Origin of the sequence: Dendronalium sp. ChiSLP03b (genome assembly GCF_034531165.2) — a bacterium.
Classification (GTDB): Bacteria; Cyanobacteriota; Cyanobacteriia; order Cyanobacteriales; family Nostocaceae; genus Dendronalium; species Dendronalium minutum.
This window is the reverse complement of sequence record NZ_JAVRBR020000031.1, coordinates 1-55,607: the sequence shown is the minus strand read 5'-3', so window position 1 is coordinate 55,607 and position 55,607 is coordinate 1. Positions and strand designations below refer to the sequence as shown.

Genomic DNA, 55,607 nt, shown 5'->3' with positions numbered 1-55,607 from the left:
TGGTAATAACGAGTAGAGTAACATTGATTTTTTAGGGGTTTTGGGTATAACGAAGGAAACTATTGGCAGCGATCGCAGTTTTCTCCCCCAACCACCCAGCCTGCGAAGCACGACCGCACAATAGAGATGCACAGCATTGGCTCTTAAAACCATTGAGATGGCTTGTTTGTAGCAACTAAAGTAAGAAACTAAGGACGCTCATTTTCTTACTTTAGTCTTTGTTCAAGTTTTTTTACCATTTGCTACTATGATGCGATCGCTCTCATACTTCCTACAGAATCAAGCATTGCTCTCTAACCTCTTTAGCTTCTGCTCTACAATGAAGTGAAGAATCTAGCAGCTTAAACAGGGGATTTATTTATGTCCCACCCTACACTTAGTAGCCAAGAAATCGCCCGGCGTGGAAAAGAACTTTACGAAAAAAGAATCCGCGCTGAAGTTGAGACGGCAGAAAACATTGGCAAAATTATCTCGATTAATGTTGAAACAGGAGATTACGAAATCGGTGATGATTTAGTCGAAACGAGTCTTCGACTACAAGCCAAGCAACCCAATGCAGCACTTTGGGGAGAAAGAATTGGTTTTGATGCAGTTTATGCAGTTGGTGGTACGTTGCTCAGGGCGGCACAGTGATAAACGGGACTGTAGTTGGACTTCAGGCAATAATGAGTTTGATTATTCTTCCACCAGAAGGTTCAGATGTCGAAATCGAATGTGTTATCGATACAGGATTTGAGGGATTCTTAACCTTGCCGCCTTCTCTTATTACTGAGCTTGGCTTGCCTTACCTCATAAATATCAACGCAAATCTTGCTAACAATTCCAATGTGGAAACAGATGTTTATTTAGCAACAATTGTATGGAATGGTGTGGAGCGTAATATTGCAGGACTAGCAATAGGTCGCCGTCCACTTATCGGCACTGCTTTGCTGGAAGATTACCATCTCAGTATAGATTTTTGTGAGGGTGGTACGGTTCTGGTGGATGAAATTCTATAACCTGAAAGCGTCTCTACCGCCAAATCCAACAATTCATCACTTGAAATGACTAGGTTTTTTGGAATATCGAACAGTTTATCTTTAATTAAAGAGAGACTATTTTTGATAAACCATACGAAAAAATAGCTATGGCAAGCGGTGAAGTGTTTGATAGTGAAACAAAATCCCTAGGAATGCCAAGGGTCAATTTGCTGACCATGTTCCGACTCGGCTTATTTCAAATGGGACTCAGCATGATGTCCATCTTGACTCTGGGGGTACTCAACAGAGTCATGATTCAAGAAATAGCAATTCCGGCAACGCTAGTATCGCTAGTTCTAGCACTGCCCTTATTTGTTTCTCCTTCCCGCGTCTGGTTTGGTCAAATATCCGATGCCAAGCCTTTATGGGGATACCACCGCACAGCTTATGTTTGGGTGGGGGCGGCAATATTGGCGATCGCAGCATTTTTAGCTGTACAAGTAATGTGGCAGCTAAATAGTGCCGCAACTAGTGCAGGTGGGTGGGGATGGACAACCCAAACCATCGGCTGGACAGCACTTTTATCCTTAGTTTTTGCTGTATATGGTTTAGCAATTTGTGCTAGTGGTACTGCCTTTGCTGCTTTGTTGGTGGATGTATCCGAAGAAGACAATCGTCCCAAAGTAGTGGGTGTGGTTTGGTCAATGCTGATGGTGGGGATTATTGTGGGAGCGATTATTAGTGCCAGCTTGCTCAAGCAATTAACGCCAGAAGCAACTGTGGAAACCTTAAAAGCAGCGGTCAATAGATTATTTATTATCGTCCCAGCGATTGTATTTTGGTTGGCGATCGCAGCGACATTTGGCGTGGAGAAAAAGTACTCGCTTTACTCCAATCGTTCCACACTGGTAAATCGAGAAGACAGCATTACCTTAGGGGCTGCTTGGAAAATCTTGACGGCAAGTCCACAAACAGGTTTGTTTTTCACTTTTTTAGTGGTGATGACACTGTGCTTGTTTATGCAAGACCCAGTTTTGGAACCCTATGCAGGTCAGGTGTTTAAAATGCCTTTGGCAGAAAGCACCAAGTTGAACGTTTATTACGGTATTGGTCTGCTAATTGCCTACGCCGTGGCTGGCTTTTTGATTGTGCCGCGTTTGGGTAAGCGCAAAAGCGCTCGCTTAGGCTGTATGTTGGTGGCATTGTGTGCAGCATTATTGGGTATTTCAGGATTTACAGCTAATGCAGCTTTCCTCAAGCTGGGTTTAGTTTTATTCGGTTTAGCTACTGGTTTCTTAACTACAGCAGCAATTAGCTTGATGCTAGATCTCACAGCAGCTGAAGCCGCAGGTACTTTTATTGGGGCATGGGGACTAGCACAGGCTATCTCTAGGGGAGTAGCAGTGGTCGTAGGCGGTACTATTTTAGACGTAGGTCGTAGGGTACTACCCAGTCTGGAACTAGCTTATGGATTGGTATTTGCCCTAGAAGCCGTGGGGATGGTGGTGTCGATTTGGTTTTTGAATCGAGTGAACGTCACAGAATTTCAAACTAGTACCAAACAAGCGATCGCCTCTGTTTTGGAAAGTGATTTAGATTAAACTGGAAACTTCTCCAGGCAAAATCCGAATTTACCTATCTTGGCTCAGGAACGCCTTTGCGCGAGAATTAATCAATGAATGATTTTTGGACAACAGTTCTCGATTTTGCCCAAACTACCACTACCAGAGTGGGAACGCAATTGATGCAGGACTTTGGGCAGGTACAGGCTTTACAAAAAGCTGATGGTAGTTTGGTGACACAGGCGGATAAATGGGCGGATCGGGAAATTCGGGATGCGATCGCTTCTAATTTCTCTGGCTACGGAATTTTGAGCGAAGAAAGCGATCAGTCATTTCCGGGTACTGAATGGTGTTGGGTAATTGACCCTTTAGACGGTACAACCAACTTTACGCGGGGTATTCCCATTTGGTCGATTTCTCTGGGCTTGCTTTATCAAGGCACGCCCATTTTTGGTTATGTTCATGTCCCACCACTAAATCAAACTTTTCACGGTTTCTGGGAGGGTTCATCTGGTTTAGCAACGCCATCCGGGGCATTTTTCAATCATCACCCCATCCACACCAGTGCTGATGCTCCCAGCAACAATCACTTTTTCAACCTTTGTTCTCGTAGCACTGCGGTCATCCAAAAAGGTTTTCCCTGCAAAATTCGGATGTTGGGTGTGGCTAGCTATAACTTTCTGACGGTTGCGACTGGGGCGACGTTAGGTGGTATTGAAGCAACACCAAAGGTTTGGGACTTGGCGGGGGCTTGGGTAATTGTTCAAGCTGCTGGCGGCGTTTGGTCATCACTGAAATCTGAGCCGTTTCCTTTATTACCAGGGCAAGATTATAGCGATCGCTCCTTTCCCACCCTGGTTATCAGCCGTCCGGAATTGCTGTCAACATTTGAACCGTTTCTGAAAGAATTGAAAATTTGAATAGGCCACCTTGTAAGTGGGGAGTAGGAGTGAGGAGGAGCCACTCCATTGCGGTGAATCAGCGCTGCGGGAGGGAAACCCTCCGCAGGCGATTGTGAATCCGAAGGGGGGTTTCCACGGCAGTTCCTACCCTGCGGGTACTCCTTCTCCTAAGGTCGCCGCTAAAGCGAACGGAGAACTCGTTCGGCAAAGCCGTTCTTGTACCCCTGCGGGGAAGCAAGCTACGCGTAGCGGCTACAAGTCTGGCGACCGAACGGACTGCCTCCTCTTTATAGCAAGGTGGCGTTGGCAGCGGGGAATGGGGAAAAGACCACTTTCATACTTGGCGGTGTCCGAAGTTTATAAAAACTGCCTTTAGACAAGGTATAAACTTTTGCGATGGAATTTAACAAAAACTTGAACAGACGATGTTTTTAGTATAAATTAGGTTGCGCTCATCCTGAGTGAAATGAAAAACTAGTGTAGCTACTAAATTACATAACATTGTGGTTTAGATCGCAATTGAGTAGCTGGATATATAGAATCTTATGTTGTCTAACCTAGATTTGATTCGTGAGTTTGTAGACAAATCTACCCAGAAAAAAGATGTTTTGTTGTCAAACTCTGCTTTGACAGCGCAAACTGTATACAAAACTAACCAACTAACAGCCAAGTCTGAAGGTTTAATTGCTACAGCGCAACTCAATAATACTTTACCTGAGTTTTTAATTCAGGCTAAGTCATCCCATTGGGAATTAATGAATCAAGCATTGGCAGAATACTGTTATCTCCTCAAAGGAGAAATAGATCGTCGTGGTTTTTATCAGTATCAACACTGCCAAGTGCCAAAAGGCTATCAAATGCACTGTAGCAAATCTGTGATGCTATGGCGAGCTTGGTGGAAATATCGCAAAAATGCTTTAAGAGGTGGTATTCCATTGGATCTTTTGATCCAGAATCGAGATTCATGGTATCCCATCAGAGATTTAGTTATTAGTGATGGACTTCTTTACATCAAAACTTTAGGAAGTGAGATAGAGGTTCATTCAGAAGACTTGGTGATTTGGTTAAGTAAAATCGAGGTAAAGTCTCAAAATTAGTGCTAAGTCCTGGTATAGACTTTTAATCTAAAATCTGTCTTGAAAAGTTTGCTCAACGGGGGAACCCCCCGAAGTTGCTCCACTTGGGCAAAGACGACACTTGCTACAACGGAGGGAACCTCCGCAACGCAGTGTCTTCCCAAGACCGCACTTCTCTTTGCACGCAACTTTTCGCAAAATCCAAAATTAGTATGAAAGGACTCTGGCTCGAAAACAACCAATTGCAACTACGCACGGACATTTCTATTCCTGAGCCGCCATCAACGGAAGCACTGGTGCGTGTATTATATGCGGGTATCTGTAACACTGACTTGGAGCTTAAAAGAGGCTACTATCCCTATACAGGTATTTTAGGCCATGAATTTGTTGGCGTTGTGGAACAAGGGCCAGAACACTTAGTAAATCAGCGTGTAGTTGGCGAAATCAACGCTGTTTGCGGGCATTGTCGATTTTGTCGGACTGGTCAACCAACTCATTGCGAAAACCGTACAGTCCTGGGCATTGTCAACCGTCACGGAGCCTTTGCTGACTATCTCTGTTTGCCAGTGGAGAACCTCCATCCCGTACCCGATAATGTACCATCTGAGGTAGCAACTTTTACAGAACCATTAGCAGCAGCACTGGAGATTCAGCAACAGGTAGCATTGGGTGTAAATGACCGAGTATTAGTAGTGGGAGATGGCAAGCTAGGGCAACTCGTAGCGCAGACGCTAGCTTTAACTGGTTGTGAACTATTGGTCGTAGGGCGACATCGAGAAAAGCTGGCTAACCTAGAAGCACGGGGTATCAAAACTGGTCTAGCCGAGGCTGTTACAGATAGGGCATTTGATATCTCAGTAGAGTGTACTGGCAACCCCGAAGGATTTGCGATCGCTCGTCGCGCTTTGCGTCCCCGTGGTACTTTAGTGCTTAAAAGTACCTATGCTGGCAATATCAGCATAGATGCTTCTTCTTTGGTAGTAGACGAAATTACTCTTATTGGCTCTCGCTGCGGCCCCTTTCCGGCAGCCCTCCAATTGCTAGCCACAGGACAAGTTGACGTACAACCCCTTATTCATGCCCGCTATCCCCTTAGTGAAGGACTTTTCGCTTTTGAGTTAGCTCAACGTCGAGGTGTATTAAAGGTCTTGCTAGAAATTAGTTAAGAGTTAGGAGTTATTATTCTCTACCTTCCCCTCTGCTCCTTGCAGGCAAGTTTTAAAAAGTCAGCAGATAATGGAACGTTTAGTTAAAAGCGGATCTGGTTGGCGTATTGGTTGGAATCCCAATGCACTCGAATTTAAAGGTTTAGTCGGTACGGATGATTGGGCAGTTGAGTTAACAGAAGCCGAATTGAATGATTTTTGTCGGTTACTGGCACAGTTAGCAGACACCATGAAACAACTCGCAGCGGAATTGATGGACGAAGAGAAAATCGCCTGTGAAGCCGAAAGCGATTTATTATGGATGGAAGTAGAAGGCTATCCTGATGAATATAGTCTGCACTTTATCCTCAATACAGGACGGTGTGTAGAAGGCAAGTGGAATGCTTCTGCTGTAGCGGATTTGCTGCAAGCTACTGGGATGCTTAAGGTTTTTTAAATTTGCCTGTTGATTATCTTATAATTTTGCAATATAATGGAAATTCTGACCGGGGCGTAGCGCAGCTTGGTAGCGCGCCACTTTGGGGTAGTGGAGGTCGTGGGTTCGAATCCCGCCGCTCCGATTCACAAAAGACCCTAACTGCTAATCTTTACTAAAAGATTGGCAGGTTTTTTGTATTCATAAATTACACGTCACCTTTGAGATGAGAAATTTTTGTTGAGATAGCAAAATATAAGAGGAAAACTATCATAGAGGCTTAACATATCTTGATGAATTAGGGCAAACAGTTGATAAAGCCGATGAAGCCCTTGATATGGCTCGCGCTTACTTAGAGATAAAGTTTTTAGAAAATCTTGACCGTAGTGAAGAAATAGCTAAAGAATCTCTGCAAATATTTCAAGACTACAACCGCCAAAAACTTGAAGCAGCAGCACGCAAATTATTGGGCGAAATTTATCTACAACGTGCCCAGCAAAATCAACCCAGTGCTGAAACAGTCGCTATCCAATTTTTCACTGAAAGTTTGCAAATCTATCGAGAACTGGATTTAACGGAAAAGGCTGTAGAGGTAAAGCAGTTGATATTTGTAAACCAATAATAACGTTATAACTTTTCCGTCTGCAACAGCCAAAAGCCACTGTAAGTCATCCCTGACTCATCAGGCTGTACCAACAGAAAATGCAACCCTTGACTTTGTTGTTTGCGTTGTTCATAAACTTTAGCTGCCGCTACAACTTCTGCATCTTCAAAAGTCGCTACAATCCACCTATCTATCAAACCCGCTTCTAGTACCAAGCCATCAGGCGCACCAGCTAGATAATTTAACGCTACGGGACGTGCTTCTTCTAACCATCTTGCTAAACGTAGCGATCGCCTGCCACCATAGATTACTACACCAGGAATAGGAAGTGTTGATGCCAAGCCCAGATTGATGGGTTTGAGAAATTCTGGCATGGACAAAACGGGAATTAAGCGTTCTGCAAACACATCCACGAGTTCACCAGCCTGAAGTGTAGCAAAGCGCCATTCTTCCCCCCACAAGTTTTCTGGTAATGGCGTGGGTGGTGGTTTATCCAGCGCTAAGGGATATTGTTTTTCCTGCAACCATTGTTTTAATGCCAAAGTGCGACGAGTTGGTTCGACATTAATACCTAAGTTACGCCCAGCTGCTTGAATTAAACTCAAAGATTGAGGACGAAATACTTGAATCAAATCTGGCAACTTTTCACCAGCTGCTAGCTGAATTTGATCTGCAACCCAACTTGAATTCGCTGCTGACTGGGGACAGGTAGCAGCATACTCAAAACTGCGAGTTGCATCACAAATTAATAACTCCCATAAAACTTGTCCTGATACCTCCTGTAAGGGACTACGATAAAAATCTGCCTGCCAAATTTTCATAAAGTTTTGTGACTTCTATATCTGATACCATTTTGGATTTTAGATTTTGGATTGGTAATCGCCTTCTGTGTCTGGGTTCATTTTTAATTTTTAATTGGCATCACCTGTCAGTATCACGAAAAAAAAGGAGCAGATAACCCACCCCTTTATTTCACCAGGAGGCTAAAAATAAATTCTCTACAGCAGAACCTTAGCTAAAATTGGTTCTACACGAGTAGCAATTTCCGGGACATACACTTGAGAAACGTAATCGGCAATCATCCTGTCTGTGTTGAATAGTGGTGCATTGGTCTTAATCGATGCTTTCATCATCTGCACCCAGCGATGGGGAATGCCTTGAGCATCTTGGTCATAATATAGGGGAACAATTTCCTCTTCTAATAGCTGATATAGCGATTGCGAATCAATGCGGTCTTGTAATTCTTGGTCGCTGGTATGAGCATCTTCACCAATTGCCCAACCGTTAATTCCCTTACCGTCTGAGCCAGCTTGGTAGCCTTCGCACCACCAGCCATCAAGGACGCTGCAATTAATGCCACCGTTGAAGCAGACTTTTTGGCCACTTGTACCAGATGCTTCTAGGGGACGGCGGGGGTTGTTCAGCCATACATCCACACCTTGCACAAGTTTTTGTCCGGTGTAAATGTCGTAATCTTCAATAAAGGCAACTCGGTTGAGAATCCCTGAATTTTGACACCATTCCATCAAGCGCTGAATAATTCGTTTACCTTCTTCATCAGCTGGATGAGCTTTACCTGCAAAGATAATTTGTACTGGACGTTTGGCATCACCAAAAATCTTCAATGCCCGTTGAGCATCGCGCAAAATCAGATCGCCACGTTTGTAAGGGCTAAAGCGTCTGGCAAATCCAATTGTTAGCACATTCGAGTCGAGCAGGCTGTCACTGGCTTGAATGAGTTTGTAATCTTCACCACGCTGTTCCCGTGCTTTCTTGACTTTATAACGGGTGTAGGCTATCAATCGTTCTTTAAGGATGAGATGACGCGACCACAGTTCCTCATCGGGAATCTCGTCAACCTTAGCCCACATCTTAGGATCGACAGCATGATTTTTCCAATCTCCTCCTAGATATTGATTGTATAGGTCAGCCAATAGGGGAGCAGTCCAAGTGGGTGCATGAACGCCATTGGTAATGTAACCAATTGGTACCTTGTCTTCAGACCGTTGAGGAAAGAGAACTGTCCACATTTTGCGGGAAACTTGACCGTGCAATTCACTCACGCCATTACAAGCACGACACATCCGCAGGGCTAAAACGGTCATACCGAAGGGTTCCCAAGGGTCACCTAGTCGTCGTGCGCCCAATGCCAAAAATTGCTCGCGGGAAAGTCGCAGTTGCGGCCAGTACTGAGCAAAGTAGGAGTCGATTAAATCGGGAGAAAAGACATCGTGACCAGCGGGAACGGGTGTATGGGTGGTGAATACGCAACTATTCCGGACTTTGGCTTCGATATCGTAGAAAGATTTGCCTGTACGCTCAATTTCTAGTCTGGCAATTTCTAAAGTGCAGAAGGCGGCGTGTCCTTCGTTGAGGTGATAGACGGAAGGTTGAATTCCCAAGGCATCTAAGGCCCGGACACCGCCAATTCCCAAGACAACTTCTTGAGCGATGCGAGTTTCTAAATTACCGCCATATAGGTGTCCAGTTAGCCAGCGATCGATGGGATCGTTGTCTTCGCGATCGCTATCGAGTAAATATAAACTTACCCGCCCTACTTGCACTCGCCAGATTTGCACTTTCACTTGTCGTTGGCGAATGTCTAAGTGAATCGTCAGCGGTTCCCCTTGTTGATTTTTAATTAACTCTATAGGCATCCGGTGAAAAGGATTATCCAGATAGTAATCTTCTTGCCAACCGTTGCGGTTCAGGCGTTGCCGAAAGTAACCTTGGCGATACAACAAGCCAACACCAACCATCGGTACACCCAAATCCGATGAAGATTTCAGGTGATCCCCAGCCAGAATACCTAAGCCGCCGGAATATACGGGTAGAGATTCATGGATGCCAAATTCGGCACAAAAGTAAGCTATGGGGCGGTCTTGCGAAACTTGCGGTGCAACGCGACTCACCCAAGTATCTTGCTGTGCCATGTAAGTATCAAACTCCCGTGCTAAGGCGGAAATTTGCTTGAGATAAAAAGGATCTTCCGCCAACTGAGTCAGGCGTTCGTAACTTGCTGCCTCTAAAATTGCCACTGGGTTATGCCCACAGCGTTCCCATTCTTGGGGATCGATAGTTTGGAATAGTGCTATGCGATCGCTAGTCCAACACCACCAATAGTTATAAGCTAAATCTGCTAAACGCTTGAGCGGAAAAGGTAACTTTTCACTCAAGCGAAATGCCGCTGTGACTGCATTGCTGTTAGTCATAGAAATCTCCGCCCTCTGTTAATTTTTCAAATGCTAGGTACTGGGGATCGAGAATTGGGGACTGGGATGAACAACTTACATCTTTTTTCCCAATCACTAAACCCTAATCTCCGATCCCTTATTGCTAATACCCAATCCTTTCATTTCCTCTTCAGGCTGATTGCGACCGAGTCTTCATTACTGAATCCTCCCCTGAAGTTAGAAACAGTTTATAGACATCAAACTTTATCCAAAATTAATGGTTGTTATTGTTTCTGCCTGTAGAGATTATCCCTGGTTTTTGACATTTATAATATTTTTTTCTATCAATTTAGTTGACTTCCTCTTAAATCATTTATTTTATTTTTAATATTTATTTATAATTTGATAAGAAGCTATAAAATTTCTATTGACAGTCTGAATAGCAGTAAATTACGACCGACATTTTTTGCTGAATATCAATATTTTTTATACAGCGGCAAGGGTAATTGCATTTTTATTTTTGGTAAAATTCATGTCTCTTAATAAAAGATTAATATTGAGTAGCATTCAAAAGATGTGTGCAGGATAAGGATGTAGAAGTTAAGGGGCGAACGACTGTATCCTTCTCCTGACGGAGACGCTGCGCGTAGTTTGCTTCCCCGCAGGAGTACGGTAACGTTAAGAGCAAACACCCGTACAGGAGTTAGGAGTTAGTTGTCATTTCTCCCTCTGCTCCCCTTCCTCCTCTGATCTGCTCTTTGTCCCCCGAGCTAACGATTAATTCTGCTGTTGTACGCCATTCACAACTGGCTTAACTTGACCATCAGAAAATGGATTAGTACCACCAGTCCAGTTAAAGTCACTAATCCGAATACTGAAGCCACCTAGTTCCAGCACAGGATTATAACGTAACGTGATTCCATAAGTGCGGCGACTATATTCCACAAAGTAGTCGGTACTACTTTCTTCACCTGTATCTAAGTTAATTGATGTTTGAAAGCCTAAGCGAAATGGCCCGTAAATTTGTTGGGAGATGCCAGCACTTAGCACTCTATTATCAACAGAGCGATCGAACAAAAACGGTGATAATCCACTGTTTAAGCCCTGAAAATAAGTAATATTAAAAGCGGTGTAGTCTAAAAAAGGGCGAGAGAAGTTACCAATTTGCCCTACTAAGCCAACTCTACCAGTCAGGGTGCTTTGGTTGTCTCCATTACTGTAATAGCTACTAGTGCCTGTGATCCCAACGATCGCCTGCAAATAAGGAACTACAGGATTGGCTGTGTATTTTAATCCCTGAGTGGCAGTGGGTGGTAATGGTTTACCCTGCCAAAGCAAAAAGCCTTTACTAAGGTCGGCGCTGGCTTGTAAGCGACCTAGTGAAATGCGATCGTTTTCTCGATTTGGTTCTAGCAAATCTTGGCGGTCAGTGTTGGCGTTGATATATTGAGCGCCTGCTTGATAGGTGAGGTTAACGCCACTTTTACCCAAAGGAATCACCGGCGAGAGAAGGACACCGCCAAGACTACTCTGGACAGTTTGAAAGCCGAGAGTACCATTATAAAGGCGATCGCGGTAGCTATATTCTAAATTCAGGATATGGGGATTGGGTTCGCCTAATAACTGGCGTAATCGCAAACTTGCCCGCAGATTTTCGTCCACTTCATCTAAGTCAAAACTGGTTAACTCTCCAGAACCTTGGAGTGTAGTCCGCGGACTGAAAACGGCATTCAGCTTCGACTTCACGCCAAACACTGATGCTACATCGCTTATGCCTCCTTGTACGGCTTTTTGCACGAAAAACTGGGGCGTGATGGTAAAGTTTGCCTGTTCTGTATTCAGGGGTGTGAAGCTCCGTTCGACATACAAACCACCCCGCTTATCGCCATCAAAACCGGGAGACACGATTGTAGGTGTAACTTCCCGCTCTCGACGGTCAATGGTTCGTTGATCTATTGGAATTGGCAGACTGAATTTTTGATCAAATACTAAACGCTGGCGCTGTGTTTTAATTCGGTCTACCAAGGGAGCTTCGCGCGTCACAGTTACTTTATCTGCCCGTAACTCTAGTTCTGGGGGCGAAAACGGGTCATTGGTGAGCCGCACATCCCTAGCTTGCCAGCCTCGCGGATAAAAATCAATGTGTTTAGCTTCAAACCGTACCCGCCTGACTATACCACCTGTTTTTGGCGCTGGGACATTGCTAGCGTCTCGACCACCACCTAACGCAAAGTCAATTCCTCCCGGACTGCTCACACCGGAAGTAGGCTGATTAGCTCTGATGCGATCGCTTGGCGGTCGCTGTGGTACTCCACTAGTTGTCACATCGGTGGAGTTGAAAGCAAAGTCTGTTGACGCTGAGGGTATGTAAATCTCCCCCTTACCATTTTCTAGTTCGCCACTGTCTTGAACAAAGTTATAAGTAAAGCGTTGTCCTCGTAATACCTGATCGCCGCGTGTCAATGCCACATTGCCTTCCCCAACGGCGATCAAGTTATCCAAGTTTACTTGCAAGCGATCGGCATCTACCACTGCCCCGTCAAATCGCACTACCACATTACCTTCTGCGGTGACAATACGCCGTTGTTCGTCGTACTCCTGTCTATCTGATATGACTTCTACAACTCTCTCCCTAGCTGGCGGTGTAGTTGTAGGTGCAGGCTGTTGCGGAGTACCAGCAGGTGGTGGTTGGGTTTGCTGGGCTGGTGATGGTGACTGGAATTCTATAGTAGAGGGCGTTGAGGCTTCGTTTGTTTGGCTGCGAGACTTAAACTCTATAATATTTTGTACTGGTTGAGAACTTGGTGCATTGGGTGCGCCCTCAAAAGCAGATACAGAGAGATTACTTTCTCCTGAAGACTGTTGTGTACTGGTATCAACTGGCTGTACTTGTTGGGTTAATTCTTCAGCTAAGACTTGCGCTTTCGGTGGCAAGAAATTCTTATTGTTTGTCACCCTCGGAACAACAGACCTATCTGAACTACTGACATTATCGGGATTAGCAACTTTAACCTGCTGCATAGGATAACCAACTGCCTGAGGCTGGCCCAAATTTACGGCGCTCCTAGACGCGGCAAGAGGAGAAAATTCTGGTGGGAAAGTTTCTGGTTTATTGGGTGCTGCGATTTTAGCGGCTACTGAATTATACTTAGTGGCATCGTTAGAACTTAGTAGCGGCGAATTCTCAGCGATTCCTGTATTTGGAATTGGCGGCGTTTCCCGTTTTAGCTCAGACTTTTCTTTATTTACTTGGATGCTAGGAGAAGTGGCCTCTGCGATCGCAGGAAACTGGATTGTACTAGCAGATGTGATGGAATTTACAGGTTGTACAGGTTCGAGGATAGGAGGCAGTGTAGGCGGTGGAACTGAATGAAGCATATTTGGGAACAATTAAGCTAGCAAATAGCCAATTGACAGCCGGAAGGATGAATTACACTTTTAGCCTTCCGACTTTTGCTTTTTGCTTACATGCAGCAAGCCGCCCGGAAGAAGACACTGCGTTGCCAAGAAAAGACTCGTTCGCGAGTTAGTTTTACGGCAAGAGCGACGAGCTTCAGAGAATTTCCTTCCGAACAAACTGCGAAAGATTTTCTCCGTTATAGCAACTGCCGTCTCGTTAAAACAAGTGTCTTTAACTTCTTGTGTTTTCCGCCTTCCGGCAGTCGCGGATAATTTATCGGGATTTTACTCTAAATCCCGACGACCGGGGTTGCGAGCTGGGTCATTCGACAAAAATCCGAAGACGAAGATAGTCACGAAGAAAGCAACAACAATATAAACAACGATTTTTAAAGTAACCATAGAAACAGCTCCAAGGGTTTTGAGAAAAGGCTCTCTCAGTATCTGCTACGCAGAAAAGATAGCTCCTTTATCTTACCCAAATCTCGTCCCTTTTTCAGATGACACTACTAGGAGTAGAGAAGTATGTCACTGCGACTTAATAGGTGCGATGTCTTTTGTTGACTCGCCCCTGCCGAACTTTTGATGCCCATCCTACTCTACGAGAATCTGCTTTGGAGTCACAGCAAAACGCGTCTACGCACGCAATGCCTGTTATCTAGTGCTATGGTTTGTCTAATTTGTAGATGTACCTCAGAAAGTAGTTGCTAACTAGTTACTCTTGAGACGTTTACTAACAGCATAAGTTTCCAGTTGCAGCGATAAATGAAGAAGCAGAGGCGCAGAGGGAGCAGGAGTAGAAATCACAACTGACTGCTAACAGACGCGATTAATCGCGTCTCTACTTCTACTACGGACGCGATTAATCGCGTCTCTAGTTCTACCGTGCGGGAAGGCGTTCCGCTTACAACGGGGAAACGGCAACGCAGTGGCTACTCAGCACTGAATATTCAGTCGGAAGATATGACCAAATCCTTAGCTATTCGGTTTTTGATGACTCGCGCAGGCATACCTACAGCAATAGAGAAGGGGGGAATATCTTTATTGACAACTGCTCCTGCACCAATCACACTACCTTTACCAATAGTGACACCATCTAATACTGTCACTCCATGTCCTAGCCAACAGTCATCCTCAATCACAATTCCCTGACGAATAACTCCTTGATGTTTGATTAACTTCTTCGGATCTGCAAAATTGTGATGGTTAGCATATATTCCTGAGTGGGCTGCTATCATACAGTGCTTACCAATTTTGATGTCTCCAGGTCCAGCAATAGAGACATCAGGCCCAATGAAGGTTTCTTCATCAATGTGTATGCATGTGTCTTCCAAGCAGCCTATATCAACATTGCGTTCAATCGCTACTCCGTCTCCGAGATAAATTCTGTTATTTTCATGTCCTTTAGCATCGATACGAACACCTTTGAAAATATATACACCCTTACCCATTTCTATATAGTTAGTCCCAATAAATTCCACACCGTTTTGAATATAAACTGGGCTACCCATCTGAGCAAAAATCCTACTATATGCCAGATTTCGTAACTTTGGACCGAAAGCGATCGTGGGAATCTCTCCTAAGAAAGTAGTTACCAATAATTCTTGTAAGCGCTGCCATTTGGAAGAATATCGCTTATGATTCATGGCTAAATATCTCTCAGATAAATTGTTGTTGACAGTACTGAAGTGTTGTTGGGACTGTATCCTGTCTTCTGGTAGTAGCAATTATCCTGATATTTCTCAAGCTATGAATTTGATTTGCGGTGATACACAAATTTCCCAATATTTTTAGATAACTTTCCTATTGCTGGAAATACCAAAGTCTGGATTTGAATACATCAGCAATTCTCGAATTACATCCTGCATCTAATATGCCTGAAGGACTGACAAAAAATACTGTGGCAATATGTCTATAATTAAAGCAAGACAATATACTGCTGTTCTGCCAGACTGAATTCCCAAGCGAATACTCAGTGAGTTGCAGCTTTCCATTTCAGACTATTAAATTGTAAAATTGGGTACTTTTAGACAGGCTGATTGTAGGTTTTATAGCAAATTTGAATAGCTTAATAATCAACTGATAATACAGTAATTGACGTTCAAAATGCTTCCTGTCAAGATGTTCGTATTTTTTTACAACCCAATTCGACAAGTTTTATTCAACACAACTACATTTGTATTGGGCTATCTCGAACTTTGCGAAGAATTTTTCCCACATATAACAATGTAATTGTTGAACTTTTATTGGTATTGACCTGGAGCGAATCTAAATTAGGGTGGAGTATCTCCAACTTCAGCCATCACATTAAAGTTCACCATCGGTGCAAACAAGTAAGCACTTCCCCGACTGCGATGACGACTTTCTTGCAACGAATTTCTAGAGTATGCGGCTCTAATCATGTTGCACACCGATGAATTACAGCTCAACCAAATCACGATTACAGTTTCATGAAAGGTTTACAATGGTTGCCTATTAAGATTAACACATTTTATTTTTAGTGGATCGCTCTTAAGAAGTAAATTTACTTCAATATGTTTATCTAGGTTAAATTTAAAATTTAACTAGTATGATTACTTGGGTAATAATCTCGAATAAATATTTTTATACCAATTGTAAATAGTTAATGTCATACAGATAACACACATACAGCAGAATTCAGAAGTAAAACAGGCTTTATGCCTGGCTTTAAAACTTAGGTTGTGGACTTCATCAACTTGAAATCTGCTGTATTTGAGCAATTGATGCTTTCTGTTGTGAAAGATGCTCTGCGAACAGCAGCGTTCATCATAAGTAAAACTGATAACTACAATCATGCTGTAGACTTATAGATTTGAAAATTATTCAAGTTAATATGAAACATTAAAGATTTATAGTAATTTTCAGATGAATTAAACACATCCAACTCATGCTCTCAGTGTAAAAGGTACAGCAGATAGGAGATAGTTTTCCTTTCTAGTAACCGTATTCTGTGATACAAATTTGAACAATAATTGTGACAAATCCAAAACAGATTACTTGTTTGCTCATAGACTTTGCCAACGAGAGAGTACTATAGACGATTGAAAACTGCTGTAGTTATTATGAAACTGCGTTACATTCAAAATGATATCTGCGATACTTTTCATATCTAAAAATAGCCAAAAAGGTAAAAGAGTCTTCCTTCCTACTACATATATTAAAAAATTTGTAAATCACCCGATCGGGCTATCCAAATGGGTGATGTGTACTGGACATCGCTCGTTATAAATTTTGAAGACAATCTAGATACACCTTGCGTCTAAAACACTCCATACAACAAGGTCAACTTGCAAACTAAGGCATTACTATTAACTCACACTTGGTTCAAAATTATGGTTTTAATTCAAGAAATTGTCCAACAAGCTTTAAGCATCGGCTATTTGAGTGTTGCAGATCAAAACCGAATACAAGTGCTACTTCAAACAAGTTATGACTCAGAAGACCTAGATGCCTTTATCATTTTGCAGCGAGCTGTTGTAGCTGGCGATGTTAAGCAAGAGTCACGCCCCCGCAAATCTTCCCTCTCCCATAGCAAGGAAGCTGCATATAATATTAAACTTGCTTATCAAATAGCAGCAGAGATTGCTTTTGCCGCAGCAGTTGCTTTGACTATGCCAAAAAATACTCAGGATCGACCTTCTTTGGGTACATAAAAAAATACATTTAATACAAAAGAAAAGTTAAAAAAATAAATTATCAAAAGATTTATAGATTGCATTTACGTAGACACGTTATCGTACTGCAAAGCAGAATCTGAAGGGTAGTAACTTCCCATTTTATTCTCATCTGTCGTAGTGCTTGCGCTGTCGCTAATATGTTCTAAAAATTTAGATATGAGTATTGTTTAATTTGAAAATCATTAAATATTCGACCTTTTTTTCAAGACGCTAAAAAAATTGCTCAAACTGGCAAAATTCATATTGGTGCATAAGTATTAAATTATATTTTCCAGAAATTGCCTATAAAAATGTCCGCTATTGCGGACATTAATGAGGCTTTCTGTCACTTTAATCGGCTACAATCATGTTGTACATGATATTTTTATTTTTAAGCCTAACCATAGATAATTCAAGGCTAAAACAACAGATATTTAGACATTAATCATAGAATTATATCTTTTATTTTTGAGATATAAAAACTTAGTATATTTAAGTATTTGGACAAAATAATAATACTACAAAAATGCAAAGAATAAAGGATATTGAGTTCTTAATAATAGTATTGATTAATATCATGACTAAATACAAAAAAAGTTATAAAGTAAGTATTTTTTGGACACAAATCAGCTAATTAAGTCTTTCAGACTTCACAATTTCATATCAGTTTCACATATTTTTCAATTACAAATGTAAAGGTGGTCAGGTTAACAACCCCAGAAATTCCCAGTTCTGGGGTTTTACTTTGTCCCCCTGGCTCTCTGCCCCTCTACTCCTGTTACATAAATCGCAACAATCTCAGGTTTGCGTTTTTCTTCGGAGATACTGAGATTAACTTCATCCATCTAGGGGTAGATTATGTACGGCTCAATGCGATCGCTACGTAAATCGACTTTATTTATGAGTGCGCTACTGGGAGGGGTCATTTTCAGCAGTTGTGCTTCTGTTCCTTCGCCATCAAATCAGGCATTACCTCCAAGTTCAGCCGATCGCGCAGCATCAATTAATGAGACTGCTAGCAGTGTCTCTCTAAAGGCGGAAGCTGCACCAGCACCTCGCACACGTGCCCAATTGATCAAAAAGGCATCAATGACTGTGATTGTGAACTCTGTAGATAAAAGTATCGATTCTGTCTCGCAAATTATCAGTAAGCAGCGAGGGGACTTGATTGGGTTGCGAGAACAACAACCTACAAATGACAGTTCGCGTCACACTGCATCAATACAGTTAAGAGTGCCGCAGAACTTACTGGAACCTACCTTAGAGGAATTCGTTAAACTAGGAACTGTAGAAAATCGCAATATCACAGCGGAAGATGTAGGCGATCGCTTGGTGGATTTTCAAGCCAGATTAACTAACTTGCGGAAAACTGAAGCCAATTTGCAAAAAATTATGGATCGAGCCGGTTCTGTCAGAGATGTGCTAAATGTTGCTCAAGAACTAAGTAATGTCCGGCAATCTATAGAGCAAATTGATGCCCAACTAAAAAACTTACAAAATCAAGTTGCATACTCCACTATCACACTGAATCTAGAAGCAGCAGTATCTAGTACCAGTCCTCAGCGTGCTGTAGGTTCGCAAATTCAGGAAACTTGGAACAACTCCACTCACTCGTTTGGTGCATTCACTATTGGTTTACTGAAGTTGGGTATTTGGTTAATGGTTTACAGTCCTTATTTGTTAATTTTGGCTGCTGCTGTTTATGGCTTTATGCGTTGGCGGCGAACCCATTCATTACATTTGACACAAACACCAGAATCAGCTGATTCTGAGTGACTAACAAACTCAATTTCCTAAATCGTTTCCCTTTAACCGATATTTTACTTTTAGCATCTCTAAACTAAGCAATACTCAAATATCAACTGAGAATTACCAAGTACTAAGTTGTAAGTCTGAAGATTGTACGAATTAACACGAATAATCAGCCTGATGAATGCCAAGATCGAGAAAATAACGCCCTAGGGGTATATTGAAAGTACTATGCCAGAAATACACCAATCAATTGCTCAGCACTACCACGAACGTACTAAATACGACCCTGAAACCCTTGCTTCTAAACATCAGGGGTTAGACTGGGCTAAACAGCCAGTGCCGTTTAAAGAGTACAAAATTGGCTCTTCTGTCGATCTCAAACCTTATATCCAAGAGATACCAGAAGTATTAGTTAACGATCCAGATACTCAATGGTGGCAAAGACTTTCACGGCTCCTGTTCCGCAGCTATGGACTGACGGCAAGAATGCCTTCTATGGGTAGTGCGGTGTATTTACGATCTGCCCCTAGTGCCGGGGGATTATATCCCGCTGAAGTCTATGTAGTATCCCGTGGTACGCGATTATTACCACCTGGATTGTATAACTACCAGTGTCGGACTCATTCACTGATGCATTATTGGGAAAGTGATGTTTGGCAGGCTTTGCAGGAAGCTTGTTTTTGGCATCCTTCCCTTGAAAGTACTCAATTGGCAATTATCGTTACTGCGGTTTTTTATCGTTCGGCGTGGCGGTACGAAGATCGGGCTTACCGCCGGATTTTTTTAGATACGGGACACCTGTTGGGTAATATCGAGTTAGCGGCTGCAATTACTGACTATCGCCCGCATTTGATTGGCGGTTTTGTGGATGAAGCGGTAAACGATTTACTTTATATCGATCCGCAACAAGAAGGAGCGATCGCCGTCCTACCTCTGGCAGACTTATTAGATATCAAACAAAATTTGCCGACAGGATGTACTGCTTTACCCTCTGCCACCGAAACTAGTTACCCAGAAATTCCTGATGGCGAATTACTGGCATATTTTCATCGGCATACGCAACTCCCAACAGGTATAGTCGGCAAACTCAATTTACCAACTGTCAAACAAGAAAAGTCCTTAGAGGATAAATACAATTTTCCTTTCTGTTTGAAAATTCCCATATCTACCACACCTATTTTTTGGGGAGAAGAACTGTCAGAGTTGGAAATGACTCTGCACAAGCGACGTTCTACCCGTGCCTACAGTGGTGATGATTTAACCTTCGATGAGCTAAAAGCTTTACTCGACTTCACTTATCAACCGCAAAATTATATCGACCAAAATTTAGATAATTCTCCAGATTACTTTGATTTAAATCTCATAGAAACATTTATTGCCGTTTGTGGAGTAAAAGGATTAGAGGCAGGCTGTTATTATTACGCGCCCAAAGCCCAAGAATTAAGACAAATTCGGTTCAAAAACTTCCGGCGAGAGTTACACTTTCTCTGTTTGGGACAAGATTTAGGGCGGGATGCGGCAGCAGTGCTTTTCCATACAGCCGACCTGAAATCAGCTATTTCTCAATATGGCGATCGCGTTTACCGTTACTTACACATGGATGCCGGACATTTGGGACAAAGGCTGAATTTAGCCGCAATTCATCTAAATTTGGGTGTCAGCGGTATAGGCGGCTTCTTTGACGATCGAGTCAATGAAGTTTTAGGAATTCCTACGGATGAAGCCGTTTTATATATCACAACATTAGGGCGGCCAAGATAAAACGAACCGCACAGATAAGTTGTGTGCAAAGAGAAGTCCCCAGGAGGAGAGCCACTGCGTTAATGTTAGCGTAGCGGTAGCGACGTAGGAGCGTCGGCAGTCGCAGTCCTGGCGGTTTCCGTCGGTTGCGAACTGCCGAAAGGGTTCCCGGCTTGTACCGCTAAAGCGGAACCCGGAGGGTAGCAAGTGGTGTGGTTTCCCTCCAAGCGAACTTCTCCTATGGTCGACGCTGCGCGAACGGAGGGTTCCCCCGTTGAGCAAAGTGTCCGTAGCGCAGAGATTCTCTGTGTCACGGGTAAAACCCGCCCATGCAACTGCCCTCCTCTGTGTCTTTGTAGTTCATTTTTCAACACTGTAAATATATTTAGGTATATCTGCGTTGAAGCGACCCACATTCTGGTCTAGCAGGTGATGAACTTGATACAAGGACGCGAGTAAAAGAAGCCACCCACGATAAGTGAGGTTATAGGGTTTACCCTCTGCCTCTTTCTGACCCTATGGCAAATTGATAAGATCGACTCGCGTTATTGAGTCGGTGTTTGCCAAAGATTTATTGTCATGCTTGCCTATGTAAATTTTATAACAAAAGCCATCAGTTATATTGCAAAAACTGACCATAGTCTGATAAAAGTGCTGATGGGAGCTTATTAGTTTTTTAGACAACCACTCTCGACCGACCCCAAGCACCATTCTCATGGGGCAAATTTTTGCAACCAAAAAATCGCTATTTTAAGTGGCAATGCCGTTACCTGAAAATGAAAACCAACGACTAGAATTACTTTATCAATATCAAATTTTAAATACACCACCTGAAGAAACTTTTGACGATCTAACTCAGCTAGCGGCGGATATTTGTGAAACACCAATTGCTCTCATTAGCTTAGTAGATGCTGAGCGAGAATGGTTCAAGTCTAAAGTTGGATTAACTGCATTAGAAGTGCCTCGTAACAATTCTTTTAGTAGTTACACCATATTACAAAATGATATATTAATCATCCCAGATACTTTAAAAGATGAACGGTTTGCTGAAAATCCTCTTGTGAGATCGGCACCCTATTTTCGTTTCTACGCGGGAGTTCCCTTAATAATTGCAAGTGGTTTCGCATTAGGTAGTCTTTCTATAATTGATTTTGTACCTCGCAATTTAACATTGAAGGAACAAGCAATCTTACAAAAAATAGCACGACAAGTCATCCGTTACTTGGAGTTGCATCGACAGCAAAAAAATGATGCTAACCAGATAAATATCAATTTTCTTTTTAGAAATCATCCGCATCCTATGTGGATTTATAATCAGAATAATCTGCAATTTTTAGAAGTAAATGAAGCTGCTATTGCTCAATATGGCTATTCTCGAGAAGAGTTCTTGCAAATGCGAATTTGTGACATTCGCCCCCTAGAAGATGTACCAATACTGCTGGAATATTTAGCCAAAAACCAAGCTGAATCTCACTTCTCTGGACGATGGCAGCATCGTTGTAAAGATGGACAGATTATTGATGTTGAACTTTTGACACATGCAATAGACTATGCTGGATATGATGCTCGGTTAGTCGTCATAACAGATACTACAGAAAACAAACAAATAAAACGAACTCTTCGGGAAAGTGAAGCTAGATTTAGAGCAGTTACTGAAACAATTCCTGTACCGTTAGTTATTTCTCGCGTGTCTGATGGGTTAATCTTATATGCCAATATAGAGTTTATTCAAACATTTCGGTTTGCTCCAGATGATTTTGTTAATTGCTTAGTTTCAAATTTATACCACGATGCAAAAGAGTTTCAAGTACTTTTAGAAGCTCTTGCTCATCAAAGATCGCTGCAAAATTATGAACTCCCACTCAAGAGGGCAGATGGAACTTCTTTTTGGGCGATCGCTTCACTTCAGTATTTAACTTTCAATGGAGAATGGGCAATATTAGCTGTATTATCTGATATCACTGAGCGCAAAAATACCGAAGTAAAACTCCAAGAACAAAATGAATTTCTTCAGTGCATTTTCGCTCGTATTCCCTTAATGATTGCACTTATTGATGCTGAAGGAAAGCTCCAGTGGGTGAACCAGGAATGGGAAGATGTTCTTGGTTGGCAAATAAAAGATTTTCAAAATAGCGATTTGCTTTCTGCATTATACCCCGATCCTGAATATCGGCAGTATGTCATCAATTTTATGCAGTCTGCACAACGCACTTGGGGTGATTTTAGAACTCAGATGCAGGATGGTCGGATGCTGGACACCTCTTGGACAAATGTTAGCCTTCCCAATGGTCAAATCATCGGGATTGGGCAAGATATCACAGAACGCAAGCAAACTGAAGGAACTCTAAAGGCTCAGGCTGAGCGAGAGCAACTGATGCGAGCTGTTACTCAACGGATTCGTCAATCTCTGAATCTGCAAAATATTCTCAATGCCATAGTTAAAGAAGTGCGAGATTTGCTTGAGGTCGATCGAGTTGTAGTTTATCAGTTTGCCCTAGATATGAGCGGTACAGTTGTGGCCGAATCAGTAGAGTCTGGCTGGACAGTTTCTTTAGGTCAAAAGATTGAAGATACTTGTTTTCAGACAGGCGGGGGAGTAGAGTATCATCAGGGTCGCAAACGGGCAGTTGCTAACATTTACGAAGCCGGACTAAGTGATTGCCATCTGCAATTATTGGAACAGTTTCAGGTCAAAGCTAACTTAGTCGTACCCATTCTGTTAAAAGTCGGTGAGGAAAATGCTGGTTCACTTTGGGGTTTACTGTTAGCGCACCAATGCTCTAGGCCCCGTGAGTGGGAAGAAAATCAATTAGATTTGCTCGACCAACTGACAGTACAAATTGCGATCGCTATTCAACAATCCAGTATATTTCAGCAAGCTCAGAACGAACTTGCCGAGCGACAGAAAGCCGAAATTAACTTAAGAAACGCCTTGGCTGAAAAAGAGGTTTTATTAAAAGAAATTCATCATCGAGTTAAAAATAACTTGCAGATCGTCTCCAGTCTTTTACAACTCCAGTCTCAAACACTCAAAGATCCAGAAGTTATTAGAGTTTTCCGAGACAGTCAAAATCGAATTGATTCTATATCTCTGATTCACAAGAACTTATATACATCACCTAATATTGGACAACTTGATGTTGCTGAATATATCGAAAATCTGGCAACTAGTTTGTTAATTTCTTATCAAATAGTCCCTGGGCAAATTAGTCTAGAAACTCATATAGATTCAGTGAACTTAAATATCGATCAAGCTATTGCCTGTGGGCTAATTGTCAACGAATTAATTTCTAATGCCCTCAAGCACGCTTTTCCCCAGCAGCAACCAGGCAAAATTATTATTGCTCTACGCAATGTCGGTAATAACATTGAGATGATTATCCAAGACAATGGTATTGGTTTACCACATGATTTAGATTGGAATAATACTGATTCGTTGGGTCTTTCGTTAGTTTTTGACTTAGTGACAGCACAACTGGAAGGTTCTATCACTGTAGAAAGTCAACAGGGAACCGTATTTAAAATTCAATTTCCAAAGTTAGATTTGCAGCAGCCAATTTCAGATGGGTCAAGTGAGAATTTTAGTCGTTGAAGATGAAGTGATAGTGGCTAGAACTATTGCCAGCCAACTCAATCAACTAGGGTACATCGTTACGGGTACGGCTTCTTCTGGAAAAGTTGCCATTACCAAGGCATCAGAAACAAAACCAGAACTAGTTTTAATGGATATTATCCTCAAAGGTGAGATGGATGGTATTACAGCTGCTAGTCATATTCGCGAGCAGTTAGATATTCCTGTCATTTTTCTTACTGCTTACGCCGATCATAATACATTACAACGGGCAAAAATTACTCAACCCTTCGGATATATTGTTAAACCATTTACATTACAAGATTTACGAATCGCTATAGAGATTGGTCTGTTAAAACATGAGCTCGAACGTGACTTGCGGGAGAATCGCGATCGCTTAGTCACTCTGTTAAACTCAATGAGCGATGCTGTAATTGCCACAGATGAGCTGGGAATGGTGACATTCATGAATCCCGCCGCCGAGAAAATAACTGGCTGGCAGCAAGCAGAAGCCCTTGGACACGACGTGTCAAATATTTTTCAAATTGTGGATGAAGTTACAGAGGATACATTAGAAAACCCAGTATCCAAAGTGTTACGCGAACAAGAGGTTGTTTATTTAGGGGAATTTACATCTTTAATTACCAAACACGGAACAAGAGTTCCAATTGGTGATAGTGCTTCACCTATCATGCGGCAATCTCAACAGATAAGTGGTGTCGTAGTTGTTTTTTGGGATCTGAGCGAAAGACGACAAACAGAATTACTAGAACAAGCGTTGAATAAAGAGCGAGAACTCAACAATCTTAAGTCCTTATTTATCTCCACCGTATCTCATGAGTTCCGCAATCCCCTAACTGTTATTCAAACAGCAGTAGAACTGATAGAAATTCACGGGGCAAATTTAACAGAAACAAAAAAAAATACCTACTTAAAGCGGATTAAAAAAGCTGTGCAATCTATGAAACAACTCATGGAAGGTGTGTTGTTTATGGGTAGGGCTGAGGCAGAAAAACTTGTGTACGAACCTGCTCAACTAAATATTGATAATTTCTGTCGAGAGCTAATTGCAGAATTTTCTGCGGTTGCAACTACCGGGCATCAAATCATTTTTACCTGTCATAGTAATAATACAGATGCTTTGATGGATGAACGGCTCTTACATTACATCTTCATGAATCTGCTGTCTAACGCAGTTAAATATTCTCCTACAGGTAGCAATATTTGGTTTAATTTAACCTGTGACCAGATAGCAGGAGTAGCTATTTTTCGGATTCAAGACCAAGGAATTGGCATTCCTGAAGAAGACCAAACTCGACTTTTTGAATCATTCTATCGAGCCTCAAATGTCCAATCAATTCAGGGAACTGGGTTAGGGTTAGTAATTGTTAAAAGGTGCGTTGCCGCTCACGATGGTCAAATCAATGTCAGCAGTCAAGTTGGTGTTGGAACTACATTCACAGTGATTCTGCCATTAAATACTGAAAGTAACGTCTCACTTTTGTAAAATATGTTTAGTTCTTTACCTTGCTGAGGTTATATCCTTGCCAAAAAAATTATGATTAAACAAATATTCGTAGTAGAGATGCACCATGACACATCTCTACCAAGGGATTGATCGCCATCTAAAATCTAAAATTGTATGAACTTACATCAGTAGTTTTTGTTTATGCAGACGCAATTTCTAATCGCTACTTTTTTTAACTATTAACCAATTAAATATATTTGCTGGCGAAACCTGCCAATCTGCTAATACATCAAGAACAGGCAATTTATCTCGAGCGTATTTAACTTCTGGCAGTTGATTAGGTTGAAACACCATTACAGACTTATCATCAGGGTCAATTAACCAACCTAATTTAGTTCCCTGGTTAATACAGAAAATAATTTTATTAATAACGCGATTGGTAAATTGGTCAGGTGATAGAATTTCGATTATCCAATCAGGATATATTTCAAATCTATTGGCAATTTCTCCATTATCATCAATCGGAAGTCGTGACCAATCAAATACAGCAATATCGGGAACTAAAGAACTGACATCAAACGTACAGCGTAACTCGGTTAGTGCTAACGCTTTGTGCTGATATTCACTTAAACTATTAATAGCAGATGATAACTCAGTTCGGATTCTGCTGTGTTTGCCTTGAGGCATTGGTTTTTGGTAAACTTTTCCATCGATATACTCGCTAGCTGGTTTAGTTTCTGGTAATTTAAAAAACTCCTCGAAAGAAAGGTTATATGATGAATGAGGAGATAAAGTCATAAGTAATTACTCCTGGAATAATCCTAAAGAACAAATAATCTGAAGCGATCGTTTTTCTACTTCTTCACTGACAGTACACAAATGCTCGTCCATCCGTAGTGCCACGCCTAATTCGGCCAACTGCTGATTACTAATGCCACTTCTTAGTTGGCGACTGAGAGTATCAAACGCTTACTGTCGTAAAGGATAACAATAAATCTCATCAATCGCCTTTAAAAGTTTTTCAGTAACAAATAGCGTTCCCTTCATTTCTTGAACATGACTTTTAAGCTGTTCATAGATGCAGAATGTTGCTCCTGATGGTTGCCCTTGCTATACAAATCACACCTGAAACCAAGCCGTTAAAGCCACTGCTAAAGCATCCGCAGCATCATCTGGTTTGGGAATGTATTCTAAATTCAACTCCCGCGCCACCGCTTCTTGCACCTCAGATTTATCTGCATTACCATACCCCGTTAAGGCTTGTTTAATTTGGGCAGGGGTAAATTCCACATATGGTAGATGATGTTGTGCTAACGTTAGCATAACAACACCCCGAGCCTGTGCCACAAGGATAGTACTTGACATACGATAAAAGAATAGCTTTTCAATTGCCACCAAATCTGGTTGCAATTCCTGAATCAGGGTGTGTAAATCGTCGAACAAAGTACATAGCCGTTGTCCCATTTCTGCATCTGCCGACGTAGTGATTACCCCAAAATCCAGCATATTTACTATTGAGTCTTGTGCCTTAGTTGAACTTTGTTGGCAGGTAATTACCCCAAATCCTAAAATTGCAAGTCCCGGATCTAAACCTAAAATTCGTTTTTCCATTCAATTCACTTTTACCCAGCCAGGGTACTGTTTTAGCGGAAACACTAGCAACTTTGCCAACTTGCCCTTAATCTAGTGGCATTGAAATATTTCATAATTAGCCACTTGGTGTTAAAACCAGGTAGTGTACATTTTCTATTAATCATTGTTTGTACCACTGCTCCCAACTAGGTATGTCAATCGGTTTTCTCAGACAAGCCCTCAACACACTGCAAAAGCAGTCGCGCAGTCGCACTTCCCATCGGGTTAACCAGTGGTTCAAGTGGTTATCTCCTGGACTATCGGTCAAACGTTGGTTGCTAATCAGCGTTGGAGGTGTATTACTGGCAAGTCTGGGGTTGGCTATTTGGATTAAGCTGACCCCAATTTTTTGGATGATCGAGTTGCTTAGGGGCTTGTTGGGAGTAATCACCAATATTTTACCCAACTATATCAGCGGTCCTTTGGTGTTGCTATGTGGCTTGCTTTTGCTGCTTTGGGGGCAAACTCGCACCGTCGGCTCAATTACTAAGGTACTGAGACGAGAAGGAGAAGAAGAACTGATTGATGTGCTGTTGGCCCATCGCCGATTGTACCGAGGTCCCAAAATAGTGGTGATTGGTGGTGGTACGGGGCTTTCTACGTTATTAAGGGGATTGAAAACCTATAGCGCTAATATTACTGCTATTGTCACCGTAGCCGACGATGGTGGGTCTTCTGGGCGGTTACGCCAAGAGTTTGGAGTTTTACCACCAGGGGATATTCGCAATTGTTTAGCAGCGCTAGCAGATGAAGAAAAGTTATTAACAGAATTATTTCAATATCGCTTTCGTGCAGGTGATGGGTTAACAGGTCATAGTTTTGGCAATTTGTTTTTAACGGCAATGAGTGAGATTACTGGGGACTTAGAACGGGCGGTGGCTGCCAGTTCTAAAGTGCTAGCGGTACGGGGACAAGTTTTACCAGCAACTCTCAGCGATGTTCGCCTCTGGGCAGAATTAGCTGATGGTCGTCGCATTGAGGGTGAGTCTAACATTCCCAAAGCTGGGGGGAAAGTTGTCAAACTGGGCTGCATACCTGCTAATCCCCCAGCGTTGCCAGCAGCTATTAAGGCAATTAAAGAAGCTGATTACATTATTATTGGTCCAGGTAGCCTTTATACTAGCCTAATTCCTAATTTACTAGTACCAGAGATTGCCGATGCGATCGCCGCCACAAAAGTTCCACGTATCTATGTCTGCAATATTATGACCCAACCAGGAGAAACTCAAGGCTATACTGTTGCCGATCACATTAGCGCAATTGATACCGCTTGTGGACACAGACGGCTTTTTGATGCTGTACTGGTACATAAAAAATCACCCTCTGCCCAAACACTCCTGCGCTATGCCCAACAAAATTCTCATCCCGTTTTCCTAGACCGGGAAGCCGTATCTTTGCTAGGACGGCGAATTGTCCCAGCTAATATTTTGTATGAAGATGAAACCGGCTGCGTGCGTCATAATCCCCAAAAACTAGCACGAGTTCTGTTGCGTTGGTACGGTGGAGCTCATCATGGAAGATAGTCCAAAGTAATAACTATTGATTATTGATTCTTGATCCTTATGGTTGACGCTACGCGACCGAGCGTCGAGTCTCAAGCCACTTGCTCCACTTGGGGAAATCCAAGACCCTACCCTGCGGGTTCTGCTTTAGCAGTACGGGTGACGCTCCTAACGTCGCGCTTCGCTGCGCTAACGGCAGTTCCTCTACTTGGGGAGACCCCAAGACCGGACTGCCGACGCTCGATGACTCGCTACCGCTTCGCTAACACCGCCAAGACAGCAAGTGCTTCACCGCAGTGGCTCCGGAGGGAAACCCTCCCGCAGTGCTGGACTCACCGGACTGCCTCACTATTGATTCTTGACTAATTATGAAAATTTTGCTCACAGATGCTGAGGCGACGCTGCACTTGGGAATTACTCTTGGTCAAACTCTCGACGCTGGTAGCGTTATTTTACTAGAGGGTGATTTGGGTGCTGGCAAAACTACGCTGGTACAAGGTATCGGACAAGGGTTAGGCATTATTGAACCAATTGTTAGTCCTACTTTCACTCTTATTAATGAGTACACAGAAGGACGGCTTCCCCTCTACCATTTAGATTTATACCGTTTAGAATCACAAGATGTCGTAGCCTTAAACCTAGAAACCTACTGGGAAGGTTTTGAAGCGATCCCAGGAATTGTAGCGATTGAGTGGGCGGAACGAATGCCCTACAAGCCAGATAGTTATCTCAAAGTACATTTGACTTATGGGGATGAGGGCACTCGTCAAGCCCAAATTACATCATTCAATTGTGCCATTAGCGAATACATTGCTACCATATGATTGGTTTTTTCTGAAGTTGGGAAAAAACGCTGACCAATAATTTTAAGTAGCATCTGGTGATGAGGATTCGCAGTTGGATACAATGCGTCATTGAATTTATTTCGGTCGATAAACGGATTGCCCACACTGCATCATTATTTACATTAATTGACTAATGCTACATGCTACCAGTGTCATACCCAAAAAACCCTAACGTTATTACAACACTACAAAAGTTTTACCGATAGTCGAGGTAAAATCACACTCTTTCTATCTACCGCTACCACGCTCATCCAAAAAATTCACTAACATTATTGCCCTCATTATCCAATAATCAATGAAATACTGTTCAACAAAAGATCCGGTGAAGATTCACATCTACTACTAGCTTTCTGGCTGAGGTTAGCTATGATGGGCATATTCTCGCAGTTAATATTGCAGTAGATGGATTAAGACTTAACTCAATACGTTTTGACAGAACAATGCTCTTGCAGCTTATATCTAGCAAATCGCTAGATTTTTAGAACACTTGTACTCAGAAGAAATAAAATTCAAATGAGAATTGACATAACCCTGTCCTTCGGTAGATGATCTTTTTGATAAGGCTCGTAAATGAATTGGAGTATCCAGTAAATACTGGTAAATTTTTTCCTCTACTTGCACTATGTATGGTCGTACCTATTAATTCATTGCTTTGACTGTCTGTGGAAATTAGTTCTTGAGTTTGTTTGAGTAGCTGCTTATTTGTCGAGTAATGATAAGCTCTCTAGCAACATCACTTCTGGTAACAAAAAGTAATCAGAAGTTTAAAAACCTGTTTTAAGAGCTTAGTAATTAAGTGCATATAAAGTTTTTATATGTATAAAACAGAGTTTTCATAGAAAGTTGCCCGTTTACTTAACCCTATTAATTCTCTACAGTTATTTAGAAGAAAAATCCGGATAGTTAAACACCAAAAGCTCATCCCAAAAAGTTAAACGATTACCAATTTTGATATTTGTCGTCTGACTTATCTGTGGTACTTAGTATTCCCATGTCAGCTTCAGAACTACACAGAAAAAACCGCTAATTATAGCTATATGAGATAAATTAATTTATTGATTTTTAATTAAAAGATATTCTTATATTTATTTATGTAGCTATTATTGACATTTCACCGTGGATACACTAGTTAGCGTCAATAAAAGAAGCGATCGCATCCTTCACCCGAGGCCCGCAATTGTCTCTGGTATAGTATGTACAACCTTCATCGATAAATTTAGATGCAGTATCGATTAACTTTTCAATCGTTGCATCTCTAGCGTTATCTATCTCTTCACTAATGTAGGTTTTTGTAAATTTGTTGCATCGATCCTTTGGCTGCAATAAAGTGCGAGTATCTTTATAAGTCTCACCTGGTTTAGCTTTAAATCTCTCATTCAAGTCAAACTGAAGACGCAAGTAACGTTTAGACTCGTATCCGCCCATAATTTGGCGGCTAATTGTGCTATTAATTTCAGATGTAGGCTCTATAAAAATATCAGTCAGATGTTGCGCCCAGTCTAAGCTCTTCCAACTTTTGATTTGCTCAAATAAATATGGTTCACCAGTTTGGCCTGTACCAATAGATAAGATAGCAATATCTTCCAACTGCTTAAGTTTATCTAGGTTATATTTTTGCTTGATTGTCGGAGAGATTGAAGACTGACTGAGTCTCATGACTAGACTAAGCGCCGCCAAAGTCGGATTGTTAGCAGAAACTCCCCCATCAATGTATGGAAATACCCAATGGCCAAACTTTTCTTTATCAACAGGCTCTAATTTGTAAGGGGGAAAGAAAGTGGGAGCTGAAGAAGAAGCAGCACATATCTCCCATAAATAACAGTCATCGTACCATCGATCTCCTTGGTCGGGATGACAATTGGTAAAAAATGTGGTGTTCCGATAAAGCGTATCATAAGCAAGAATTAATATTATCGGTCTTTCAATATCTTTAATTCTCTTGTACGACAACTCATTTTGGAGGACATTAATCAATCCCTGATGAGAATATTTAGGCTGTGAAAATACTTGAAAAAGCGGTCGGATAATAGGCGGGATTATTTTGTAATGGTCTTTTTTTGGAATCGGAAATATATATTTACCCTGCTGTTTATAAAGTTGAATCAAATCGGCACTCTTTTTTCCACTAGCAATGCCTGCCGTTAAAATTGAGCCAGTAGAAGTACCGGCAATCAGATCGAAATATTCGTGTAAAGACTGACCTTTGCTTTTGTAAATTTGACGCTCAATTTCTTGAAGGATGCGTGCTGCGATGACTCCGCGCATACCGCCACCATCCAAACTCAAGATTTTGAAGGACATAAGTAGTTTATCCCTGATGATATTTTGTGGTTATTGTTCCCCTTATAAGTTTGGAAGTAACATCAAGTTTATTGATTGGGCATTGGGGACTGGGGACTAGAAAAATATTTTCCAATACCTAATACCCAGTCCCTTTGAAATCTTTTAACCCTACCCTTTATCCCTCAAGAGGGTATTTCACCTTAGCCTTCATCGGTTGCCTCCATTTATCGAAAATTAGTTATCAAAGAGACTCGTCATAATCAAATTTGTATGCTATTTTAGGAAAGGATTGAAAAATTAGGCTCAGTAGCTCAGTTGGTTAGAGCACGGGACTCATAAGCCTGGGGTCGTCTGTTCAAGTCAGACCTGAGCCATTTTAAAAGTCACAATAGCGATTTATAAGTATTTTAGAGCCGCAGCAATTGCTCTATAGGGGGCAGTTTTTACTCGAAAATTCATCATTCCATAACTCTGTACGGGCGCAATACCTTGCACTCCTCCTAACTCAGCAACGCCAGTTGCTACAATGCAGGAAACCTCGCTCCAGGTGACGCTCGTGACACTCGTTCGCGTAGCGTCTCCCCTTGGGAGAAGACTCGCTAACGCTTTTAGCGTCGCCCCTTGGGAGAAGACTCGCACTTCGCTGCACTAAAGGCGGGAACCGCCAAGATGGGGGCTACCTCACCGTACTGCCTCCTCAGCATTACTTCATGTGGCGGATGACTTCAGCAACTGACCAAGCTTGAGCAACTGCACCTTTGGGTGCATGAGGTGCATCACCGTCAAAAATTTCAGAAATAGAGCCAAGACAACCATCAGATAAAAGGTGTACCAATAGAGGTTGCCAATTAAAAGGCAGTGGCTGCTTGGGGTAAAAACGCTGCCAAGCACGGATAAAAGGACCAATTAACCAACACCAGACACTACCTTGGTGATAGGCGCGATCGCGCTCTTCAAGGTTACCCATATATTTTCCTATATATTCTGGGTCGGACGGGTCGAGACTGCGAAGACCATATGGAGTAAGCAAATGCTTAGTTGCCAAATCGAGTATCGCACATCCCTGCTGTTGCCCAAATCCACAATGGTACAAGGACAGGGCCAAAACAGCATTAGGACGAATCTGAGAATTGCGGCGATCGTCTGGCTCAATACTGTCGTAAAAATAGTTTAGCTGGGGATTCCAAAACTTTTGTAGGGAGACAGTAACCTGCTGTGCTTGCTGAGCATAACGCTGTGCCTGCTTTGTCAAACGCACCGGGTCGCCCAACTTCAGTTTGCTCAATTGTTCTGCCCACTGACTCATCCAACATAAAGTAGAATACCATAGTGCGTTGATTTCTACTGGCTTCCCGCGACGGGGTGTAATAGGCTGCCCCCCAACCACTGCATCCATCCAGGTAAGGGCTACACCGCTGGCATCCCAACCAACTAGCCCATCGGTAGCATCTACCTGGATATTGAAACGTGTACCACCAATAAATGCTTTGTGGATTTGCTGCACAACTGGGAATTGCTCTGCCAAAAATTGCCAGTCCTGAGTGGCTTCCAAGTAAAGCCCTAAACTTTCAATCCACCACAGCGCTGCATCAATACTATTGTAAAACGGTTCGCCGTCAGCATCGGGAAAGGCATTGGGAATTAGACCTTGGCGGCAGTAACGCCCAAAAGTTTGCAACAACCCTTTTGCCAGGTCAAAGCGCTGTGGTACTAATGTCAAACCCGGTAAAGCAATCAAGGTATCCCGCCCCCAGTCATTGAACCAGTGATAACCAGCAATAACCGTGGGACCAGTAATTGAGGCTCGATAAACAATAAACCGATCGCTTGCTTTTAATAATTGCTGCCAAATTAGGGACTGGGGATTGGGTATTGGGTATTGATTATTCTCTTTATCTTCCTTGTCACTAGCCCCGATTGCCTCTAATCTCCAGAGAGTGCCGCGAGTTTCCCATTGCCCCTTATCTTCAGAGGGAGCCGCGAGTTCCTCAGTCCCCCCTTGATTCCATCCAAAAATCTGGCAAAGCCTTTCTTGGTCTGCCTTTACAGCTGCTGCAAAGGTTTCGGAAGTGAGTATACTTTGCTGAGTGTCGGGAAAACCTATCCGTGCTTCTAAAGTCACTGTATCTCCCGGACGGAGAGCAACTGTCAAATAACCGGGGCTGTAGAGGTCTTCGCGATCGCCTAATCCTCGCTGCGTCTCTTCTGGCAACTCATAATTCCAGTACCAAACTGCGTCTGGTTGATATTCTCCTTGCGTCCAGCGCAAATGCCAGGGTGTGCCAAAATGCCCAGATATAATTGCTTGTAAGCAGACTTGCTGTTCGCCAAGCATTTGCGAGAACTGTAAACCTGGGCTAGCAGCTTGCTGGTGGTGAAAATCGCGATCGCCTATCAATAGTCGCAGCCTTAAAATCCCAATATCTGTGCCGTCATAGCGATACTGAATTAAAATTCGATGGCAAAATCGGGCGGAGGGGTGAAGGGGCGGAGGGGCAAAGGAGAGTGTAGATTTTAATTCTCTCCTGCTCCCCTGCTCCTTTGCTCTCCATTCCCTGCTCTCTTCTAATCCATAGGGCATGACTAATTGCCTGCTTAATTGCCAGGTATCTTCACCCCATATCCATTTGGGAACAGGATTAACATCAAAAGAATGCAGCAGTTGGTAGCCTATCGGCTCAATCTTACCGTTGCCCCAAAAATTCGTCCCCAGTGCTACAACTTTTCCGGATACTTCCAAGCTAGCTTCTAGGTGCGAAAGCAACAAGGTACGTCCAGAAGGCGGATTTGTAGCGGCAAACAGCCAACCGTGATAAGTGCGGGTGCGAACATCAGAAACGGTACCGCTGGCAAAACTTCCTAAGCCATTTGTGAGTAACCATTCTCTTGTATCTAAATCAGCCATTTGCTACTCAAAATCGTTATGACTATGATATAGTCGTAACAGATCGTAATCAAACTGTGAGACAGTCCTGATGTTGGGTTAGCCCGACCTAAGAGACTGCGTACCCGACGGGTGACAGCGTGGATGGGTGAGTTTTACCTAACCCGAATTCCAACGCTACTAAAAAAATAGAAGTTGAAGGAGAATTAGGTTAATGTCCCTCACTTACGGAACAGAAGGATGCCTCCGCGTTGGTCAACAGGCTCCCGATTTTACAGCAACGGCTGTGGTGGATCAGGAATTTAAGACGATTAAACTGTCCGACTATCGTGGCAAGTATGTCGTCCTATTTTTCTACCCTCTAGACTTTACCTTTGTTTGTCCCACTGAAATCACAGCGTTTAGCGATCGCTACGATGAATTTAAGAAAATCAATACGGAAATCCTTGGGGTTTCCGTAGACAGCGAATTCTCTCACCTCGCTTGGATTCAAACCGATCGCAAGTCTGGTGGTGTCGGCGACCTGAATTATCCTCTAGTCTCCGACATCAAAAAAGAGATTAGCGCTGCTTACAACGTCCTAGACCCAGCAGCAGGAATTGCCTTGCGCGGTCTATTTATCATCGACAAAGATGGTATCATACAGCACGCCACCATCAACAACTTAGCTTTTGGTCGCAGCGTCGATGAAACCCTGCGGACATTGCAAGCAATTCAATACGTTCAGTCTCACCCAGACGAAGTTTGTCCAGCAGGTTGGCAACCAGGCGATCAAACAATGGTTCCTGACCCTGTGAAGTCCAAAGTTTACTTCTCTGCTGTCTAGAAAATTTTGAGGCGCAAAGTTAAGAGTTATTATTCTTTCTCTGTTCCTTTGCCCTACTTTCTTGCTTTCTGCCTAATTTTCAAATCAAGTTTATTAGAATTGAGAGCAAAAGCAATCAGAACCACAGATAAACACACATAAACACAGAGATATAAATCAGTGTTAATGGCAGTTTAAATCTGTGGTTTTGTCATTTCATCTTGATAGCGGTTGGCGTTTGGATACAATATGCAGTAGAGGCAAATGTATCTACCCCTAATAAACTGTGTTGCCTCGAATTAGAAATAGCAATATATAAATTAGGAGAAAAAATGTTAACTTCAACTGATTTTAGTGGTTTATTTAATGAGCGCTTCTTTCGCAATTTTCTGCCAATACCGGCTACAAATAAACTCAGATTGGATGTAGGAACACCAGATTTTCAATTACCAGACATTACTAATGGAACTTTGGTAAAATTATCAAATTATAGAGGAAAACAACCAGTTTTACTTGCCTTTACACGGATATTTACTGAAAAGCAATATTGCCCTTTTTGCTATCCTCATATCAAAGCTTTGAATGAAAACTACGAGCAATTTAAAAATCGTGGCATAAAAGTTTTAATGATTACTAGTACCGATGAGCGGCAAAGTCAAATAGTAGTGAGGGATTTAGGCTTACAAATGCCATTGCTGAGTGACCCAAGTTGCCGCGTGTTTCGTACTTATCAAGTAGGACAAGCATTAGGCGCAACTTTGCCAGCACAGTTCGTATTAGATAAAGAAGGAAAACTTCGCTACTGGCATTTATTTTCTTTCTTAGATAGCAATGCTAGTGTTGAAACATTGTTAGAACAATTCGATCTTCATAGCTAAAGCTAGCTAGAAGTGAAATAATTGGAGGTGAGAGACAAGAGCTCTTGCCATCTGGCCAAAATCATATCAGTGTAACTTTTTCGATCGATTTTGTATGCTCCAATAGCAAAACCATCATTCATTTCTACCAGAGCAGTTTGTCCAGAATCTAAAACTCCAAAATCAATTGCATATCCTGCATAGGATTCGCCTGCATTATCAAGAGCTGTAATAGCGCACTGAACTTTCTCAATGTCTAATAAAATATTGGCGTTACCGTCATAGCAATCAATACTTCTGATTTGGGAGTGAACAACATAGACTCGATACTCACTCACCCAAGACACTACTTCTGAACACACCAGCTTTTCTTGACACGACACGCCATAAACTCGGTAAAAGTCATATTCTGATTCAAAAACACAACCTGTAAAGCGTTTATGACGTAAAGCGGGTTTAGCAAATGTTGGAGGATAGTTACCATTTTGAAATCCCATCTCCAACTGTTGTAGAGTAGATGTCCATGTACGACGGTGCATGAAATCCCCAAGTGAAGCGGGATAATCATTAGGCAGAGGTTCTGGAATACCAAGCTGTTTTAGTGCGCTTAAAACACATGGCATATCGCCAACAACTAGAGACTCACGATCGAGTGAAAGTTGTCTTCTATGAACACGTTTTTCAGTATAAAAAGTAATTGGGATGCCTCTTCTTGTCAGTTCTTCGGTAACGAGTTGTTCCTCGTGCCGGAGTAGCCCATTACCCTGTTCTTGAATAAAAGCTTTAGAAATCAATGGGTAATTAAAAATTTAATCTAAATTGAACACCAATTAATTCGCCGTTCAGTTGTGCTGTAAAAACTCGACTTTTGGTAGTAAAGGGTCACTCACAATCCCCACACCGCTAAAACCCCAACGTTTGAGCAAGCCTCCTAACTGCGTGCCAGGAATAGATTCTACAGCAAAGCGATTTGCCACTTCTGCCGCATGGGTGTTGAGATAACTTAAAGCATCAAAGCTTTCCCGAAACAGCAACAAATAACCTGCTGTCTCAGCAGTAGGACGAGCTATGAGATAACGTCCATCTGATTTGGAACGCAACAGATAATAAACTTCGGACAGCATGGATAGAGAAGATGAGGGAGATGAGATAGTAGGGGAAGTAGGGAAAGCGGAGGAGATGGGAAGCAGAGGAGATAGGGTACAAAAGTGTAATAAAAGTTTTTCTTCTTTCCCCTCCGCCCCTCTGCCTCCTGACAACTAACAACTGACCACTGACAACTGACTATTAAGATTCCAACCGAATTCGAGGGTCGGCTACTTTCAGCAACAAGTCGGCTAGCAAATTACCCACATTTAGCAGCACTGCACTCATGACCAGACTTGCCATTACTAAATACTGGTCTTTAGCTATAACTGCCTGCAATGTCAACCTTCCTAAACCTGGCCAGTTAAAGAACTGTTCAGCAATAAATGCACCACTGAGTAAACTAGCTAACTCGAAACCTAACAAAGTAATTAAGGGGTTAATCGCATTGCGGAGAGCATGAACGTAAATAACCCGATTTTCTGGTAATCCTTTGGCACGAGCTGTTTGGATGTAATCTTGACGCAGAACATCCAATAATTCACCGCGAGTAATCCGCTGTAAACCAGCAAAGCTAGTGATGCTCAAAGCGATAGTGGGTAAAATCATGTGCCAGCCAATATCTATAATTTTACCGAACCACGATAAATCAGCATGGTCGATGCTAGTCATGCCGCCGACTGGAAATATAGGTGAGGTGATTTGGGCAACTATTAGTAAGAATAAAGCAGTGATAAAACTGGGAAATCCTTGCCCAGTGTAGCTAATCACCTGTAAAACTCTATCTGTAGCTCGATTTTGCTTAACAGCAGCGATGATGCCCAAGGGTATAGCCACTGCCCAAGTGAAAATTAAAGAAGCGATCGCTAACATTAAAGTTGCAGGTACTCGTTCCCACAAAAGAGAACCCACAGAGCGTTGATAAACAAAACTTGTGCCAAAATCTCCTCTTGTAAAGATTCGCCACAGCCACAGCCAAAACTGCTCTACCCAGGACTTATCAAGACCAAACTGCCGCCTTAATTCCTCAATTCGCTCTGGAGAAATTTTCGGATTTTGCCGCAGGGTATCTATATAGTCTCCTGGAGACAATTTCATGATGAAAAACGACAGTGCTGATGCTAAAAACAAGGTCAGCAGCGCCTGCAATATGCGTTTCACCACATAAATAAAAGTCTCGCTCGTAATGAACCTGATTAGCCAATCGCGACTTGTCTCCAAGGAAATTCTCGTAGAAGTCATAGCAGTTAGTTGTCAGTTGTCAGTTGTTAGTTATTAGTTGCTCAAAACCGCTGACTACTCAGCATTGACCAAACTAATATTCAATCAGGGAGATAATTGGCACATTCGGCAGATGTTTGCGCCCTTGTAAATCCCGTAGCTCGATAATAAACCCAAAACCCACCAATTCGCAGCCAATCTGTTGCACCAGCTTTGCCGTTGCACTTGCCGTCCCACCTGTGGCAATCAAATCATCTACAATCAAGACTCGGCTACCTGGTTGTAGTGCATCCTGATGAACTTCTAAACAGTCAGTACCGTACTCTAATTCATATTCAATTGAGTGAACAGCTGCTGGTAATTTACCTCTTTTGCGGACGGGAATAAAACCAGAATTTAATTTGTAGGCTAGAAGAGAGCCAAAAATAAATCCCCGCGATTCCATACCTATAACGTAATCCGCTTTCAGACCAGCATCAGAGCATTTTTGTGTAAAAAAGTCAATACTATAGCGCAATCCCTCTGGATCGCGCAGTAAAGTAGTGATATCACGAAATAAAATTCCAGGCTTAGGAAAATCTGGAATGTCACGAATCAGAGATTTCAAATCCATAAACGGGGATTGGGGATTAGGGATTAGGGATTGGGGATTGGGGATTGAGGATTAGGAATTTAAAGAATTTATGACTACATCTCTTTCCCAGTACCCAGTCTCCAGTCCCCAATCCCCAATTCCAGATACCTGAAAAATCGTACACTATAATGTCATACGCAGGATGTCATATGCTTGGGTTCACAGCTTCTGTTTCGCAATCCATTGACGATACTGAGAATCTACACCAAGCTAAAGATGGACTGGTTATTACAAAAGAGAGGGTAAACTGATGATTTAAAAACCTAAATTATAGGTATACGGAAACTTTAAGTAGAACAAGTAAGTAATGTATATATATCAGGTAGCCCTGCTACTGCCAAAAGTCTAATGTTCTTGTTTAGCTACTTAATCTTAAATTAGTTGCACTAGTTTTATCTAGTCTGTTGGAAGCGCACAAGGTATTTTAGAGAATGAATGTCTCCGCGAGCTTATCGCCGTTGAATAGTCCGACCCCTCAATCACTACCGATGATGCTGGACACTTTACCCGATCCTGCGATCGCAGGACAGGGATGTCCCCCTAGAACCAGGTTGCAAATCGATCTCATTTTACTGGCAATTGAAGCTTTAGAACTTGGTGGTTCTGAAGCTATCCTGACTTTTGCTGAAGAGTTGGAATTAAAAGGAATTGTTAAAGATCGGGTGAATTTGTGGCGAATGCGTAGCTCCAATCCCATGCGACGAGCGCATATCCGCCGCCCGTTAACCATTATTGAAGCAAAAGCTTTAGTGGTAATTGCTTGTTACATAGCGCGGCGTTTAACAGTTGTCATCCGCCAGTTGATTGCGATATATCAGCAAATGCATGAAAAGCAGCTCCCACTAGAGCAAAATTTGCGACTATCTAATTATTTAGAGCGGTTTAGAGCGCATTTTAAAAGTAGAATGAATGCCCGACGTTCTGGTGTGCTGGCATTAAGTTCTGACGAAAAATTAGATGAGTTAGCTATCAATTTGTTGGGACAATTATTATTTTGTACTGGCACTGCTGGAATGCAACGATTCTGGATTAGTCTTTTTGATGGTGAAGTAGATTGACACTCCTCAAATACGAGTCGGGGGGATTATTAAGAGCGGCCGACAGGCGGCGCGCCACCCGCTATGAATAAAAGAAACACTTTTTCCTCCCCTACACCCCTACACCCCTACACCCTTACACCCGTGTTTCTTCAGAGGTTATATGAATATACAACGTAAGTACAGTCTTCCTAACTGTACGCTGCTTTTAGAGGGTTTAAGTGATGCTTCAAGGGCTGCACACTTTCAGGAATTGCGCCCGGAACTATCAATATTGGTAAATGCAGAATGCTATTTATCTAACCATAACCAACCCTTGGTAGGAGGGCGAGAATTTTTTGAAAGTTTGGTAAGGGCAGTAAGTGGCTATGCCCAAGAATTTTTGAGTAATGTACCGAACCCACAAGCACACAACCAGGACTCAGAGTTAGTAGAGTTTCAAAAAATTGACCCTAATCGGCACAGACTAATTGTGCATTCTGAGAGTACGCCAGATGGTTTTGAGTCTAATCCTAACTATAATAAATCGCCTATTCAAATTGATTTGAATACGGTACAGTTGTTTGATTTAGTGGAAGCTGTAGATCAGTTTTTCGCTGATACGCAAACTTTACCAGAGTTATCACTAGAATTACAACCAGTTGCTAGACGTTATGGTGGTGCGAATCGAGCCTTGCTCAAGCAGGCAGTACCTGCAACTATTGGAGTTTCAAGTTTAGCAGTTGCTGCGATCGCCTTTAGTCTGATTCCGCCTCCAGAGGTGCGTCCTCCACAGCCGAAACCAGAGGAACAAACTAGTTCTGCAACACCAAGCAGCAGTTCTACTACACCGCCTACAACAACGCCCGCAGACACTTCAACTCCCATAAATGCTGCGACTCCTACATCGACTCCCATCGCTGTTGCCACTCCCACAGCAGCTGCAAAACCCACGGTTACAGATTTAGAAGCACTTTTAAATACAGTTCCTGAAATTACTGATGCATCCCAGCTACGTCTGTTGAATCGCCAAGTTTATAATCAAATCAATCCAGCTTGGACTAATCGCACAGCTTTAAAACAAGATTTAGTCTATCGTCTGGGTGTGGCGGCAGATGGTGCGATCGTTGGTTATAAAGCAGCCAATAAAGATGCAAATCAAGGAATAGAGTTAACTCCTTTGCCCAACCTACTTTACAATCCCGCTAGCCGTCCTTCCGTTTCCAACGAACCAATTGCTCAATTTAAAATAGTATTTACTAACCAAGGTGTATTGGAAGTTAGTCCTTGGCGAGGATACCTTAAGACACCTGAAGTAGTCGGTTCAAAAATCACTGAACCCAAGGCAGTTAAAAATTTAAACCAAAAGCTTTACAAGGCGATTCGGCAAAACTGGGGTGGTACTCCTACTTTCACGCAAGATTTGCAGTATCGAGTAGCTGTCAACAAAGATGGCACAATTGCCGACTACGAACCGCTTAACCAATTTGCCTATGACTATTTTCGGGAAACACCGCTACCTAAAATGTTTCAAGCAATTTATGGTTCAAATGTAGCAGCTCCTAACAACAAAGAACCTCTAGCTCATTACCAGGTAGTCTTCAAACCTAGCGGTAAACTCGAAGTCACTGCTTGGAAGGGATACAAGTAATTCGTAATTACTAATTCGTGAGGCAGTCCGGTCTTGGTGGTTCCCCCAAAGAGGAACTGCCGAATCCGGAGGGAAATTCGTAATTGGAAAATATGAATTACGAATTACAGATTTAGCGGGTAATTCGTCCCATGTAATTACCCCACAATTGAGCCGCTTGGGCACTGCTGCCAGATGTGGGGGAATTATTGTCATTTCCCAGCCAAATACCAGTCACGAGTCGCCGATTGGGAATAAAGCCAATGAACCATAAATCAACGTTTTTATCAGTTGTGCCAGTTTTGCCAGCTTCCCCTAGTCCAATGGCAGCACTGCGACCAGTACCTCTTGTGACCACTCCACGCATCAAACTAGTCATCTCGTCTGCTACCCCAGCTGATAAAACTCGCTGATTAGCGTCTGGATCTTGGTCAAAGGAATAGACGACACGGCAGGTTTTTAAATCATTGCGATCGCTACAATCACTACTGTCTAGAATCCGGCTAATGGCATGGGGAGGATTCCATACACCACGATTGCCAATGGCACCAAAAGCACCTGTCATTTCTAAAACATTGACTACGCTTTGACCTAGCACCAAACCAGGAACTGGGTCGAGGGGCGACTTTATTCCCAAGCGCTGCGCCATTGCTACTACTTTATTTAGTCCTACATCCCTCGCAACCCGTAGAGCGATCGGATTTTCCGAAAGGGCAAGCCCTGTGGCTATATCTAGACTAATATCAGCACCAGAACGACAGGGTTTGTAAGTAAAGCCTTGCCAAGGCAAAGGGGCACAGGAGTAACTTTTAGATGCTGGAATTCCCTGCTGAATCGCAGCAGTGTAAGCAAAGATTTTGAAGGTAGAACCTGGTTGTCTTTTAGCTTGGACGGCGCGATTGAACTGACTTTTTTTGTAATCAGTTCCACCTACCATCGCCAGAATCGCGCCAGTTTTAGAATCAAGAGTAACAAGCGCTCCTTGGGAAAAACGGAAAGTTGAACCGGCGTTGTTGACTGAATTACGCAATGCTGATTCTGCTTGGGATTGAATTGTGGGATCGAGCTGAGTTTCAATAATATAATTGCCTTCTCTTGCGGCTCCTGACCCCAAAATTGATTCCAATTCTTGAAAGACGTAACTATAAAAATAAGGAGCGATTGTCTTTGCTTGCTGTTCGCAGACTTTGGGGCTAATTTGGATGGTTGAACGCCTAGCTCGATTCGCTTCTTCTGGTTTGATTTTGCCCATCTCCAGCATTCGCTTAATGACGCGATTGCGGTATTCAGCAGCTTCTAGTTTATTCGGCCCATCTCCACAAAAATCGAAAGCATTAGGCGCAGGTAAAATTCCCACCAACGTTGCAGCTTCTGAAAGAGTTAATTCTTTAGCTGACTTGCCAAAGTAATACTGTGCGGCATCCTCAAAGCCAGAAGTATCAGCCCCCAGAAAAACCCGATTTAAGTAAGTCAGCAAAATTTCATCTTTGCTATAGAAAGTTTCTAGCTTCAGGGAAACTATTGCCTCCCGCACTTTGCGTCCAAGAGAGTCTTGGCTACCAACATAGTCGCGGAATAAACTGCGAGCTACTTGCTGGGTAACAGTACTGGCTCCTTGCTGCACGTCTCCACTGCGACTGTTGATCAACACAGCTCGCAAAATTCCCAATGGATCGACCCCAAAATGCCAGTTGTAACGACTATCTTCTGATGCAACCACAGCGGCGGGCAAATAGGGACCAAAATCCTGCAAGCGCTTCATGTCTACGTGAGCGGTAGTTCGTGGCTCGCGCAGAGGGGTAGCTCCATCACGGGCGTAAACAATTACCGGGGCGCGAGTCGCTGTAGGTAGAGGTCTGACAGAAAATTTCAGCCATTCTACGCCAATCACCAATGCCAAAAGACCACTAACACTGGCAACACCGTAGGCTGTCCAAGTTGCGGCTTTGACATACCAAGCTGGTGGATCGACGTATTGCAACCGCACAGAAGCAGCGAGTTCTGGTGGTCCCAAGGTGAGAATATCGCCATGACGCAGTTCTAAGGAAGTGAGCCGCCGCTTACCACGATAAATACCATTGGTTGAGTTTTCATCTTTGATGACGAAAACTGGGGTGCGCTGAGTAGAATCTCGCGACAGTGACAGGTGAATTTGGCTGACTACTGGATTGCGAATGACTATATCGCAGGATTTGGAACTGCGACCGAGTACGTAGCGATCGCCCAACAGCGGATATATTTCCGCTTTATCCGCCCCCGCATCCTGCACCCAGATTTCTGGTACTTTGGCATTAGGCTTGAGCGCCAGCTTAGAGAAGTCAACCCTAGCTTGAATTGTATGTACTGCTTGAGTCAGTTGACCAAGTAACGTTTGTGGCTTGTGAGGGGGTTGGGGGGAACTCATCGGCTATTCACATCACAACTAATTTAGGGAAGAATCAGGCGAATGGCTGTCTCAACACAAATCTTTCATCATTTTACTCATAAGCCAAAGCAGAAATTTATTTACTGAATTGTTGATGTATTAATTGCATCATTATAATTATTGAATCTATGTAAAAGCATTGAGTTCTCTTTATTACTATTTTGCATTATTCTAAAATTCTAACCCTTACTCTGTAATGCTTATTTTATCTACTATTCTCTGATTAATCGCAAGAGCCAGAATTTTTAGTTTTGTATTTCTCAAAACCAGAGTTGAATGCTTTAGCATATTCACAGCTTTGCTTGCAAAGCTAAACATCTTCATTTAGGAAGATTTTCTATAAGCTAGAGTCTGTTTTAATGGGTCGAGAGTTCCGTTTCCGTGTGAGGTTAATTTTATAATGAAGGGAAAATCTCTGTCTTTGATTGGTACAGCCCTAACTTTGGCACTCACAACTAACGTTGCTGTTGCCCAATCCAGTAAATCCCAAATCGCTCAATCCAGTGACTCATCCACTAATTCAGCAACGGAAATTAAACTCTCACCAGAAGGTTTTAAAATCCTGTGTGAACGTTCTCCCCTAAATTCCCGTTGTCAAGGCGGTACATCAGCCACGCCCAGCGCACCTGGCAGTACGACAGTACCAGCAACTGAGCCTTCTGATAGCAGTACTCCTGGCAGTACGACAGTACCAGGTACCGCGCCTTCTGATAGTAGTACCCCTAGCAGCCCAACTACTCCAGATAGTACAACCTCGCCAGACTCCACTAGTCCTGGTAACACAACCCCAGCACCAGGAACAGACCCCACCAGTCCTGGTAACATAACTCCAACACCAGGAACAGACCCCACTAGTCCTGGCAACTTAACTCCTGGGTCAGAAAGCCCAACAGCACCTGAGCCTAGCAATCCTAGCAACTTAACTCCTGGGTCAGAAAGTCCAACAGCACCTGAGCCTAGTAATCCTAGCAACTCAACTCCTATGCCAGGAAGCTCAACATCACCAGATTCTAGCACCCCTGGCAGCACTAGCGAACCAAGCGCTAGTCCCAGTACAGTTCCAGGCTCTGATTCACCAAAAACTCCCACTACGGGTAACTAATTGAGGTATCATCTGATGCCCGTTTACCACAAATAATAGTTGGTGCATCTGTCATATCCAGATGTAAATTGCTGAAACCCTTTCTCAGTATTCTTAAATATTAAGAATGAGAAAGGGTTTTAGTATTTATCGGCTTGGGTTGAGAAAACTACTGATAAAAATTGATTTACAGCAAAATTCAGGGTAAAAAGTCAGAAGTCAGAAGTAAAACAGGCTTTATCCCTAACTTTGAGACTTACACTGGTGTACTTAACCCTGCGGGTGATGCTCGTGACGCTCGTTCGCGTAGCGTCTCCCCTTGGGAGAAGACTCGCGTTCCGCTGCGCTATCGCTCTTAGCGTCTCCCCTTGGGAGAGGACTCGCGTTCCGCTGCACTAACAGCAGTCGCTCATGGGGAGCCAGTGCATTGGGCGGCTTTGCCGACTTGTAGACGCGCTCTGCGCGGCTTCCCGCAGGGTAGCAACTGGCGTGGAAACCCCCAAGACCGCGCTGCTTCACCAACTTGAAATCCGCTGTATCTAAAGCTATTCTGCAATTCTCCAGATTTACAGTAAGGGTTCTAGAGATTTTTGTTGGAAAGTGCGATGGGTACATCCCAGTTTTTATTTTTTAATAAGAGAATAGCTGTCATTGCTTCGTCGTTTCTCCTCGCAATGACATGCAAAAAAGTGGGATGCTCCAATGCGATCGCCATAAAATGAATGATGTAAAGTGGCTACCCAAAGTCTAGATTAGCGCGACCTGTGATTTGAAGTCGGTGTTTTTTTGAAAGAAGCAATCAGCAAACAAACAATACCAATACTGATACACGAATCTGCAATATTAAATACAGCAAAGTTAATCAAGCGAAAATCAAGGAAATCAATAACATAGCTTAAGACAAACCGATCGATACCATTACCAATAGCTCCACCTAAAATTAAGCCATAGCCTAATTGCTCCCAAAGATTTAATACTGGGCCAAACAATGCGAATGCTATTAATGCCAAACTTACTGCCAATGATAGCCAACGTAATAAATCTACTCGTCCGCTAAGTATACTAAAAGCTCCGCCATCGTTTGTGACGTAAGTGAAGTGAAATATACTTTGTATTAAGGGTAGTGAATGCCTGTATATAATATTGCCTGTTTTCGAGTCAATTACGGTTTCTAACGGCCAAGATTTATATACTTCCACTACCCAGTTTTTTGTTAGTCGGTCTAATATAACAGCTAAGAAAGCAGCAATCCAGAAAAGGCGATTTTTCAATAAAACCATGGTGAATTAGTCAACAGTCAACAGTCAAAAGCCAACAGTCAAAAGCCAACAGCCAACAATCAACAGCCAATCTCTAGACTATTGAACCCTTGACTAGGGACTAATGACTAATAAAACATTAAGTGACGCAATACATATGCTATTACGGTAACAGCACATACTACAGTTAGTTGCCCTGGTATTGCAAACCAGGAATATCTGAGGATTGCTTCTATAAATGGTAGATTTTCTGTGCCTTTCCACTGAAAGAAATAACTAATCATCAGATAAGTAATGCCGCAGATGTGGATAGTTAAAAGTCCACAAATACAACTAAAGGCGAGAGTTTCTAGGCGAGGTCTAGCTTTAAAGGCAAACAAGCCACAAATCCAGGCTCCAGGAATAAAACCTAGGAGATAGCCAAACTGGGATAACTTAACATAACCAATACCGCCACCGTCAGCAAATACAGGTAGCAAAGTTAACCCCATAACTAAATAGGCAATTTGTGAGAGCGCACCCGCATTTTTGCCCCCTAAACAACCTACCAACAACACCGCACCAACTTGACAGGTGACACCTAAAGAAAAAGTCTGAATTCCGTGCTTACTCCAACTCCAAGGGAAAGTAATGCCATGGGCTTCTAGGAATGTGCCACCCATTGTCAGAAGTAAGCCAATCATCGACCATAGTAATTGATTGGAAGCAGCAAACATTTATTAGGCAAAGACGAAAAGTCAAAAAAGAAAAGCAACAGCAACCAGTATAGGCATTAATTATCTAATTTAAATTGGTGTAGAGACATTAACAGGTAGCATATTTTCTTTTGCCTCTTTGATGAGTGACTTTTCTGTTTCTGTCATTCTGGCTTAGGTGATATATGATTATTCTTTTTCTCTAGACCGGGGCATGGTCTGTTAGTTATGCTGCCTGAATTAATACTGAGTTATATAGTAAAATAGTTAACAATCAATTCTGGACTTATATTAGCTTTTCAGTGCATTAACCACAGTTGTCCCAAAACTATTAAATGTCTTGTGTAGACTTTTTGTTCGGGCGATCGCTCTGCTTAACTTGAGACACTCTTTGATGTTGAGTATAAATTTTGTCTGACATCTAAAATTCAAATTTGTGAAATTTATTTAAAATAATACCTTTTTTTTAGTTTGTTAACCTTACGTTTACCTTTACCTCTATCTTTTAGGGGTATCTTAGAAGCGCTCACCTGGAAATTTATCAAAAATTGACAGCGATGCTCTCACGTCTACATATGACCAAAAAATACAGCTTTCCAGTTTATATCTCAGTGTTTACACTGTCAATTAGCCTAGCAGCTTGTGGCGGACAGCAAGCCTCTGACAACAATGCTAATACAGACACGCCATCTGGTACGGCTAAAGATGCTACAGCCTCAAATCCAGCCAAATTAGATCTTGGTGGCAACGTAGCCTTAACTGGTGCAGGTGCTTCATTCCCGGCACCACTGTACACAAGCTGGTTCACAGACTTAAACAAAAAATATCCGAACCTACAAATTAACTATCAGTCAGTTGGTAGCGGTGCTGGAGTTGAGCAATTTATCAAAGGTACTGTAGAATTTGGTGCCAGCGATGTTGCCATGAAAGATGACGAAATCCAGAAAGTACCACAGGATAAAGGCGTACTTTTGCTGCCAGTGACTGCTGGTAGCATTGTGCTGGCTTATAACCTGCCAGATGTTCCCGAACTGAAGCTACCACGGGCAGTTTACACTGATATCTTACTCGGCAAGATCAAGACCTGGAACGACCCGAAAATTGCTGCTGCTAACCCAGGTGCAAAGTTACCCAATCAACCCATTACAGTTGTGTATCGTTCTGATGGTAGTGGTACTACAGGTGTATTTACTAAACATCTCAGTGCCATCAGTCCAGAATGGAAGAGTAAAGTTGGTGAGGGCAAGACTGTCAACTGGCCTGCGGGAGTTGGTGGTAAAGGTAATGAAGGTGTGACCGCCCAAATCCAACAAACTCAAGGTTCGATTGGTTATGTCGAGTACGGCTACGCCAAACAAAATAATATCAAGTTTGCTGCCTTGGAAAACAAAAGCGGCAAGTTGGTTTTACCGAATGAGCAATCGGCTTCTAAAACTCTGGAAGCAGTAACTCTGCCGGACAATCTCCGTGCTTTTATTTCCGATCCCGAAGGAGCAGATTCCTACCCCATTGTCAGCTACACATGGATTCTAGCTTATAAAAAATATCCTGATGCTGCAAAAGCTAAAGCTATGGAAGCGATGATTGAGTACGCCTTGACTGAAGGTCAGAAGATTGCTCCAGAACTAGGGTATGTTCCTCTACCCCAAAACGTAATTTCAAAAGTGGCTACTGCTGCCGATCAAATCAGCCCAGACTATAAAATTGCTGTTACTGGTAGTGGAACCAGTGCTAGCAAATAGGAGATTAATAGCTTAGAGTCATAGCATGAGACATCCGTAATCAACTGTAGATAGATCTATCTACAGCATTTGTAAACATCAATTCTGGTTTACTGATGTCTCAGGTTTCAAAGATGACGCAGCGACAATTTTACTAATCTGGTTCCTCTCACATTTTTCTCTGTTTAATCGTTAAAGTCAGTATTCATGACTACAAATTCTCAGAATCTGCAAGCAGCAATTAAAAATCGCTCCGAAGTAGAAAAGTCGCTAGATCGAAGCTTTATTTGGCTGACTCGGATTTTTGCACTAGCTGTCGCTGCTACTTTATTATGGATTGCTTTACAGGTTGCTCGTGATGCCTGGCCTGCTATCCAAGAATTTGGTTTGGGCTTTTTAGCTAAAAGTACTTGGAATCCTGTCAATAATGAATATGGAGTGCTGCCTCAGGTTTATGGAACTTTAGTCAGTTCTTTTCTTGGTTTACTGATAGCTGTACCCATTGGTGTTGGCACCGCTGTTTTATTGAGTGAGAATTTTCTTCCAGGTAAGGTGCGGCTGGTACTGGTGTTCTTGGTAGAACTTCTCGCAGCTATTCCCAGCGTTGTCTATGGTGTATGGGGCATTTTTGTTTTAGTGCCAATAATAACCAACTTGGGTAAATGGCTTAATAGTTATTTTGGCTGGTTACCAATCTTTAGCACGCCTCCCACAGGACCAGGAATGTTGCCTGCTGGAGTCATCTTAGCGATTATGACTTTGCCAATCATCACAGCTATATCTCGTGATGCATTGATTTCCGTACCTCCCAGTTTACGCCAAGCATCTGTAGGACTAGGAGCAACTCGTTGGGAAACAATTTTTCAAGTTCTCATTCCAGCCGCTTTTTCTGGCATCGTCAGTGCTGTGATGCTGGCACTTGGTCGGGCAATGGGAGAAACAATGGCTGTAACAATGTTGATTGGCAATTCCAACAACATTAGTCTCTCACTTTTAGCTCCAGCCAATACGATTTCTTCTCTATTAGCAAACCAATTCTCGGAAGCTAGTGGTTTGCAAGTTGCGGCTTTAATGTATGCTGCCTTAGTTCTGTTTGTCTTAACGCTGATAGTCAATATTATGGCCGAGTTTATTGTTCTCCGAGTGAAGCGACTGTAGCATACTTGTGGTTTGAATTATGACTTCTCATTTTCCCGAAAGCAGTCTGACTCGCGCCCCTATGTCTCGCAGGACGCTATTTAATACAGCGATGACTGTGGTAGCATTTATTTGTGGATTATTGGCGCTTTTACCTCTGCTGGCAGTACTTTCTTACGTTCTGATTCAAGGCTTTAGCAGTTTAAGTTTGAGTGTGTTTACTGAACTACCACCCGCACCCCTGAGACAGGGAGGTGGTTTTGGTAACGCCATCTTGGGAACATTACTAATGGTGGGAATTGCTGCCCTAATTAGCATCCCACTGGGTGTAATAGCAGCAATTTATTTAACAGAATTTAGCTCTGTTAAGGTAGCTAGATGGATACGTTTTGCTACTAATGTCCTCAGTGGAGTTCCTTCGATTATTGCTGGGGTATTTGCCTATGGAATTGTAGTTTTAACCTTGGTAAAACTCAACTTAGGTTCCTACTCTGCTATAGGTGGAGGATTTGCATTAGCAATTTTGATGTTACCAATAATTGTCAGAACTGCTGATGAAGCTTTACAGTTGGTATCGCAAGATTTGCGACAAGCATCTGTGGGGTTAGGCGCAACCAACTTTCAAACGGTAACACAAGTAGTATTGCCAGCTGCTCTGCCAGCAATTGTCACAGGATCGACTTTAGCGATCGCCCGAGCAGCCGGAGAAACTGCACCTTTATTGTTCACCGCACTTTTCTCACCATTCTGGCCTGATGGTTTATTTAAACCTACAGCTTCCCTTGCTGTTTTAGTTTACAACTTTGCCATTTCTCCATTTAAAAACTGGCAGTCACTAGCTTGGGCTGCGTCTTTGATTTTGGTGTTGATGGTTCTCATCACCAGTATCATTGCTCGCTGGGCAACTCGCCAGAAAACTTATTGAAATAGTTCACCAGGGTTCATTACTCATCCCTAAAACTTACACTAGACCATTTATGGCTACCAATACTAGCACCGCTAATAGCACAGACACTGTTTTACGTACAGAAAACCTCAACATTTACTACGGTAATTTCTTGGCCGTGCGGGATGTTTGGTTAGATATCCCGAAACATAAGGCTACAGCCTTTATTGGGCCTTCTGGTTGCGGTAAAAGTACGTTGCTGCGATGCTATAACCGTCTCAACGACCTCATTGAGTCGTTTCGAGCAGAAGGTAAGGTTTATTATTACGGTAAAAACTTGTACGCACCTGATATAGATCCTGTAGAGGTGCGTCGTCGGATTGGTATGGTATTTCAAAGACCTAACCCATTTCCCAAATCAATTTATGAAAATATAGCTTTTGGTGCTAGAATCAACGGCTACAAAGGTAATATGGATGAACTGGTAGAGCGGAGTTTGCGACAAGCAGCTTTGTGGGACGAAGTGAAAGACAAATTGCGGCAAAGCGGCTTATCTTTGTCTGGTGGACAGCAACAAAGGTTGTGTATTGCGCGGGCGATCGCAGTGCAACCTGAAATTATACTAATGGATGAACCTTGCTCTGCTCTTGACCCTATCTCCACCCTGCGAGTTGAAGAACTGATTCACGAATTGAAAGAACAGTACACCATCGTGATCGTTACCCATAATATGCAACAAGCAGCACGCGTGTCTGATATGACTGCGTTTTTCAATGTCCAGACTACAGAAAAGGGTGGTCGGAGCGGTTATCTAGTAGAATACGATTCGACGGAAGTAATTTTCAACAATCCCAAACAGGCAGACACAAGAGATTACGTCAGTGGCAGATTTGGTTAAATATTGCACATAGCTTGTGTTAATACAATTAGGGATGTTTTGCTTCCCAACTTTGCAAATGTGAAAATGCTGTCATCTAGCAATCCCAATCGATTTGTGCAAATCTTATGCATGACTGTTAATTAATAGTCATGCAATATTTATATCAATCAGGATTACTGTAGCAGATGTCTTTTTCACAGATAGCTTAACACAGCGGGCGGCGGGAATCGAACCCGCATTAATAGCTTGGAAGGCTATATAAAATTCTTTATTTACAATGGTGTCAACTTATTTGTACAATTTATACACCCAAATTGCACCTAACATAATAATATTAAGATTTCCTGACAAGCATTAGCCATTTTTAAACAAATCGGCGATCGCTCTGGTGAAGGTACTAACCTTAGTAATAATTCATTTATTCTATTTGGTAATGGCGATCGCATCACTTTACGCGACATCCAAAACACCTGTTTTTTAACCAACGTTGATTTAATGGTGTTGAGTGGTTGTGAAACAGGATTAGGTGGAACATTAGGCAATGGCGAAGAGATTTTGGGATTTGGCAACTTGATGCAAAATGCCGGAGCAAGAGCTGCGATCGCTTCAGTACCTGAATTTTAAGAACAAGTTGTCAGGGCAGCACCACACTGATCTTCTCTTGCTAGCCAACCGCGAATACCTTCGTATTCTACCTGTGCCCAATCTCCCTGACAGCCTAATAATTTGATACTGACACTAGAGGGAACCCTCCTTATTTTTCGGCTTTGTTGACTAGTACTGGCATAAAGATCCACGCCGTTAGTACCATAACCCCGTGTTGATATGCCTAACTTTGGCACAAACACCCATCCAGTTCCTGGAAAACCATCACTAGCATCAGTAATTTGCACCCAATCTCCAGCAGCAGCGATAATCTTAACCGTTTCGTTGATGGGTATTTGTCCGAGGATTTTGTTATTTATACTTGCTCCACTCCGCACATTTAAACCCTTTGGATCTGTATCAGTGACGTAGGCGAAAATATCGCAATTTTGTGAATTAGTTGATTTAGCTAACACTATTTGATCGCCTATACCACTATTGATCGCCATACTGATACAACTGAGTGTTACTCCCATGATTAAATTTGATGCTGCATTTTTCACTTTTCTATTCATAATTTTTCCGATTTCTAGATATCAGCCTACCAGGCTAAAACCATTATTTTACAGACAAAGCCTACATTAGCGGGAGGCTTAGCTTGTTGACGTGGGGATTAGCCTGTGCGCTGATATGAAAAGTACTAATTTTTACTTCATATCGTAGCCAAACAAATTCGGATCGACTTCTCCTAACTGCAAATCTGCTAAACCATACTCTGCCCATCGTCTTTCTACCATTGCTGCCACATTTGGATCTGACTCTAGAGTAGCACCCCACTCATGTTCGGTTTCTGGCGGAATTTTAGTTGTGGCATCAATTCCCATGCGTCCACCTAAACCAATTTTCTCACTAGCAAAATCTAAGGTATCAAAAGGCGTATTTGGCAAAATAAACACATCCCGCACTGGATCGACTTTGGAACTAATTGCCCACACCACTTGACGGGGATCGCGAATATTTATGTCTTTATCCACAACAATGACAAACTTGGTGTAGGTAAATTGTGGCAAAGCACTCCAAAATGCTAAAGCTGCCCGTCTCGCTTGTCCTGGATATGCTTTATCAATGGAAATAATCGCTGCTTTGTAACTCAAAGCTTCCATTGGCAGGAAGAAATCGACAATTTCTGATACTTGTTGCCGCAGAATGGGGGTGTAAATGCGATTAAGTGCGATCGCCATCATCGCTTCTTCTTTGGGTGGACGACCGCTAAATGTTGTTAAGTAAATCGGATCTTTGCGGTGCGTCATACACTGGAAGCGAATCAAAGGCGAATCTTCCACGCCACCGTAATAACCCATGTGGTCGCCAAAAGGCCCATCTGGCAAGACTTCTCCTGGTGTAATTGTCCCTTCCAAAACAAATTCTGAATCTGCGGGAACTTCCAAATCTACTGTTTTACACTTTGCCAACTGCACGCCAGAACCGCCGTAAAGTCCAGCAAATAGCCATTCTGATAAATCTACAGGAATGGGTGTGGCAGCTGCCATGATAATTAAAGGATCTACACCAAGTGCGATCGCAATTTCTAATTTCTTCCCACGTTCGGCGGCTTTTCGCAAGTGTCTCGCCCCACCCCGCACTGATAACCAATGAACTGTCATTGTATTCTTAGATTGCAGTTGCAAGCGATACACACCCACATTTGGCGTACCTGTCTCACAATCTTTAGTAATTACTAGCCCCAGCGTGATAATCTTGCCAGCATCATCAGGATAAGGACGTATCAAGGGTAGCTTGTGCAAATCCACTTCATCGCCTTGAATCACCACTTGCTGACAACTGGGAAAAAAGTCACGTCCTGGCTTAGCTTTTACCACGTCAAACAACACTTTCCCAAAGTCTATCGCCTGGGAAATCTTCTTCGGCGGTTTTGGTTGTTGCAGCATACTCAGCTTTTTCCCCAAAGTTTCCAACTCCTCTGGATGCTGCATATTCATCGCCCAGCATATCCTTTCCACAGTTCCCATCAAATTCACCGCCACCGGAAAGGAAGCACCTTTGACGTTTTCAAATAACAACCCTGGACCACCTTTTTGCAGCATTCGGTTGGAAATCTCGGCAATTTCTAAATCTGGAGCGACTAAAGCTGAAATCCGCTTTAATTGTCCTTTTTCTTCCAGAATTTTGATGAATCCTCGCAAATCTCTCGCCATTGTTCTAATAAAGCTGATTATTTAAGAAGTGTGAAGCGCTTTCTTATATTATTAATCATTTACCAGTTATTATTTCTCCCTTATACCCCTCATGTCCACGGCAGTTGCCATAACGGAGGAAATCTCCCTTCGGGTGACAGCGTTGATTCACCGCAACGCACTGCCTCCTCATCTCCCTAAAAATGATTATCATTATTGTTTAAATATGGCTTCTTGGTTTTTGTTGATTAATTTATTCTTTGGAAGTCCCTGATGCAGTGAAGCTGCTCTCAGGTCAGCGTAGCTCAAGTTTGCCCCAGTTAAAACCGGGTATCCCAAATCTGTGCGTTGATTGGAACTGGGACGCAAGTCTGCTTGAATTAGTAGAGAACCAGAGAGTTTTGCAGCATTCAAATTAGCACCACATCAACTAGCTTTGATTAAGTTAGCTTCATCCAGGCGTATCTGAACCAGCTTTGCACCAGTCAAATCAGCCTCATGCAGAATAGTGCGATACAAGTCTGCTTCACTTAAATCTATTCTCCAGAGGATCGCTTCACTCAGGTTGGTCTCCCGCAGACATGCTTGGCTTAAGTTGGTTTTATCCAGCCGTGTCTGACGTAAATCGGCATTGCTAAAATCTGCACTTCTAAGGTTTGCATTCGTCAACTCTGCTTCTTGCAGATTTACTCGCTGAAAGCTGCTTTCTCCAGCAGCATAGCGTTTGAGAATTTCATCTTGGTTAACTCTGAAGAAACACTTTGCGTAAGGCTTATGTAGCAAGGGTTGAAAAGAATGGAGTATTTTGCGTATCTTGCGAAATTGGCACAAGTTCAAGGCCGAGAGCATGAGCTTTATTCCTGAGATTCTTAAGAACTTGTTCT

General features: G+C 42.6%; 50 protein-coding genes, 3 tRNA genes and 2 pseudogenes. 32 read left to right on the top strand and 23 right to left on the bottom strand.

Annotated features, from left to right (window positions below):
* Positions 1-360 precede the first annotated feature (360 nt).
* From RMY31_RS07890 to RMY31_RS07845, 10 genes are all read left to right on the top strand, one after another.
* Positions 361-633: a hypothetical protein gene (locus RMY31_RS07890; protein ID WP_322662329.1), complete on the top strand. Its 273-nt coding sequence runs from the start codon at positions 361-363 to the stop codon at positions 631-633.
* A gap of 32 nt (positions 634-665) precedes the next feature.
* Positions 666-998 carry a clan AA aspartic protease gene (locus RMY31_RS07885; RefSeq protein ID WP_322662327.1) on the top strand — a complete coding sequence of 111 codons (333 nt, stop codon included), beginning with the start codon at positions 666-668 and terminating at the stop codon, positions 996-998.
* Positions 999-1,126: 128 nt separating this feature from the next.
* Positions 1,127-2,560, top strand: coding sequence for a BCD family MFS transporter (locus RMY31_RS07880; protein WP_322662325.1), 1,434 nt, complete (start codon positions 1,127-1,129; stop codon positions 2,558-2,560).
* Between the two features lie 74 nt (positions 2,561-2,634).
* Complete coding sequence (locus RMY31_RS07875) at positions 2,635-3,441, top strand: inositol monophosphatase family protein (protein ID WP_322662323.1); 807 nt, start codon at positions 2,635-2,637, stop codon at positions 3,439-3,441.
* A gap of 94 nt (positions 3,442-3,535) precedes the next feature.
* A complete protein-coding gene (locus RMY31_RS07870) occupies positions 3,536-3,799 on the top strand; it encodes a hypothetical protein (protein ID WP_409877619.1) in 264 nt (87 codons plus the stop codon).
* A gap of 169 nt (positions 3,800-3,968) precedes the next feature.
* Positions 3,969-4,520: a hypothetical protein gene (locus tag RMY31_RS07865; RefSeq protein ID WP_322662321.1), complete on the top strand. Its 552-nt coding sequence runs from the start codon at positions 3,969-3,971 to the stop codon at positions 4,518-4,520.
* Between the two features lie 191 nt (positions 4,521-4,711).
* Positions 4,712-5,665: an MDR/zinc-dependent alcohol dehydrogenase-like family protein gene (locus RMY31_RS07860; RefSeq protein ID WP_322662319.1), complete on the top strand. Its 954-nt coding sequence runs from the start codon at positions 4,712-4,714 to the stop codon at positions 5,663-5,665.
* Between the two features lie 70 nt (positions 5,666-5,735).
* Entirely contained in the window at positions 5,736-6,101 is a 366-nt protein-coding gene (locus RMY31_RS07855; protein ID WP_322662317.1) for a DUF1818 family protein, read from the top strand.
* A 50-nt stretch (positions 6,102-6,151) separates the two neighbouring features.
* A tRNA-Pro gene (locus tag RMY31_RS07850) sits at positions 6,152-6,225 on the top strand.
* 192 nt (positions 6,226-6,417) lie between these two features.
* Positions 6,418-6,702 carry a hypothetical protein gene (locus tag RMY31_RS07845; protein WP_322662312.1) on the top strand — a complete coding sequence of 95 codons (285 nt, stop codon included), beginning with the start codon at positions 6,418-6,420 and terminating at the stop codon, positions 6,700-6,702.
* Positions 6,703-6,707: 5 nt separating this feature from the next.
* Here RMY31_RS07845 and RMY31_RS07840 read toward each other — a convergent pair whose 3' ends face one another.
* The 6 genes from RMY31_RS07840 to RMY31_RS07815 form a co-directional block, all read right to left on the bottom strand.
* Positions 6,708-7,505 carry a Tab2/Atab2 family RNA-binding protein gene (locus tag RMY31_RS07840; protein ID WP_322662311.1) on the bottom strand — a complete coding sequence of 266 codons (798 nt, stop codon included), beginning with the start codon at positions 7,503-7,505 and terminating at the stop codon, positions 6,708-6,710.
* A 177-nt stretch (positions 7,506-7,682) separates the two neighbouring features.
* The gene (gene glgP / locus RMY31_RS07835) at positions 7,683-9,896 is read right to left on the bottom strand and encodes an alpha-glucan family phosphorylase (RefSeq protein WP_322662309.1); all 2,214 of its coding nucleotides are present in this window, start codon (positions 9,894-9,896) and stop codon (positions 7,683-7,685) included.
* A 738-nt stretch (positions 9,897-10,634) separates the two neighbouring features.
* On the bottom strand, positions 10,635-13,235 hold the full coding sequence (locus RMY31_RS07830; RefSeq protein WP_322662307.1) for a DUF3769 domain-containing protein: 2,601 nt from the start codon (positions 13,233-13,235) through the stop codon (positions 10,635-10,637).
* A gap of 306 nt (positions 13,236-13,541) precedes the next feature.
* Positions 13,542-13,658, bottom strand: coding sequence for a photosystem II reaction center protein I (locus RMY31_RS07825; protein ID WP_206263044.1), 117 nt, complete (start codon positions 13,656-13,658; stop codon positions 13,542-13,544).
* Positions 13,659-14,206: 548 nt separating this feature from the next.
* Positions 14,207-14,902 carry an acyltransferase gene (locus RMY31_RS07820; RefSeq protein ID WP_322662304.1) on the bottom strand — a complete coding sequence of 232 codons (696 nt, stop codon included), beginning with the start codon at positions 14,900-14,902 and terminating at the stop codon, positions 14,207-14,209.
* Between the two features lie 627 nt (positions 14,903-15,529).
* Positions 15,530-15,658, bottom strand: coding sequence for a hypothetical protein (locus RMY31_RS07815; protein ID WP_263985278.1), 129 nt, complete (start codon positions 15,656-15,658; stop codon positions 15,530-15,532).
* Positions 15,659-15,958: 300 nt separating this feature from the next.
* Between RMY31_RS07815 and RMY31_RS07810 the strand changes: the two genes are divergently transcribed.
* The 4 genes from RMY31_RS07810 (at position 15,959) to RMY31_RS07795 (ending at position 20,446) form a co-directional block, all read left to right on the top strand.
* Positions 15,959-16,087, top strand: a complete 129-nt coding sequence (locus RMY31_RS07810) for a hypothetical protein (RefSeq protein ID WP_409877614.1) — start codon at positions 15,959-15,961, stop codon at positions 16,085-16,087.
* Positions 16,088-16,609: 522 nt separating this feature from the next.
* Positions 16,610-16,930, top strand: a complete 321-nt coding sequence (locus RMY31_RS07805) for a hypothetical protein (RefSeq protein WP_322662301.1) — start codon at positions 16,610-16,612, stop codon at positions 16,928-16,930.
* Between the two features lie 861 nt (positions 16,931-17,791).
* On the top strand, positions 17,792-18,709 hold the full coding sequence (locus RMY31_RS07800; RefSeq protein WP_322662298.1) for a DUF4349 domain-containing protein: 918 nt from the start codon (positions 17,792-17,794) through the stop codon (positions 18,707-18,709).
* 204 nt (positions 18,710-18,913) lie between these two features.
* Entirely contained in the window at positions 18,914-20,446 is a 1,533-nt protein-coding gene (locus RMY31_RS07795; RefSeq protein ID WP_322662296.1) for a SagB/ThcOx family dehydrogenase, read from the top strand.
* 65 nt (positions 20,447-20,511) lie between these two features.
* Here the strand turns inward: RMY31_RS07795 and RMY31_RS07790 are convergent, their stop codons facing one another.
* Positions 20,512-20,799 (bottom strand): hypothetical protein, encoded by a 288-nt coding sequence (locus RMY31_RS07790; RefSeq protein WP_409877611.1) that lies wholly within the window; start codon positions 20,797-20,799, stop codon positions 20,512-20,514.
* Positions 20,800-21,185: 386 nt separating this feature from the next.
* Between RMY31_RS07790 and RMY31_RS07785 the strand changes: the two genes are divergently transcribed.
* Positions 21,186-24,017, top strand: coding sequence for a PAS domain S-box protein (locus RMY31_RS07785; protein WP_322662294.1), 2,832 nt, complete (start codon positions 21,186-21,188; stop codon positions 24,015-24,017).
* Positions 23,989-25,503 carry an ATP-binding protein gene (locus RMY31_RS07780; RefSeq protein ID WP_322662292.1) on the top strand — a complete coding sequence of 505 codons (1,515 nt, stop codon included), beginning with the start codon at positions 23,989-23,991 and terminating at the stop codon, positions 25,501-25,503. Before RMY31_RS07785 ends, RMY31_RS07780 begins: the two co-directional genes overlap by 29 nt.
* A gap of 177 nt (positions 25,504-25,680) precedes the next feature.
* On the opposite strand, the gene RMY31_RS07775 is transcribed toward RMY31_RS07780, so the two are convergent.
* Together RMY31_RS07775 and ruvC are read right to left on the bottom strand one after the other, a co-directional pair.
* Positions 25,681-26,262, bottom strand: coding sequence for a Uma2 family endonuclease (locus RMY31_RS07775; protein ID WP_322662290.1), 582 nt, complete (start codon positions 26,260-26,262; stop codon positions 25,681-25,683).
* A 321-nt stretch (positions 26,263-26,583) separates the two neighbouring features.
* Entirely contained in the window at positions 26,584-27,075 is a 492-nt protein-coding gene (gene ruvC / locus RMY31_RS07770) for a crossover junction endodeoxyribonuclease RuvC (protein ID WP_322662288.1), read from the bottom strand.
* 173 nt (positions 27,076-27,248) lie between these two features.
* On the opposite strand from ruvC, the gene RMY31_RS07765 reads away from it, so the two are divergent.
* The 3 genes from RMY31_RS07765 to tsaE are packed head-to-tail and all read left to right on the top strand — an operon-like array spanning position 27,249 to position 29,422.
* On the top strand, positions 27,249-28,619 hold the full coding sequence (locus RMY31_RS07765) for a gluconeogenesis factor YvcK family protein (protein ID WP_322662286.1): 1,371 nt from the start codon (positions 27,249-27,251) through the stop codon (positions 28,617-28,619).
* A 39-nt stretch (positions 28,620-28,658) separates the two neighbouring features.
* Entirely contained in the window at positions 28,659-28,964 is a 306-nt protein-coding gene (locus RMY31_RS07760; RefSeq protein WP_322662284.1) for a hypothetical protein, read from the top strand.
* Positions 28,965-28,966: 2 nt separating this feature from the next.
* The gene (gene tsaE, locus RMY31_RS07755; protein ID WP_322662282.1) at positions 28,967-29,422 is read left to right on the top strand and encodes a tRNA (adenosine(37)-N6)-threonylcarbamoyltransferase complex ATPase subunit type 1 TsaE; all 456 of its coding nucleotides are present in this window, start codon (positions 28,967-28,969) and stop codon (positions 29,420-29,422) included.
* A gap of 1,146 nt (positions 29,423-30,568) precedes the next feature.
* Here tsaE and RMY31_RS07750 read toward each other — a convergent pair.
* Entirely contained in the window at positions 30,569-31,744 is a 1,176-nt protein-coding gene (locus tag RMY31_RS07750) for a patatin-like phospholipase family protein (RefSeq protein WP_322662281.1), read from the bottom strand.
* 282 nt (positions 31,745-32,026) lie between these two features.
* Between RMY31_RS07750 and RMY31_RS07745 the strand changes: the two genes are divergently transcribed.
* Positions 32,027-32,100: transfer RNA gene (locus RMY31_RS07745), tRNA-Met, on the top strand.
* Between the two features lie 329 nt (positions 32,101-32,429).
* Here RMY31_RS07745 and RMY31_RS07740 read toward each other — a convergent pair.
* Positions 32,430-34,631 carry an amylo-alpha-1,6-glucosidase gene (locus RMY31_RS07740; RefSeq protein WP_322662279.1) on the bottom strand — a complete coding sequence of 734 codons (2,202 nt, stop codon included), beginning with the start codon at positions 34,629-34,631 and terminating at the stop codon, positions 32,430-32,432.
* A gap of 193 nt (positions 34,632-34,824) precedes the next feature.
* Between RMY31_RS07740 and RMY31_RS07735 the strand changes: the two genes are divergently transcribed.
* Together RMY31_RS07735 and RMY31_RS07730 are read left to right on the top strand one after the other, a co-directional pair.
* Positions 34,825-35,436, top strand: a complete 612-nt coding sequence (locus RMY31_RS07735; protein ID WP_322662276.1) for a peroxiredoxin — start codon at positions 34,825-34,827, stop codon at positions 35,434-35,436.
* A 311-nt stretch (positions 35,437-35,747) separates the two neighbouring features.
* Positions 35,748-36,293, top strand: a complete 546-nt coding sequence (locus RMY31_RS07730) for a peroxiredoxin family protein (RefSeq protein ID WP_322662274.1) — start codon at positions 35,748-35,750, stop codon at positions 36,291-36,293.
* Between the two features lie 2 nt (positions 36,294-36,295).
* Here RMY31_RS07730 and RMY31_RS07725 read toward each other — a convergent pair whose 3' ends face one another.
* The 4 genes from RMY31_RS07725 to RMY31_RS07710 form a co-directional block, all read right to left on the bottom strand.
* Positions 36,296-37,066 (bottom strand): ATP-grasp domain-containing protein, encoded by a 771-nt coding sequence (locus RMY31_RS07725; RefSeq protein WP_322662273.1) that lies wholly within the window; start codon positions 37,064-37,066, stop codon positions 36,296-36,298.
* A 48-nt stretch (positions 37,067-37,114) separates the two neighbouring features.
* The gene (locus tag RMY31_RS07720) at positions 37,115-37,396 is read right to left on the bottom strand and encodes a hypothetical protein (RefSeq protein ID WP_322662271.1); all 282 of its coding nucleotides are present in this window, start codon (positions 37,394-37,396) and stop codon (positions 37,115-37,117) included.
* A gap of 163 nt (positions 37,397-37,559) precedes the next feature.
* On the bottom strand, positions 37,560-38,600 hold the full coding sequence (locus RMY31_RS07715) for an ABC transporter permease (RefSeq protein WP_322662270.1): 1,041 nt from the start codon (positions 38,598-38,600) through the stop codon (positions 37,560-37,562).
* Between the two features lie 73 nt (positions 38,601-38,673).
* Positions 38,674-39,192 (bottom strand): adenine phosphoribosyltransferase, encoded by a 519-nt coding sequence (locus tag RMY31_RS07710; RefSeq protein WP_322662268.1) that lies wholly within the window; start codon positions 39,190-39,192, stop codon positions 38,674-38,676.
* 452 nt (positions 39,193-39,644) lie between these two features.
* On the opposite strand from RMY31_RS07710, the gene RMY31_RS07705 reads away from it, so the two are divergent.
* Both RMY31_RS07705 and RMY31_RS07700 read left to right on the top strand, forming a co-directional pair.
* On the top strand, positions 39,645-40,271 hold the full coding sequence (locus RMY31_RS07705; RefSeq protein ID WP_322662266.1) for a DUF3038 domain-containing protein: 627 nt from the start codon (positions 39,645-39,647) through the stop codon (positions 40,269-40,271).
* Positions 40,272-40,413: 142 nt separating this feature from the next.
* A complete protein-coding gene (locus RMY31_RS07700) occupies positions 40,414-41,880 on the top strand; it encodes a DUF4335 domain-containing protein (RefSeq protein ID WP_322662264.1) in 1,467 nt (488 codons plus the stop codon).
* Positions 41,881-41,992: 112 nt separating this feature from the next.
* On the opposite strand, the gene RMY31_RS07695 is transcribed toward RMY31_RS07700, so the two are convergent.
* A complete protein-coding gene (locus RMY31_RS07695) occupies positions 41,993-44,263 on the bottom strand; it encodes a transglycosylase domain-containing protein (protein WP_322662262.1) in 2,271 nt (756 codons plus the stop codon).
* 421 nt (positions 44,264-44,684) lie between these two features.
* On the opposite strand from RMY31_RS07695, the gene RMY31_RS07690 reads away from it, so the two are divergent.
* The 3 genes from RMY31_RS07690 (at position 44,685) to RMY31_RS07680 (ending at position 45,892) form a co-directional block, all read left to right on the top strand.
* Entirely contained in the window at positions 44,685-45,386 is a 702-nt protein-coding gene (locus RMY31_RS07690) for a hypothetical protein (protein ID WP_409877603.1), read from the top strand.
* A 161-nt stretch (positions 45,387-45,547) separates the two neighbouring features.
* Entirely contained in the window at positions 45,548-45,724 is a 177-nt protein-coding gene (locus RMY31_RS07685; RefSeq protein ID WP_322662258.1) for a hypothetical protein, read from the top strand.
* A gap of 9 nt (positions 45,725-45,733) precedes the next feature.
* Positions 45,734-45,892 carry a hypothetical protein gene (locus RMY31_RS07680; RefSeq protein WP_322662256.1) on the top strand — a complete coding sequence of 53 codons (159 nt, stop codon included), beginning with the start codon at positions 45,734-45,736 and terminating at the stop codon, positions 45,890-45,892.
* A gap of 225 nt (positions 45,893-46,117) precedes the next feature.
* Here the strand turns inward: RMY31_RS07680 and lspA are convergent, their stop codons facing one another.
* Positions 46,118-46,645 carry a signal peptidase II gene (lspA, locus tag RMY31_RS07675; RefSeq protein ID WP_322662254.1) on the bottom strand — a complete coding sequence of 176 codons (528 nt, stop codon included), beginning with the start codon at positions 46,643-46,645 and terminating at the stop codon, positions 46,118-46,120.
* Positions 46,646-46,752: 107 nt separating this feature from the next.
* Positions 46,753-47,340, bottom strand: coding sequence for a biotin transporter BioY (locus tag RMY31_RS07670; RefSeq protein ID WP_322662253.1), 588 nt, complete (start codon positions 47,338-47,340; stop codon positions 46,753-46,755).
* A gap of 536 nt (positions 47,341-47,876) precedes the next feature.
* Between RMY31_RS07670 and pstS the strand changes: the two genes are divergently transcribed.
* The 4 genes from pstS to pstB all read left to right on the top strand — a co-directional run bounded on the left by pstS (position 47,877) and on the right by pstB (position 51,961).
* Positions 47,877-49,061, top strand: coding sequence for a phosphate ABC transporter substrate-binding protein PstS (pstS, locus tag RMY31_RS07665; protein ID WP_409877600.1), 1,185 nt, complete (start codon positions 47,877-47,879; stop codon positions 49,059-49,061).
* Between the two features lie 186 nt (positions 49,062-49,247).
* A complete protein-coding gene (gene pstC, locus RMY31_RS07660) occupies positions 49,248-50,198 on the top strand; it encodes a phosphate ABC transporter permease subunit PstC (protein WP_322662249.1) in 951 nt (316 codons plus the stop codon).
* A 19-nt stretch (positions 50,199-50,217) separates the two neighbouring features.
* Entirely contained in the window at positions 50,218-51,102 is an 885-nt protein-coding gene (gene pstA / locus RMY31_RS07655) for a phosphate ABC transporter permease PstA (RefSeq protein ID WP_322662247.1), read from the top strand.
* Between the two features lie 52 nt (positions 51,103-51,154).
* The gene (pstB, locus tag RMY31_RS07650; protein WP_322662245.1) at positions 51,155-51,961 is read left to right on the top strand and encodes a phosphate ABC transporter ATP-binding protein PstB; all 807 of its coding nucleotides are present in this window, start codon (positions 51,155-51,157) and stop codon (positions 51,959-51,961) included.
* A 194-nt stretch (positions 51,962-52,155) separates the two neighbouring features.
* Here pstB and RMY31_RS07645 read toward each other — a convergent pair.
* Positions 52,156-52,254, bottom strand: a tRNA-OTHER gene (locus tag RMY31_RS07645).
* A gap of 9 nt (positions 52,255-52,263) precedes the next feature.
* Entirely contained in the window at positions 52,264-52,428 is a 165-nt protein-coding gene (locus RMY31_RS07640; protein WP_409877598.1) for a hypothetical protein, read from the bottom strand.
* On the opposite strand from RMY31_RS07640, the pseudogene RMY31_RS07635 reads away from it, so the two are divergent.
* Positions 52,355-52,555: pseudogene (locus RMY31_RS07635) on the top strand (CHAT domain-containing protein); the annotation flags it as partial. The gene RMY31_RS07640 and the pseudogene RMY31_RS07635 overlap by 74 nt on opposite strands.
* A gap of 8 nt (positions 52,556-52,563) precedes the next feature.
* Here the strand turns inward: RMY31_RS07635 and RMY31_RS07630 are convergent.
* From RMY31_RS07630 to RMY31_RS07620, 3 genes and pseudogenes are all read right to left on the bottom strand, one after another.
* The gene (locus RMY31_RS07630; RefSeq protein WP_322662241.1) at positions 52,564-53,103 is read right to left on the bottom strand and encodes an SH3 domain-containing protein; all 540 of its coding nucleotides are present in this window, start codon (positions 53,101-53,103) and stop codon (positions 52,564-52,566) included.
* Positions 53,104-53,235: 132 nt separating this feature from the next.
* Entirely contained in the window at positions 53,236-54,744 is a 1,509-nt protein-coding gene (locus RMY31_RS07625) for a UbiD family decarboxylase (RefSeq protein WP_322662239.1), read from the bottom strand.
* A gap of 216 nt (positions 54,745-54,960) precedes the next feature.
* A pseudogene (locus RMY31_RS07620) lies at positions 54,961-55,506 on the bottom strand (pentapeptide repeat-containing protein); the annotation flags it as partial.
* Positions 55,507-55,607 lie beyond the last annotated feature (101 nt).

Coding starts and splice junctions, on each gene's coding strand:
- RMY31_RS07730 (WP_322662274.1), top strand. CDS start 35,748: ATGTTAACTTCAACTGATTTTAGTGGTTTATTTAATGAGCGCTTCTTT.
- RMY31_RS07775 (WP_322662290.1), bottom strand. CDS start 26,262: ATGACTTTATCTCCTCATTCATCATATAACCTTTCTTTCGAGGAGTTT.
- RMY31_RS07880 (WP_322662325.1), top strand. CDS start 1,127: ATGGCAAGCGGTGAAGTGTTTGATAGTGAAACAAAATCCCTAGGAATG.
- RMY31_RS07750 (WP_322662281.1), bottom strand. CDS start 31,744: ATGTCCTTCAAAATCTTGAGTTTGGATGGTGGCGGTATGCGCGGAGTC.
- ruvC (WP_322662288.1), bottom strand. CDS start 27,075: ATGGAAAAACGAATTTTAGGTTTAGATCCGGGACTTGCAATTTTAGGA.
- tsaE (WP_322662282.1), top strand. CDS start 28,967: ATGAAAATTTTGCTCACAGATGCTGAGGCGACGCTGCACTTGGGAATT.
- RMY31_RS07705 (WP_322662266.1), top strand. CDS start 39,645: ATGAATGTCTCCGCGAGCTTATCGCCGTTGAATAGTCCGACCCCTCAA.
- pstS (WP_409877600.1), top strand. CDS start 47,877: ATGCTCTCACGTCTACATATGACCAAAAAATACAGCTTTCCAGTTTAT.
- RMY31_RS07820 (WP_322662304.1), bottom strand. CDS start 14,902: ATGAATCATAAGCGATATTCTTCCAAATGGCAGCGCTTACAAGAATTA.
- RMY31_RS07695 (WP_322662262.1), bottom strand. CDS start 44,263: ATGAGTTCCCCCCAACCCCCTCACAAGCCACAAACGTTACTTGGTCAA.
- RMY31_RS07815 (WP_263985278.1), bottom strand. CDS start 15,658: ATGATTAGAGCCGCATACTCTAGAAATTCGTTGCAAGAAAGTCGTCAT.
- RMY31_RS07630 (WP_322662241.1), bottom strand. CDS start 53,103: ATGAATAGAAAAGTGAAAAATGCAGCATCAAATTTAATCATGGGAGTA.
- RMY31_RS07845 (WP_322662312.1), top strand. CDS start 6,418: ATGGCTCGCGCTTACTTAGAGATAAAGTTTTTAGAAAATCTTGACCGT.
- RMY31_RS07740 (WP_322662279.1), bottom strand. CDS start 34,631: ATGGCTGATTTAGATACAAGAGAATGGTTACTCACAAATGGCTTAGGA.
- RMY31_RS07840 (WP_322662311.1), bottom strand. CDS start 7,505: ATGAAAATTTGGCAGGCAGATTTTTATCGTAGTCCCTTACAGGAGGTA.
- RMY31_RS07720 (WP_322662271.1), bottom strand. CDS start 37,396: ATGCTGTCCGAAGTTTATTATCTGTTGCGTTCCAAATCAGATGGACGT.
- RMY31_RS07670 (WP_322662253.1), bottom strand. CDS start 47,340: ATGTTTGCTGCTTCCAATCAATTACTATGGTCGATGATTGGCTTACTT.
- lspA (WP_322662254.1), bottom strand. CDS start 46,645: ATGGTTTTATTGAAAAATCGCCTTTTCTGGATTGCTGCTTTCTTAGCT.
- RMY31_RS07735 (WP_322662276.1), top strand. CDS start 34,825: ATGTCCCTCACTTACGGAACAGAAGGATGCCTCCGCGTTGGTCAACAG.
- RMY31_RS07710 (WP_322662268.1), bottom strand. CDS start 39,192: ATGGATTTGAAATCTCTGATTCGTGACATTCCAGATTTTCCTAAGCCT.
- RMY31_RS07865 (WP_322662321.1), top strand. CDS start 3,969: ATGTTGTCTAACCTAGATTTGATTCGTGAGTTTGTAGACAAATCTACC.
- RMY31_RS07825 (WP_206263044.1), bottom strand. CDS start 13,658: ATGGTTACTTTAAAAATCGTTGTTTATATTGTTGTTGCTTTCTTCGTG.
- RMY31_RS07805 (WP_322662301.1), top strand. CDS start 16,610: ATGGTTTTAATTCAAGAAATTGTCCAACAAGCTTTAAGCATCGGCTAT.
- RMY31_RS07765 (WP_322662286.1), top strand. CDS start 27,249: ATGTCAATCGGTTTTCTCAGACAAGCCCTCAACACACTGCAAAAGCAG.
- RMY31_RS07700 (WP_322662264.1), top strand. CDS start 40,414: ATGAATATACAACGTAAGTACAGTCTTCCTAACTGTACGCTGCTTTTA.
- RMY31_RS07760 (WP_322662284.1), top strand. CDS start 28,659: ATGGTTGACGCTACGCGACCGAGCGTCGAGTCTCAAGCCACTTGCTCC.
- RMY31_RS07795 (WP_322662296.1), top strand. CDS start 18,914: ATGCCAGAAATACACCAATCAATTGCTCAGCACTACCACGAACGTACT.
- pstB (WP_322662245.1), top strand. CDS start 51,155: ATGGCTACCAATACTAGCACCGCTAATAGCACAGACACTGTTTTACGT.
- RMY31_RS07780 (WP_322662292.1), top strand. CDS start 23,989: ATGGGTCAAGTGAGAATTTTAGTCGTTGAAGATGAAGTGATAGTGGCT.
- glgP (WP_322662309.1), bottom strand. CDS start 9,896: ATGACTAACAGCAATGCAGTCACAGCGGCATTTCGCTTGAGTGAAAAG.
- RMY31_RS07715 (WP_322662270.1), bottom strand. CDS start 38,600: ATGACTTCTACGAGAATTTCCTTGGAGACAAGTCGCGATTGGCTAATC.
- RMY31_RS07785 (WP_322662294.1), top strand. CDS start 21,186: ATGCCGTTACCTGAAAATGAAAACCAACGACTAGAATTACTTTATCAA.
- pstC (WP_322662249.1), top strand. CDS start 49,248: ATGACTACAAATTCTCAGAATCTGCAAGCAGCAATTAAAAATCGCTCC.
- RMY31_RS07800 (WP_322662298.1), top strand. CDS start 17,792: ATGTACGGCTCAATGCGATCGCTACGTAAATCGACTTTATTTATGAGT.
- RMY31_RS07885 (WP_322662327.1), top strand. CDS start 666: ATGAGTTTGATTATTCTTCCACCAGAAGGTTCAGATGTCGAAATCGAA.
- RMY31_RS07830 (WP_322662307.1), bottom strand. CDS start 13,235: ATGCTTCATTCAGTTCCACCGCCTACACTGCCTCCTATCCTCGAACCT.
- RMY31_RS07890 (WP_322662329.1), top strand. CDS start 361: ATGTCCCACCCTACACTTAGTAGCCAAGAAATCGCCCGGCGTGGAAAA.
- RMY31_RS07875 (WP_322662323.1), top strand. CDS start 2,635: ATGAATGATTTTTGGACAACAGTTCTCGATTTTGCCCAAACTACCACT.
- pstA (WP_322662247.1), top strand. CDS start 50,218: ATGACTTCTCATTTTCCCGAAAGCAGTCTGACTCGCGCCCCTATGTCT.
- RMY31_RS07855 (WP_322662317.1), top strand. CDS start 5,736: ATGGAACGTTTAGTTAAAAGCGGATCTGGTTGGCGTATTGGTTGGAAT.
- RMY31_RS07860 (WP_322662319.1), top strand. CDS start 4,712: ATGAAAGGACTCTGGCTCGAAAACAACCAATTGCAACTACGCACGGAC.
- RMY31_RS07690 (WP_409877603.1), top strand. CDS start 44,685: ATGAAGGGAAAATCTCTGTCTTTGATTGGTACAGCCCTAACTTTGGCA.
- RMY31_RS07625 (WP_322662239.1), bottom strand. CDS start 54,744: ATGGCGAGAGATTTGCGAGGATTCATCAAAATTCTGGAAGAAAAAGGA.